The sequence below is a fragment of the Leptolyngbya sp. UWPOB_LEPTO1 genome (assembly GCF_017302695.1).
In the GTDB taxonomy this organism is placed as follows: domain Bacteria; phylum Cyanobacteriota; class Cyanobacteriia; order Leptolyngbyales; family Leptolyngbyaceae; genus Leptolyngbya; species Leptolyngbya boryana.
On the sequence record NZ_JAFLCJ010000006.1, the window covers coordinates 1 to 55,579 of the forward strand.

Genomic DNA, 55,579 nt, shown 5'->3' on the forward strand with positions numbered 1-55,579 from the left:
CATCTACACCTTACTTTCAACTTGGATGCGAACACTACCTGATTCCATTGATTTGAAGTTGAATTTTGTAGCAAAAAGGAGGAGAAAATTGATGCTCTAAATGTGCCAATGTAATTGACGGGAGACAAATACAAAGCTGGACGGTATGACAACGATTATTTCGTTCTGATGAATAGAGTCGGGTTAGGCGCTCCAAAAAAACCAACAACGAAGGTTCTTTTAATAGAACCAATCGGCATGATTAATGGACATCTGACAGATAATTGGGCAGAAAATGTGTTGACCGTTGATGACTATAGAGAAACGAGTGCTGCAAAAAGGCTTTACTTGTCTTTTCATAGTTTCTGCCAAAGTTTAGGCGGGACGGAATTTGACGATATTGAAGCCGCAGGTGCAGAACTGCTTGAACGTACAGGTTCTTTTTTCCCTAATCTTGCTCCATTTACTGCTGTTGGAAAAGTTGTGCTCGATGGAGTTAACAACATTCTTAACAAGCTACTACATCAGGACGGAGAAACGAAAAAAGTAGAGTTTTGTCTTTATCCAGTCTCAGAAAACCGCCCTCGTGGAAATCCTGGCGAAGCATTGCTGCAATTCGGTGCTTATGTTCTCTTCTTTGAGGAAACTCAAATTGACAATCTCAGTTTAGGTGAGGACGGCATTGTTTATTCATCAACAGAAAAAGAAATTCCGCCTTACATTGTTGTGAATGTCAAACCAGGAATTACATTAGCACCTGGTCAACTCGATACGAGTGCAGCCGCTGAAGTTCTTCAAAAAAATCAATTCAGTGATGGTTATCGTCTGGTCAAAGATGAAGATTCCACATTGAGAATGTTTGATGCTCTGAAAGAGTTTGGAGAGTCTTACAAGTTGGCACAGTACGCAGAACGATATTTTGAACTCAAGAAAAAGGACAAGCAACGTACTGAACAAGAAACCCAAAAGTTTAACGAGTTGAGCAAACTTCTGAAGGACAAATTTAGTGATTGGGATGCTTAGTTAAGCCCCTTAAATCATAGAAGATGCCAAAGTAGATACTCTCAGTAGGCTCTCATTGATTCTCATTGTTGAGGTTGACTTACTTCAACAATGAGCCATAATCCGTTGACAAAATTACGAAAAGAAGGTGAAGTTATGAGACCAGTACCCAGCGAAATCAAATATAGCTTTCCTCCAATTACTTATCCCGATGGAAGGAAGTCAGTTTGCAAAATCCCCCAAGGCTATATTCAGCCTGCTCTATCCACATCTGATTATCATGAACTAAGCAAAGAGTACGGCGTTGAATTAGCTTTGGTAAAAGCTGTGATGCAAGTCGAGTCTTGTGGTTCTGGTTTTCTACTAAATGAACCAGCTCCAGCTCGCCCCAAAATTTTGTTTGAAGCACATTTGTTCTATCATGCGACTCCTAAACCAGTTTCTAGAAGTCGTCCTGATTTGTCCTGTCCCGAATGGAACCAAGATCTCTATAAGGGTGGATCAGCAGAATGGGGAAGATTATTAGATGCTATGGAATTTGATGAAGTTCCTGCTCTAGCAAGTGCATCTTACGGGTTAGGGCAGGTACTCGGAGAGAATTACAAGCTAGCTGGCTGCGCTTCCATTCAGCAGTTTATCCAGGAAAACTTTGCAGGGGAGTATTGGCAGGCTAGACACATGATGAATTACATCGTGAATACAAATCTGCTAGATTTTCTCAAACAAAGAAATTGGGCGAAATTTGCCTATGGCTACAATGGTCCGCTCTACTGGGAACACGAGTATGACAAAAAGCTTGCGGCAGCTTATAAAGAAGCGGTAGTTGTTGCATAAAGGTTGAATTGTTGAATGCGATCGCATTGCTATAGAAGTGCGATCGCACTCAACAAAACAATTTTGAAGTTTGCAAGCGGAATAGAAAGCAATCATGAATACGCCTAATTTGCTCTTAAAACGATTACTAGCTCTCGGAGCAGTCGTGAGTCTTGTAACTCTGTCCACCCCTGCGACAGCAGTTCCCGTAACTATTCAAACAGAAGCAAGTGCTGGAAATGCTATTGCTAATAAATCAGATGGAACAGGAGGTTCAGCAGTTCAACCCGCTTTAATTACTGTGCTTGTAATAGACAGTATTGGAAAACCAATCTCTAACGACACATTCTTATCATCTTTCCCAGGGGGATGGACATTTAAGAGCATTGCCACACCTCAAGGGGGTTGTCCTCTGAATCAGATTCAAGTTTTGAACCTTGGGAACCAACAGCAAGGAGCTTATCTAATTCGCGTTATTCCAGGCTGTCGTCGATGGGTGAGTGGAGACTACTTTTACACCTTTCAGATCAGCACACCTACCCAGGATGGCGTAGCCCTTGGAAAACTTACAATTCGCTGAACTATAGGGAACTTATGATAATGCTCTCAGCTCAGCCCAATTCTTGAAATGCAAAGGAGAGACAGTTATGGTTATGCAATTACCAACTCTGAAACGCGGTGACGCAGGATGCTTCGTTAGACAGCTTCAAACTCAATTAATGCATTGGGAAGTTCTTAGTCAACAGGACGTTGATGGTCTTTTTGGTCCAATCACTGAAAGTGGAGTCAAAAAGTTTCAGGGGATGAGGTCTATGAAAAAGTGCCAATACTCCCCGCAAGGATTGAACCCTACAGGAGTTGTGGGATGAAATGATTGGTGCGAATTGTTACGTCTCAATCCTGAAGAAATTGAGATTATTGAAACGTCAATCTTTGTTACTCAAGCTCAAGCAGAAGCGGTTTTCGGGAATTCGATCAGCAACGCTCAACTGGTCGATTTGAATTCTTGTCTACAGCAGTTTGATATTACAACGCCTGATAGAATTCGCCACTTTATGGCACAAATTGCCCATGAATCTGGTGGATTGCGATGGTTGCAGGAGTGTGCTGATGGCTGGGAATACGAGTTTCGCAGAGCCCTTGGCAATGTCTATCCTAGAGATGGACCTAGATTCAAAGGAGCGGGTGCATTACAACTGACCGGGCGGAGCAACTATCAACAATTTGCTGATTGCATTGGTGATCCAAGAGTGATGGAAGGGGTCGATTATGTTGCAGCAATATATCCATTCACAAGTGCTGGATTCTGGTGGCAGAACAACAATATGAACCGATTCATCGATTTGGGTGCTACTTGCCGCCAAGTATCCGCAAAAGTCAATGGAAAAGATCCTGCCAACGGGCTTGAGGATCGTGAACGCTGTTACGCTCTCGCTTGTTCAGCTATCCCAGATGCGATTTATGCTCATGCATAAATTGTATGAACTCATCAATAGGGTGCTTCTGCAATAAACTCGCGATTGGTGCGAAGTAAACCTCCGAAGAAATTACGTTCTCCGCCTAGCATTGTTTCACAATATCCCTGCAACATAGCTAGGGTTGAATGCTTAAAGATGCTTGAAATCATTTAAGAGCATATCAGCCCTGAAAAGCTCCACATTCCGCAGTATGGATACTTTTAGGCTTCGAGAGAACTAAAGCAAACGCTCAATACAAATTGGAGAACTATTATGAAACGCCTTGTTGTATGCTGCGATGGTACTTGGCAACAATTATCCAGCGACTACCCGACTAATGTTGTCAAGATGGCGCAAGCCGTAAAGCCAATTGATCAAAATGGTGTTTCGCAAATCGTTTACTACAGCGAAGGACTGGGAACAGGCGATAAATTTGACAAGCTCACTGGCGGAGCATTCGGTTGGGGTATTGATCAAGCGATTCAGAAAGCATATCGATTCCTTTGTCTCAACTATGTGCGAGGTGATGAAATTTATCTATTTGGTTTCAGCCGTGGTGCTTACATAGTGAGAAGTTTAGCCGGATTAATCTACTGTTCTGGATTGCTCGATCGTGCAAAAATTCGTGAGATTCCAGAAGCATATCAACTCTACCGCGATCGCAACATCAAACCTAATGATTCAGAAGCTATCCAATTTCGTGAGAAGAACGGCGAGAGCGTTCCAATCACACTATTAGGCTGTTGGGATACAGTCGGTGAGTTGGGTGTTCCTAATCAAATTCCCTTTTTGCCTATCGATGATTGGATGAACACTCAGTATCAGTTTCATGATACCCACCTGAATCGTCAAATTCAGACCGCGTTTCATGCAGTAGCGATCGATGAGCGCCGTCAGGTGTTTGATGTTACCCGAATGCAGGTCGGTGAGAATTCAAGGACAACATTGCATCAAGTGTGGTTTCCGGGAGGACATGGCTGCGTGGGTGGCGGCAGTGAGGCTAATCGTGGATTGTCGGATGCTGCTTTGCTGTGGATGATTGAAATGATGAAATCGTCGGGACTCGAACTTGAGGTCGATACAACGCGCTGTGAAAACGGCATTGAGATCAATTGCACGAAGGCATTTGATTCTGGAATCAGCAGCATTTATAAACTAAGCAGACAGCATGATCGGGCGTTGCTCGACCCAGATGACCCACAAGCCGTTTTCAATCAATGTTTTTTCGACAACAACATTCACTTGAGCGTAAAACGGCGTTGGAAACAAAGTAAACCTCCTTATCGTCCCGTAAATCTAGAGCCTTATAAGCGATGGTTTGAAGTATTCGCAGAAGAGCCAAACTATCAACTCAGCCGATAGACGAAGACAATTCTTGCAGTAGTTTTAAATAGTTCTGCCATTTTGATACTCTAAAGGTAACGAAATGGCAGAACATTAATTCAGCAAAACTTTTGGCTTTTCTTTTCGCCAATGTAACAGAAGAGAATTAATAGCACTGAGCATTACAAGCAAAAAGTAAAATACCCCTGGGAAGTTTGATTAGGGATAGATGAGCAGTTTCCTTATTAACAATTTATGCACAACAACGGGTTCTGCTGAACAATTCAGATAATCCAACGAATCTCCCTAAACCGCTCTGGATTCAGCGTTGTGTATCTCACCGTATGCTGAATGCTCTTGTGTTCTAAACATTCAAATGTGAGATATCCTCTTCAACTTGCTGCTTACTCTTTCTTCGCCTCAATCACTTTCTGAATGTCTTCCGGCACATCCGAAAGAAAGTCATAGCCAGTCAGCTTTTCAAGCTCATCTACCGTCGTTAGATAGTCTTTATAGCTCTTTCTCTGAATGCCCGTGGTGTTTGGCATATTTACCGCAATCACGCGAGTCTTCTCAGTTACACCACGATTTCCTAAGCCAGGACGATCGACAACTACAACGACTTTCCACAATGTTGCTGGAACAGACACTTTACTCTTTCCGATCTCAGTGGCGAACTTGTGAAATGCCACTATGAATTACGATGAGCGAGAAGATTAAAATACTGAAGATCCAATAGTATGCCTGCTTTCTGATCTTTGTCTTCTGGAACACATTGGTAGACATCCGAAACTCTCTCAGGGCAATGGTTTTCACCAGCATTGTACGAGGATATGTATCAAACTATGCAAAAAAATAATCAGACTCCTGAACTCGTGGCGACGTTCCAAAAACTCACAGAGAATCTAACGTGGATGAGTGAGACTGATGCGCCGATTCAGGTTTTTTGCTGGCAGGATTGCAGTGCGATCAAGACTCCTAAACAGCTTCTAGAACAAACGCATCATGAAGCAGATACACCCGTTGAAGAAGTGGAATTAGATCAGTTCTTTGAGCCAGTTGTGACTGAGCAGGATTGGTTTGAGGATGAGGAGAAAGAGACGGCTGAAAAGTATCGATCGCTGTTGTCTGCACTTAAAGAGAACCTTTCTGATATCAAGGTTTATCGAGTGGGTGAGATTGAGATTGATGTGTATGTTGTGGGGCAGATGGAGAACGATGGAATCGTAGGAATTTCAACTCAGGTAGTAGAGACTTGACGTTTGAGGTTATGAAAATTCTTATTGACCTCAAGTTCTAATTTCTGAACCCATGCGATGTGTTGTCCAGGGACGGGCGTAAGTTGCAGAACAAGATTTCGGATATCGTCATTGGCTTCGCTGCATAAAAGTCAGAAGCCCGCCGTGTAGGTTATTGGGTAGCAACATCAGACGAGACAGGATCTATCTAAAAGGCTCAATCCTTTGTTATCTGGAGCCTTCGTTGGGTGGGCTGTTTCGTCCTAGTCACTATCCAGTTGTCAACAACATCTAGTACCAGAAGGAGAAAGATTCATGGCTATCTGCAATACGCAATTCAGAGTTGATCCGCTCCAAAACGCTACCCATCGCCGTGTACTAGTTGCACTCACTATGTCGCTAGCTGTCACGTTCGGCGCTACAGTGCCATTCGGCGCTACGTCGCCAGCTACCGCAGCCGGGGTCAAATGCCAACCCAGTGTGAAGGTAACAAATAAGAAGGGAGCTTCAATCAAAGTACTTCGATTTCTGTACAAAGTCGGTGGTAGCACAGTGTATACCGAAGGGCTAGTTAACAAAGTCCTGACCCCGAACGAAACTGAAACTTGGTCAAGCCAAACGCTAAACAATGCGGCGACTGGCGTTGTAGTAACCTCCACTGCTGTTGAGTACAAGGACGACACTGGTAGAGGTTACGGATCTCCGCACACCTCGGCATGGTTCCCGCATAGCTTCACTTGTGCCGCAAACCACAACTACATCCACGAAATTCAGTAGGACGCTGAGAGTGCTGCAACTTCACTTAAAGTTGCAGCACTCTCAATAGATCAACGATGGGGGAAACTTTGCGTGACAATGATTTTAGTATTCGAGTGTTGATATTGTGAGCTCAAGAAGTCATCGAAAAGCAGGCTGATTTCACTTCATCTCCATCACCTGCCAATTAATTCGATCACACCGAGCAGGATTCGCAGCGTTTATCTCGTTGGGTGCTGAATACTATGGTGTTCTACAAATTCAAATGCGCGATCGCATCTCCCACCTGCTGTTCAATCACTTCTAAATGGTGAACATTTTAGACTTATATCAATCCCTCCATCCGCATCAACTTCTTACTGCCGCACATCCATACCTGAAGTCAAAGCTTCAAGATCGCGTCGTCAATCTGATTGGGCGTAACCTCCAAATATTTCTGAAGTGCTGAAAGCTCACTCCATCCACCGACTTTTTGAATCACACGCAGAGGTACACCTGCATTATTGAGCTTCGTTGCTGCGGTGCGCCGATTGCTATGAGTCGAGAAGCCCACAAACCCCAAATATTCACACGCTTCTCTCAGTGCCTTATCTGCTGCTTGACGAGTCAAATATCCACGCTTACCACGTCCAGGAAATAGAAATCCAGTTTTTGGGAGATCTGCCTGCTTCAGAACTGCTGCCAATTTAGGGTGAATTTTAACTTCGCGGGTTTGCTTCGTCTTAGTAGTCATTCGTCGGAACACGATGCGATCGCTAATCAAATCCTCGGCTTTCAACTGGAGCGCTTCGCTAATTCGACAACCGCTGTAATAGCAAATCGAAAATGCCGCTCTCATTTTGGGCGACAGTTCCGCCATCACCGCTTGAAATTGATCCTCACTCCAAATTTCTGCCTGACCATTGCGATCGTTTTTGGGCATTCTGACAAGTTGCTCTTTTTCGTATTTCAGCAACTTGAATATACCCGTTTTATATGGGCTTTAGAAATAAGCCGACAAAACGGTCAAAAAAATAACGCCTTATTGAGAACGACCCCTGCCTTATTGCAATTGATGTGTATGGGTCAACTTGGTTAGCTGAGTTAACGATCGCGAGTCCGCTTTTCAACCTGGGAACTCTAATCACAAACGGTTAACCCTGTTTTCGCTGTAAACATTTACAGTAACGAGACTGAGATGAGTAAAGGTCAACAGCCAATGGTCGGGGCTAGGATTCCCCATGCTTGGAAAGATCAGATCGAAGGTATTTGTCACGAGACAGGCAAAACCGAGAGTCAGATTCTGAAGGAAGCGATCGGGAAATATCTCGATCGAACTGACCTCGATTCGGTTGAGTCGTTGATGAAGCGGGTAGCGAGTCTGGAGCGACAGATCAAGAAATTGGCTCAGTTAGTGACGAGTTGAGGTGGAAGGATGAACTTTGTAGAAGAAATTGACTATCTCATCTTCAAGGGAATCGTCGAGGGCAATGCGCTCTCTACTCTGTATGACCTATTGAGATCGCATCAGGAAGGGTTAACTTCTGCTGAAGACATGCAGGGTGAAATTGATTCTTTAAGGTTGAAGTTCTATCAGAAGGTAATGCACATCGCCAGCGATGAACAGCTTACTTGAAAAACATAGACCAATGCTTTCACAATGCGATCGCTACACATTCAAAACGTGATACCCGTATTCGCGGTACGCCTAATTGAGATCAGAGTATGTCCGGTTTTTTAAGGGATTTCATGTATAAAAAACTGAATCCCATGTATTAATTAGTTCGCAGAATTGCCGGAATTCTTAGTCTCTAATTAGTCTATAAGTCCCTCTGGAGAAGCATCATGAGAAGATTGATCGTACTCATTTTATATGTCGTTATTTGCTGGGTTGGTCAGACCACCTTTGCGTTGAGCGCAACGAGAATTGTCAGTCAAGAGTCGGCTCTCGTTGCTTATATGGAAGCTCTAAAAGCAGGAAATCTAAGTCGAGCGGCTGAAATTGATTGCTGGGGACACACCCCGACCAAAATGGCAGGAGTCGCGTCCTGGAGCATGAAGAATACAACTGATAGCACTTGGCAAGTCGAGATCGAATTTGCCTCAGATACAACGGAGCCAAGTAGATCCAATTGGAACTTTGAAGCGGTCAGTACAATGAGCTATCGTACCGCAATGCAGAAAGTCCTAGATGATAGTCTCAATACATGGGCAAAACGAGCAAACAAACTAGCTAGGGCTGTAGGCATTGATTTGAATCAACCAACGCCGTTAAAGCCAGAAGACTTAATCTCAGTCAGTCGAGAGCCGTTCTGCATTGCTAGCCACTCCAAAATAGAGTAACGGAACGATCAGGACTTATGAGTGAATCAAATATTGACTACTTTCTATCGCAGTGCGATCGCTGCCTCTACAACACGCGAAACCCTTACCTACCCTGTACGGTTCATCCCATCAGAATCACTGACGATCGATGTCCTGATTTCAAGTTAGATGCAACATTGCCAGCCGATGAATGGTGGGAGCCGGAAGGAGCTTCGTACTCTGGCAATGAATTGGTGATAAATACCATTCAGCGCTGGACAAGGGAGCAGCAGATCGCTTTATTAAACTGGCATCCGATGTTTACGGGGAGATGTCCGAATTGTGAACGAACCATGTTGCAAACTCAGCCAGCGCGGGTGCATTGGGATTGTGAGCATTGCGAGTGGAAAGATGATTCGGTTTAGGAGCGGCTACTGATCATTAGGCTTGCAAAATAGTTCACGAGCGCTGCTTCTGGCGAGTTGGTGCTTTGTCTAACTCGTGTTGAGGAGCATACCACCAGAAATTAATAGGATTTTGTGGATTAAATGTTCTTAAGCCTTGTGAACTCTGAAGGCTAACGCCAAGTTTTTTGACCTCGCAATGCTTTTTGAAGTCATTCAACACATGGCACTTTTCTTGTTCACCTCGGCTAAGTTCATTAACTGAAGGTTGAATAAGCTCTAATAACGACATTTGCTCATCATTAGTGGTTTGCCAAACGCTGTATTTCTCATACTCACTGCGGGAGTAAACAGCCATTCCTGTAAACAGATCCACAAGTTGAATCAAAGGCTCTTGGCTCGATTGACAGGGCTTGATCTCACGAATATTGAACACGCGCTCTAGATCAACCAGACTATAGGGTTTAAACAGGTTAGGGGTGGCATGAAGTCGATGGCTAACGTTGCCAAGGTGAAAATCAACCTCATGCCACTTCATCGCTGTATGCTCATCTGGGTAAAGCAACCAAGTAGCATCATTACTCCATCGCTCACGCATAACATTCTTGAACAGATGATGATACATCCGATGTAGGTTAGCAATGTCATCTCGATTTACTACTGTGTGTCTACTATCATGTGTATCCCAAGTTAAGATGTCGAGTCGTAAATTTTTCGTCGATGCTTTTTTGACAGCAAATTCAACAAGTTTAAGTGCAGCAAAGCGTTCTCTTGCACTTCGTAACTTATTCCATTTGAATTCAGTTAAGTTTGATGCCTGCAAAATCGCAGTAAGATCTGTGACGACAGAGTGAAGATCAGAATAGCGAAGGCTAACCATGCCTAAACCACCAAATCGCCCGACATTGTACTGAGACTCATCCGTAAAAGCAATATGAGTCGGTTGGCGAGAATTGCTATCTTCATGTGATGGTTCCAAAAACTTAATGCTCATACGCTTCATCTAGTGTTTTATCAATATTAGCAACGCTAAATGTGGATCGACCACTGATATCGCAACTTTTTCACGATCGAGCCTGCAAAATCGACAAACACTCAGCTACAACTGCTTGAGGACGATCGAGACAATCCCTTCCAGTGAATCGAATCGTGGGCAACCCTGCACGGAGCAACATTCGATCTCGTGCATAATCCCTAACCATCTGTCCTCCCTCAAGGTGATGCTGTCCATCAACTTCAAGAATGAGACATCTGCCCTTATGAAATAGCATAAAGTCCGCTTCTACTCGACCATTGGATTGATTATTGCTGACGGGCGCATCTAGCAAACCGACTCGACCACGAGCGTTAGCAAAGAATAGAACCTCTTCTTGGTCAAGAATTTTAGCAATCCTCAGTTCCGCCTCTGAGCGGAAATATAACCCGCCCCATTCAATGAGCTTTTCCCCACCCCCACCCCCTGTTTGCTCTGATGGGATGTAAGGCTCTAAACGATCTCTTAGTCGATCGTCGTAAAACAAACGCCAGTAGTGCTGTGTCCCATGTCCGCCTGGTTGTCCTGCATATCCTAAATGTAGAGCTTCATTCACTCTTTTATAGAAACCGGGACGTGTCCAAGGATAGAGCTTTCGACTAAGTTTGGTTCTCCATTCTCTCTTTGCTGAGGCACTAAGCTGCTGAAATCCTGGCGATAAGGAGGTCAGAATATCAAGAAGTTTGCTAGTCGAGATTTGGATGTTGTAGGGGAGCTCCCCTCCGATCGGGACAATACCGCCACTTCCAGTATCAGTATCGAGATCATCTGGATTGAAGTCGAAATTATCTACATTGTGAGCATCATTGATAGACATAGCCTTAACCTCTAGGACGCTGCTCAACTAACCCTTTGAGGATTCTGATCACGCTAGGATAAGAGGACTTCTCGACCTCAAATCCTTGCTGTGCCATGAGATTCAGAATCTCTTCTTCGGGCAATCCTGCAATCACCGATTCAAGAATGCGATTTGCATCGCTAACGTGAGTTTCTTTCGTCTTTTGAGTGAGTTGATTTTCATCACAAAACTCAGACAGCGCTTGCAAAATCAGCGGATATCGTTTCATTAGATGCACCTCAATTTTTGAAAGTTACGATCGCAGTTCAAGGCTTACAAGATGAAAGCTTCTATGTGCAGTAGATTTCTCCCCACACTGGCTTCTTCGCGCCTATTCCAGGTTCCAAACACTTGAAACCGTCAACTCGTCCACCTGGAAAGATTCCATAGGTGATGGCATATCCAGAGTTTGCTAGGGCAAACGTCACCATTCCTGTCGAGTTGCAGTTTTGAATGATGTCAGTCGCGATCGCTTTCATGAATTGCCCTGAACTCAACACCGAAGTTGTCGCTGCTCCTTTCATAACGAGGTAACGATGAGTTGGGCGACCCGATGGAGCATCAGGATAATTTGAGATATCGCGGCTGGTGATCTCAACGACCTGAACTGCTCGACTCGTTTCAATCCGTCTACGAGCATTGCCGAGTGTGGCAGCACATTTATCAGAGGAGTTCTGCGCTCTGAGTCCAGGTTTAGGTGATGAAGATTGAGGCTTATCTTGCTCAATCCACCATCGATAAAGTACGACTGGCTTCTCGGCTCTGGAAGTATTACTGGCAGTTGACACAATCAATTTCCGTCCATCTGCCGCCGCAAATTCAAATCGACATAGCCCTAACCCTGTCCCTGAGCAGGTGACGACCTCGTTGTAGCCCAGGTCTTTGATGATGTACTCCATTGCACCAAAGTAGCGATCACCTCTTTGGAGTATAGGAATCTCAATCGCTTGCCATCCGGCATTGATTAAAATTTCTCTCGCCTCTGAGTAGGGCATTTTCTGTTTCAGGAGCGGTACTTCTTGAGCCTGTACTGTTCCACTAAGAATCGTGATAGCTCCGGTGAGGAGTGTAGCGATCGGGAGAATGATTGTTTTGAGGTTCATATGAGAGATTAAATTATGAGGCGTGGCTTCAGAGACTACAGTATTCCTGTCCCCAGGTAAGTTTTGAATTAGATTCAGAGGAATCTCTTCTTGGTGGGTCGAGACATTCAAATGTATCTATTTTGCCACTAGGCAGTATTCCTACTGTCTGAATCCATCCCGATCCCGACACACCGAATGTTACGCTTCCGACAGAACTACAATTCTCAATAATGTCGATTGCGATCGCTTTTTGGAATTGCCGTGAGTGCATAATTGACGCTGCTGCCGACCCTCTAAGGAAAAATTCATAGGCTATTGGTCGATGCTCAGGATGATCAGGAGAACCCTCAGAAATATCAGAACTCCTCATTGTGACCTCTAAATTGCCATCTTTAGTGAGGCGCTTTTGAGCGTCAGCTACAGCTATAGAGCAGTCACGAATCTCTTTTGCCTTGAGTGAAGTAGGAGCATTTAAGAACACGAAAGTATTCAGCGTGAGAATACTAGTTACTGCAAATCGATGGAAGCAAAATCTTGAATCCGTAAAGCTCATAGCTATTTTTCCTATATTTATCTAGTCTCTACTTCTTCACTCTTTTGAGAATAATTTCATAGGCGAAATCATCAGTTGAGGAATCCTTGGCGCGACGCGCGAACACTAATTCCCATCCTTGAGTACCCATCGTGTTCATCGTCTCAGTGAAAATCAAATCGTTCACGCTCTCGATCTTGTACTCATACACTGCTGCTTGAGTTTTCTGCCCTGCCAGTGTATTGAAACCGAGGAGCACTAGCAATCCTAACAACGAAGCTGCACTGATGACATTTGAGTAATGACTGAATTGCTCCAAGTAAGTCTGAAACTTGGTCTTCGGCTTCTGAGATGCCGTGGAATTTGTGGCATTTGGAGGACTCGCGATTGCAGAATTCGCAGCAGGATTAGAAGCCTCAAGCGTCTGATTTAATTGCCATTCAATTTTCTGAGTATTTGCCATTCTGCCGTACAGTTTGACTGAATTGACGTTAGGCAAATTGAGCGATCTCAGTTTGGTCAACAACTTATCAGAGATAGCCTGGTAATCTACTTCAGCTTCATTCTGCGGTCGGTTGATCATGATCGATAGCTGACTGCCCATTGATTTGACTTGAAGTTGTAGGCTCTTGTCGGTTAGGCACTCAGATAGGGTTGATTGTAAATCTGGAAAAGTAGCTGTCATGGGTAAATTCTCCTTGTGATTGATAAGCTCAAACTGCTATAGTTTGCGGGCATTTCTGCCATGCTTCATCAATAAGCTGCTGAACCTCTTTAATTCCGCACATTGCATATTGCCAATGCCCGTATTTGCCATCGGAATTGACCGCATTGATCCAACGTTCTGCGGCTGATCGCTTAATATCACGCAGTGGATCATATCCTTTAGTCTCCAAAATGAAGTACTGCTCATCGTCAGCCTTCAATCGAATAATGAAGTCTGGTAAGTAATCATGCGACTGACCGTTGTGAATGTAAGGAATCGCAAACCCTAACCCCGCATTTTTGACAAATGCTGCCGTTGCAGGGTGAGTATCGATAATGTACGCTGCCGCTTGCTCCCATTGATGAGTGTCAGCAACCACGTAATTGAGATGAGAATGAACGATTTCTCTAACAGGTTTGCTCGTCCAGAGATTCACTTCCTCAGTTGAACCGAGTCCGCGATGAGGCTCATAAAGCGGTATCTCCGGTGCTTCTCCCTGCGTGATGTCAGGTCGAATTGCATCTCTCAATTGCTCGATCACCCAACCATAGTAGGGAGAAAGAAACACGTCGAGAATTTGTGCGGGTCGAACAGGTTCAACTTTCTCCTGTAGATAGCGATCGCAGATCTTCAATAGCTGAGGAAACAGCACATGAGCCGGAGCCAGATAGCTACCGGAAGCAACATATGATTTGGTAAGCGCTCCTGCAATGTCAAACACCAATTCTTGAAATCTGAGATCTTTGCGGAAAGGATTGAGATCGACACTTTCAAGCTTTCCAGGACCTAAGAGCGAAGGTCTACCCTGATTGTTTGGAACGGTGCCCTTCATCTGTACTTCTGGCGCAATTCTTAGCGGGTCTAAAACCAAAGTGGGTAAAGAATTCCAATCTACCGTGACTCGGTTCCGAATCGCCTGGGTGTAACCTTCTACTCTTGGAAATCGAATCTCATATTTCGCTTTATCAGGAACCGCGTAGATTCGATGTCGCTTCTCTTTCTTGGGAGCAGCATTGTTAGGATTTGCCTTGTAGGGGATGATCTCAAAGGGCACACCGAAGACTTTAGCCACTTCCTCTGTAAACTTGCCTTCATCCGTAAGTTCATAGCTGGCACGACGTAGCCCACGTCCTACAACTTGTTCACAGAGAAGTTGTGACATGAAAGGACGTAAACCGATAATGTGAGTCACGGTGTTACAGTCCCAACCTTCGGTAAGCATTCCCACTGAGACAATACAGCGAATGTCCCGTCCGGGCGGGTGTAAAGGTCGATCTAGCTTTGCTGCCAATTCTGCAAATCCTTCAGGATAAATTGGACTCCCTTGCTTGTCTCTTGTCCAATCCGTCTTGCCAACCGTGTCGAGTGTGAAGCGCATCCATTTTGATTCGTCCGAAGCTGAAGCCCCAGATTCCATCTCACGCGCGACTTTAGAATCAACCCGAATCGTATTGATTTGTCCGTCTCGATTGCGGAATCCTTCGATTTTGCAGGGTGAAATACTCGATGAATGCTTGCCTTCTGCCATCCATTCATGAATCACTTTCGCGATCGCAGTATTCTTACAAACCAGAATGAATACGGGAGGTCTGGGATCATCGCTGTTTTTCTCCCATTCCAATCGTAATTGCTCCCAATATCCACCGAGAATTGCGATCGGATGTTGAGCATACTTGAGAACTGCATCTGGTTTAGGATTTGATTTATTTGCTCCTCGTTCAGCCGGAGTCATTTTCTCCATGACCCACTTCCAAATATTGAAGTAGCCAGAGATTTCGTGCCCAGTCGTATCGCGGACTGCTAATTGAGGAACTTTCACCAGCCCAGACTCGATTGCATCCATTAAGCTAAAATCGCTCACAGTCCAGGGAAAAGGCTTATTCGCTTCCCGTCCTACTCGACTGAGATAGTAAGGTGTAGCAGACAAATCAACACAGAAATTGATGCCTCGATGTTTGTGAATGCGATCGAGTCCTTCTACCCAAATCGTAGCTTCCTGTTTCAGATAATCGCTATCTTCTTCATCGCTATCATCGTCCTTTTCTTCTGGGCGAATTCGATAAGCATGGTGGGCTTCATCATTTAAAACGAGAATGTTTTGTTTCCCGCCGACTTCGCGACCCAAAATGCGCTGAATCCAGGCTGTATCGCTCTCCAGATAGCGAGTGGCTTCAACTTTCACGGATTGTAGATTGCCTTGTTTGTCGCGCTTCTCTTCCAGCACCGTCACCATTCCATGAGCGATCTGGGTATCGAGCGATTCATGAGTCAGGTAGCGCTTACCTCTTGCGGTTTCGTTTTTTGAACTGATATGGATCAATTCTTCGGTCTGAACTGGAACTCCAACTTTGCTCACTTTGGCTGGAACGTTCCCTGATGTTTGCGGTGATCGCTTCTCGAAGACGTGCCAGTTTGTAACTAGAATCCGTCCCTGGCGTAACTTATCCATCAATGCAGCCGGAACGAGATCGCGAGTGCGGTAGAGACTGGCTTCACCGCGATCAGGGTCAAGTTCAGTTAGGCGATCGCGAATCGTCACGTTCGGACAAACTACCAAGATAACATCTGAGAATCGAGCATCGTTGCGGTGATCAACTTTGTTTAAGATGCTCCATGCTGCCAGCATTGCCATTACTGTTGTCTTTCCTGAACCCGTTGCTAGTTTGCAACAATAGCGAATAAATGCTTTGATGTCTTCTAATTTCTGTTGCTCGGTTGGTTCGTCACTGGGAATTGAAAGACCTTGTAGAAAGTCTGCTCTCGCTTCTTTAAGGAAAATGATTGTCTCAGCCGCTTCCAATTGAGCATAGAACAATCGCTTCTCTCGTCCCTCACGTTGCCAGTACTGGAGCAGATCAAAGGTAGTACGAGTTGTGCCAGGATAGCTTTGTAATCGCCATTCTTTGACCTCTTCACGAATCTGATTCACCAAAGCCATCTCAAGACCAGGTGCGAACTCCTTAGAGGGTTTTAACACTCCATTGCTCAGATCCCAATTGCAATCTGTATCACGGGGAGGATAGACGATCGAGGGTCTACGTCCTGTTCTGAGTTGTGCTGCTTCACCTTCTTGTAAAAACCAGTATTGCGAGGGAGTCTCAAACGGAGAGTTGAGAATGGGGGTAGAAACTTCGTAGCTCATAACAGAATTGCCTAGAAGGGTATAGCGATTAAAATTCAGCAATACTAACGACTGACTACTTCTCGTAATAGCCGCTTCAGGTCGTTAGAAACCCAGAGTTGATCGATTTCTCGGTGAAGGCTTGTGATGGATGCACCTTGTCGCCTACGTTCTAGGTAGACTCCACTCAAAATTGCTTCAAGACCAAATTTTGATAGAGCATCACCTGCAATACCAACAACTCCCAGAAAAGCGACTCCCCCTAGCATTCCAGCCGGACCTAGAGCAGCTAAAGCTGCGGTGATAGCCGCAGCCCCTGCTAAGCCAGTTGATGCCATCGTGACTAACAGAACAACCCCTGGTAGACCTAGCGCAGCAATCTTACGAACGACTTCATCCATAAATAGCTCCTTTTTTGATTTACAAACTCTTAACAACCAGCAATTCATTGCCGCGATCGTCAATCACTTTCACCGCAATTTGCCGATACTTACCTGCTTCAAATGGAGCGCTAATCGTTCCCGCTAGATGTCCCCAGACGGATTCTTCGTGAGTATTTTTCAGTGCTTTCTTCAAATTGTCCCAAGCTCCTGTTTTCGGAAAGAACGCCTGACAGACATGAAAACATAAGCCGTTATAATCAGTGTCCAAGAACCATGCTGGAACATCATTACCGCTCCGGTGATCAGACTCCATTGTGACGGGATCGAACACATCCAATCCGTACAAGGTTGCTCGGTACAGATCGCCTTCAAGCTGAATGCCAACATCAGGTAGACCGCAAACACTGAAGATTTGGCTACTTCTCATGTTCTTGAGCAAGTCACCCATCAACAGGTCAGGAGTTGCTTGAACATAAGTCGCTGGAATGCCTGTTACTTCTTCACAGTTTTCGATTAACTCACGCGCATTCGGTTCGATCGCGAATCCGATCACATAGAGATGGCTGTAGTTTTTCGCGCAGGCTTCGATCGCAGATTGATAGACAGTACGTTGAATGACTTGACCATTTTCGGGGCCAAACACAAAAGCGACAGGTTGAGGAGTTGCGCCATTTCCATTCTCGCTGACCGTTGCAATCGTGGCTTCAGCAGAAAGATTTAGAGATCGAGTAGGCTTGCGAATCGATTGGAACTTTACAGTACGATTGCCACCAAGCTGCAAGACCGGAGTTTTTCTTAGGACTCCAAGTAAGCGATCAACAAATGAACCTGTTGCTTCCAGCGTCTCATCCTGTTCTTGCTCCTCGGTTTGAACTGGAGTTGGAATTGTCGCCTCAAAGGTGAACGCGCCGGTGACCCGTGTAATTCCTTTGAGGATTTCGGGACGGTCTACCAGAATTTCTTCTTTTGGTCTTTCATTATTTGCGATGTTTTGAAGCTGAATATGTGGAACGATGCCGCCGACTTCTTCACCTTTTTTGTTTTGTTTGCGTCGGTACACGAAACCACCAGCAGGACCTCGTTTACTATCTTTGAGTTCATAGTAGGGGAAAGTTGCTGTGAGGAGACGTTGACGGGCTAGAGCGAGAGGAACGCGGCTTACATCACAGGTGATCCAGCGTCGCCCCCATTGTTCAGCTACGTAGGCAGTAGTTCCACTGCCACAGGTGGGATCGAGAACGAGATCTCCCGGATCAGTGGTCATGAGGATACAACGTTGAATCACCGAAGGTGATGTCTGAACAACATACATAAGACCAACACCCAATTGAGTGGATTCCCAACGATCCGTTAAGGGAATAACGGGAAAATCGTCAACGAACCTGCGATAGCGTAGGACAGTTCCCATAACCTCAATGCGATTCTGTCTCGCAAGCTCTTCTAGACCTTGAACAGTGGTTTTCCAATGAGTTCCAGCACGAGGTATGTATGTCTTTCCCTCAAAAACAAAATCTGATGGACTATTAGTTGCACCATCCGAAATTAGACTTGTGAGTTGATAACGCTTACCTTCCAATAAAGGAGTTAAACCTAATATTTCGTCAGCAGTCAATCTTCGAGTTGAGCCATCAGGAAGCAAAACTTGATCATATCTATCTAATGCTGCATCGCCAATTTGTCGCTGAATATAGAGTTGACGGTATTTTACTTTTTCTTTGTCTTTTGCATACCAAATTAAGTAATCAACTGTACTTGCTAAAAGACTACTGGCTGACCCTCCAGTTTTTTGAAATTGAATGATTGAGACAAAATTGTTTGTGCCAAACACCTCATCCATCAATTCGCGAACATGATGAACATTCTCATTACCAATCTGTACAAAAACACTTCCACTTTCTATTAGTAATTCTCTTGCTAGCACTAATCGATCGCGTAAGTAACTCAAATATGAATGCAGCCCCATTTCCCATGTATCCCGATAAGCCTTCACCATCTCCGGCTCACGAGTCATATCCTGGTCTTCGTTGTGCTTCACATCGCGCTTTCTCACAAATGGCTGAAAGTTAGAACCAAACTTCACACCATAGGGCGGGTCAATATAAATCATCTGCACCTGACCTCCCAAGCCTTCATACTCAAGCAAGGAGTTCATTACAGTTAGCGAGTCACCGAGCATCATCCGATTCACCCACTCATCGCGATGTTCGTATGCTTTGAGAGTTTGATCTACAATCGAATGCTGAGGATCACCAAAAAGCTCCAATGCAAGCTGGTCGCCTCCTTTCTTGTGCCCTCTTACCGTTTCGATAATTGCCCTCGTTGACAGGCGCTCGTGAATAAATAGGGGGAGAGTCGGCACGTCAAAAGATAACCGTTCTGCTTTACCTGTCCAGTTGAGAAAAGGCTGGCTCATTGCTTTGAGTCTGAGTGCAGCCGCTTTCACCTGTTCTAGAGAGTCAGCATTCAATATCTCGGCAATTAATGCGTCTGTTTGATCACGCGCAGGGTTTGTATCCCATTCCAGCGAGGGCGAGATCGAAGAATCGTAGCGATAGATTTTAGGAGCTTTGAGCTTCTTTTTTGGGAAATGCGCTTGTGTACCAACTTCTGGACGAAGCGGACTATCAGATTCCGGGTGACTATATGTCTTTGCTTCGTCTGTAGATCGAATCTTAGCTGGCTTGCTCCGTACCATTTCCCGCCTCTCCTTCCTGGTCTGAGTGCCCACTTGGAAAAAGAGCGATCGAACCCATCGAGAGATGTACAGACATCCCCTTGCACAGAGGCAAACACTCTCCTCTACGCTTTATTCAACTAGAGAAATCTATTTAGGAGATCAACGTCGCCCAATTCACGCGCCTTCCCCTGAAGGAGTTGGAGCGCCATTTTAGAGGGGCGAGATTTTTTATTTTCCCAACGATTTATAGTCGAGAACGTCACACCTAGATGGGAAGCAAACTCTTCTTGAGTCAGACCTAATCGTTGACGAAGTTCTCGGACTAAATTCGATGTCTCTAGCGGGTCGATCACAGCCTTTTAAAGTGAGTTGGATATAGCGAACTCTATGTAGAGTTCTATGTAATTTTTTATACCCTTTATTCTGAAAGTGACGATCGGTGAAAATAACTAAATCAACCCTTTATAAATCTGCTTCAGAAATGAATTCTTTCTGAAGAATCCATTTCTGTCCTGATGGATCAAAACGTAGAGACTCTACGTATTTTTTTACGATCACGCACTAAAAAAATCTCATTTCGGAAGGGTCAAAATACGAGTTCGCTGAACCGTTCAGTGAATTTTTAACTCGACTGCCTCTCTAACCAAGTCGCCAAATCGCTCAGCCCCTCAAAATCGACTAGCGCTTCTCCCAGTTCTTCTAATTGCGGTAGAGCTAGAGCAGTAATGCGCGATTGCATCTCTTCAGAAAGTTCTTGCTTCAAGCGGCGAGGCAGCATCCGTAAAACAAGCTTTACCGCTTCTTCTGTCTGAGCGTCTCGATAAACCTGTGTCTCTTGAATCGTAATATCTAGCATCGCTTCAACCTCCGATCGACTTAAAGAACTGAACTTATAGGACATGATCGTGATTACCATTTCCATTATGAAGGTACTCACCTCAGATTCCATCCCCGGTTGCTGAGATTGAGCCAGCAAATATCGCGCTTCTGAGGGGGCTTGTTTCGGGGTCAGAGTTGTCAGAACTAGGAGCGCAATTCCTAGCGGCAATTGACGAAACTCGCCCAATTCATTCAGATAGACTCGATGCACCTGATCGCTGTTGAGCAAGGCACGATAGGGGTGAGAATTACTCTGCTCAGCACTGCGAGATGGGTAAATGATCACCGCTTCCCAATCAGAGAAACGCGATCGATTGCGATAAAAGTAGAGCAAGGATTCGCCAAACAGCCGTTCGTAAAGCTGCTCGTCCTTCTGGAACTGAATTTCGGCAAAATAGACCACTCCAAGGCTTTCGCTATCTGGTGGCAAGAACACCCCATCGATTTCAAACTTTGGCTCCTTCACCGCAACGGAATCAAAGCGATACTCACTGGCGTTATTAGGTGGCGACTCTAATAGCTCAAAGAGCAGGCTTGGAGACTGAGCAAACAGGCGATAAAAAATGGAATCTCGACGCATCAGATCAGGAAATGCAGGGTAGAGCGATTGTACTAAAAAACTGTACAAAAAAAGACCCGTTTCCGAGTCTCAAGAAATTTGGTTTCTGTTCAATCTACTTTGTCACCTTCTCGCGTTTCAGATAGGCGAGAACTGCACCATTCGAGACTTTTGCCTCTTTTCTGACTTGCTTCAATGTCATTCCAGGCTTGATCACATCTGCGATCGCACTAAAAGCGGTTTGTTGCATATTACCTCCAAAGCTGAGGAAAGAGCAATTGTACTATATTATTCTTCGTGGCTCTCTGCTGGATGATCAAGCCGGATAATCTCGACTTCTTCGCGCCCGATCGCATCCAGCAGATCTGAGCGAGATTTATAGCCTAATCGTTTCGCAATCACGCCAAGTCCTGCCCATCCAGACGGACTTACCATCACATTATGACGGGTCTTAATTTCATCGCGATCAGCAGGAACGCCTTTAACTCGTGGCATTTTGCGCTTGTCCGTACTCAATGCAATTACGCTGTCTGATCTGTTGTCCCGATAAATTTGATTTAGCTCAGGTTGAAAGCTGCGAATGAGAGCTATTTCCAGGTTTCGCATCTGGCGAATTTGGCTGGAATTGAATCTCATATAGGCAATGGCAACATATTCGTTTAGGGTCTTGATGACATCCCAAACATGATGAACATTCGCGTTCCACCGATTCCAGAGATTAATAGTTGAACCAATGTAGAGAAGTTTATCGGTTGTGATAACAAAGTAGATTGCAGGCTGTCTTGGTAGATCCCGTTTCAGCATCAAAACTAAAAACGGTAAGTCCCACGGATCAACTTTATTGGGCTTTCTTAGAAGTTCGCTAATTGGAAGACTAGACATTCCTCATCCTCTTCAGCTTCTACATAATTCATCAGTTCTAGTGTAGATGTTACATTATTAGATGCTAGTTTTAGCTGTGATTTTGCTAGTGCAACTCAACTCAAAAAGTTTTTATGTTGACTAATCTCAGGAAGAATAAGAGAGTTTCGCCTTACGAAGTTTTAGGATCTCGGATGAAAGCTCGCGAATTCTGCCAACGTTGGTTCAAATCAACCCCAGAAGAAGAACAAGTTAGAGGCTACCGGGAACGATGTGTAGCGCTGCTGGCTAGAGTCCTTCGAGTGAAAGAAAATACGATTCAGCGTTGGGGATCTGGAATCGACTTCGAGGACATGCCTGAACAGTACGAAGTCACGCTTGCCTACGCCGACATTATTCGCGAACTGATCGAGCGCACCCAGAGCCAAACAGACTTGCTACAAGAGGTTTTGGGACAGAGCCACGATCGCAAGTAAAGCTTTATGTAATCATTCAATGTATTTTCTCACTGTATAACTTACATAAAATGTATTGCTCCCGTAGAATCAATAGTTCTATTGTTTTGGGCAGTTAGAAATTCTGCGAATTTTGAATTGTAAGGTGGGAAACACAAGAATGAAGAAATCCTTTCTTGCGATCGGGATTCTGCTTCTCGCTGGCTGTGGTGAGAATGAACTTTATCCCGTTCCAGCCGTTCCGATTGGCGGAGGTGGCAATTATTCTGCTCCCAGTCGTCCCGCTCCCCGATCTACACCCCTTGCACCGTCCTATCATTCCTCTACTCAAGATCCAGGCAATGTGGAAGGACAGCGTGAGACTCATGCTGTGTCGAGCCGCGCAGACTGCGATACGATGCTGCGTAATTTTCAGAAGCAAGGAAGACAATTACGATTAGTCGAGCGGCGTTATGTAGGAGGAAATTTACCCTATCTCTGTATTTTTGAAGGAGCAGACGCACAGCCCGAATATTTCGACGATAATCGATACAGATGATCTAGGAGAAGCCATGAACTTCATCATTTATTCCTGTTGCCGAGAGAGCGATCGAGCAGTAGGCGAAGACCCAATCCGAGTGGAATGGTCAGATACAGTTCCCGATATTGGAGAAACAATCTCACTCGGTTCTGAACAATGCTGGTTTAAGGTCAAAGTTACACCCTACAAGTCACTCAAACCTAGCATTGATGTTTACCTCGTTCACGTCAACAAAACCCTCTCAACGCCTTTCAAATGGGATTATGAAGGCTATGAGCATGAAACCATTCATATTGAGCTTTCAGCAGTTGGCGAACCAATTCTAGGCTTTGCATTTAATGTATTGGGAGAAGCACCACAAGTCGGCGAACAACTTCTGAACTATAAGCGGACTGCTCATCCAACTCTGATGAAAGAAACCCCGAATAGCTGGGTTATCGATCGCTATGATGAGTTTCTACCAGAGGTAAATGCACCCTACAAAGCAATATATTTGGCTTACTGCAAAATGACATCTCTGGTTGCAGCTTAACTCAGTTGCTTTCTTCAGCCCGATCATTGTTCATGGTCGGTTTTTTCATGCCTATAATAGTTCGGTGAACAGTCCAGTGAGTAGTATGAAAGCAATCACAGCAGAGTTAGACGGACTAAGCATTGAGCAATTGATGGAACGGTATGATCTTGGAAAGACTCAGTTCTACGAGCGTAAGAATCGGCTCAAACTAGAATTTGATAAGCCGAAAGGTAGTAAGAAAGCGATCGCTTCCTCAGCCCAGATCCAGCTTCTAGATGAGCTAGACGACTATTTGAAACTCGATGGTACAACGATCGATCAGTTCTGCATCATGAAGAGAATTGATGAACCTAGTGAACAGTTCGGTGAACTATCCACCTACACTCAGTCTCTTTCTGATCCATCGCTGGCAATACTTACTTTATTCGATCGAATGACACGGATCATGCCAAATTCAGACCCAATTGGACACATTAGATTATTAGATGAAGCCTGTGAAAAAGGATGGCGTTTATCGACTCCTGAACTGGCTCAACTCCTGCAACTGCGTACTCTGCGAGGAAATGAGATTAGACGCTACGGATTCATCTGCATTCGGCAGGGTAAGAATGGAACGACATCAGCTTGGAAGATTCAGCGGGATGACCTCTAAGAAAGCTTCGTTTTTTATCCGATTTCTGACTGTAAATATTAACAGTGCAATGAGGATTCAGTATTTCATGTTCGATAGCGATCAAAGGCTGCATCTATCGAACATGAAATGGATGGAACATTTTTGACTTAGACAGTCAAAACCGATAGCAGGCAATTATTTCTACCGATTCTGCCGCCTAAAGTCCCAAGGACGCTGATAGTTGCCCTTCCAAACTCCTCGCTTCTTGGCTTTAGCTCTACTTTCAGCATCGGGAAAGAGTGACCCATTCATACAGTTCTTTGCATATCGTTCGTATAGATAAGCCATGCCTGATTGCAACTGCTCGATATTTAGCAAGGCTTCGTCGTTGGCACGTTTAACAAAGACCTCACCGACAATCCTTCCATATCGATCGCGTTCCATTTCCGTCACGATCACATTCCCGCCAGCCGCATCGATCAACCGCTTCAAATTTGCCGTCGATTCTGCTCCTAATGGTTGTGAGGATTCCGGTGCATCAATTCCACAAAGCCGAACCTTCTCGCCATTATTAAGGATGATCGTATCTCCGTCGGCAACACGCTTCACGGAATGATACTGAGACATAGACGGACTGGCTCTAAGAGACATCGCCATTACAGCCGAGGGATCATCATAATCGGGCAAAGCTGCATCGCTTTGATATTTTTGGTGGGCAATCCCTCCGAGAATTACCGCGATCGCAAATAAAGGCAAAGCATTGAGAAGAAGTTTCCCGGATTTCAGTAGTTTCATGGATGTGCAGACCCAGCGTTGGTTAATACAGGTTTCAGCATTCCCAATGATTCATGGGAAAGGTAACGTTACTCAGTTGATTCAAGTTCATGAAACTCAGAAAAATCGCAGCTCTCACAGGGTTAGCACTTTCCACCCTGCCTGCTTTTGTGTCCGGTGCATCGGCTCAAACATACAACGGCAACAGCATTTTCAAGGTCGAGCGAAACGGTCAAACCACTGTCTATATTGGTGAACAGACTCCGAACGCAGATGTGCCCGTAACCTTGATTGGCGCAGATCGGACTCGGCGCGTTTCCGCAAATGCTTGTGGGTTAATTACATTGCGCGATTCCAGTACAGCTCCTCTCTCAGGATTGAAATCAGTAGATGGCAGCACGATCAACATTGCAACCTTGCCGACTCGCTTAATTCCTCGTTGTGTCGATGGTGTCCTTGAAGAAGCTCGAACGGCTGACTTCAAAACGGGTGCTGGCGATGTGGTCATTGTGAAAACGCCGAACACTTCTTATGAAGCGATTTTCACGGCTGATGCAACTCGAAATGTGCGTGCCAATGCTTGCGGATTTGCCACCTTCCGAGGCAGCACGACTGCTCCATTACTCAACACAACTCAAGTGAGAATTGGGACAGGCGCAGACACGACAATCGGAGCAATTACAAGTGCGATGAATGAACCGCTCTGCCGCAGTGGAGTGATGTTTGTGCCGGAGGGCATGAATCACTAACCCATCGATCACCACATCATTTCCGCCCCTGCCTTCAGGGGTTTCTTTTTTGTGAGGACTTATGAACCGATGGCTTAAATTCATTGCGATCGCAGTCTCGATCGCAGCACTGATCATCACCGCAAATCCTGCACACGCATCCCAACAAGGACGAATTTACAAAGACCCATCCGGCGCAATTTTCATCTATGGTTTGCAACCGGGGGAGACGATCGAGACAGGGAGAGACTTCGCTCCGGCGAGGTTTATTACTTCAACTGCTTGTGGACTCTTGATTGTCAAACCTTCCAAAACTCAACCGGTTGGAAGAATTCGAGTTGAGGGACAGACGATCGAGACAGCGACTTTACCAACGCAGCTTCTCCCCAGTTGCAAAGATGGACAGTTGGCAGAACCGAGATCGCAACCTTTCAGAACTGGAGCAGGGGATGCCATCATCCCACTCACACCCAATCGCCGTTATCAAGTCTCAATGCTGGATCGCAGACAGCTTAGAGCCATTAAAGCCAATGCCTGTGGATTTGTGAGACTGCCGAGTGATTCATTGGGAGACAAGCCCTTATTGACAACAACATCCGGCGCAGTAGCAAGATTCGCGATCGCAGATTTACCAACTGGAGAACAGATTCTTTGTCAACGCAGACAGCTCTATAAACCTGCCAGTTTCCCGCCTCCATTGGCATCAGCGCTGAGCAATCAAACGATCCTAGATGAGGGAGGGACAACGCCGACAACCTCAAGTAATTTGGCTCCTACCATTAGCGAGATCGCCATGCAAACCGTGAATATGAACTCATCGATTACGGTGAATTTTACGATCGGAGATGCGGAAACCCCAGCGAATCAATTAACGCTGTCTAGTAGTCAGCATCAGCCTCTCGTCCCGAATTCAGGCGTTGTCTTCAGTGGGAGTGGAGCGAATCGATCCGTCACAATCACTCCAGCTCAGAATTCTCATGGCGTTGTGGCATCCTTCACAATTTCAGTCAGTGATGGTTCAAGTACAACCTCGACTGAATTTATGCTGACTGTGCTCAATCAGGAACCTGTGATTTTGCCATCTAAGGCGTATCTTTCACAGTACGGAAAACTAGAGATTACAAGCCTTTCACCCAATACCTTCTACACGGTCTATTTTGAGGAGCCACGAACGATTCAGACGAACCAATGCGGCAGGCTAATCACATGGGATTGGCAGGGCAATGAAGCAAGGCTGTTTAGTGGGACATCGATGGAAGATGACTGGAGCAACATGATCAAACACTATACCCAAGGCAACGATCTTGAGTACGGTGATGCTCCTCCCTGCAATTAATCTGAGGATTTTTGAATGGTGAAGAACTGGGCGATTGGATTAGCAAGCGCGATGAATTTAATGGCTGTTCCTGCTTTGGCTGAGCAAGGAAGGATTTTCAAAGATCCGTCCGGTGGGGTCTTTATTTATGGGCTGCAACCGCATCAAGCGATTCAAGCGGCGCGAGATGAGATGACGACTAAAACACTCTCTACAAATGCCTGTGGAGTCTTGATGATTCGCGATGCAGCGGGAGAAATCCTCGTTGAACGAATGCTCATTGATTCGGCTCGATTGCCCGTCCAAATGCTGCCAGCTTGCAAAGATGGTCAATTGGCAGAGTCCAGAACTTCACCATTCAGAACCTCAGATGGAATCGTTGCACTACCTAAACTGACCAAGCGCTGGTACACCGTTTCTTACTTGAATCAACGACGGCAAAGGAACTTAAAAGCCAATGCCTGTGGATTTATCAGGCTCTCTGGTAGTTCACTAGGAGAGAAGCCACTCTTACCCACGCTCAACGGAGGAATCGCGCGATTTGCGATCGCAGATTTGCCCACATCAGAAAAACTTCTCTGCCAACGGGGTCAACTCTACAGACCGCAAGACTTTCCGCCGCCTCTGGCTACGGCAATGAGTGAGCAAACCATTGACGATCGACCCAAACCACCGACGATCGTAGTGGGTCAGCCTGCACCCTGGAATCTCGCTCCTGCTCCGAAGGGTGATGGACTGAATGAGCGGATCATCACGTTTACGATCGCTGATCCAGATACCGCACTCAATCAGTTACAGATTACGACCAATGCCTCAAACTTCTCAGGATTTGAATCAGTAAGACTGGCGGGGTTTGAGGGCAATCGTACTTTGATGATTAAGCCTAAGAATGTAAGTGCCAATATTCCAATCACGATTACAGTCAGCGATGGCATAAACACAGTTGAAGAGACGTTCTCAGTTACATTGCAAGAATATGCAAGCACTTGTAAACAAGCCAATGGAAATATCGTTGTGAGTAATGCACTGAATCAGACGAATTACACACTTCGACTGTTCAATAGTTCAGGTCTAAACCTTCTCACACGAACGACTCGAACCGACAACAGCGGTAAAGTGACTTTCACCGTTTCAAGCTATACAAGTGGAACGCTTTCACTTGGAACCAGTTTGATTAAATCGCTCACTGCGGCTGAATTACCGCTCTGTCGATAAATATTCTTGCCTAACAATTTAGACGCTCGTAACAATAGCCCACCCAATTCACACTGCTTTGCAGAGCTTGCTTTTTAAAATTCTTGCAAACAATTTCTGGACAGTTTCAATGCTCATCGTCTAACTCTGATGCGATTTTATCAAGGCGATCGTTGGCATCCTTAGCTAACCTGTAGCAACAAACACTGAAAGAACCTCCTCCTAGTGTTGTAATAAGACCCTCAGACCCTCTTTTCGAGAATAAAAGGGAGAGTCCAGCCAAGCTAATTACAGCAGTTACCACCGTCATAATAAAAGCCAGGTCGAAACTAAGTTTCGCTTGACGTAGCCGCTCTCTGAGAACGAGGGAACGATTCGATGCTAAAGATTCAGAGTTCGGTAGGTTGGAAGAGCTAGGAGGCAAGTTGTGTAGATCCATAGCGATAAATCCACGGTAGTGATTTTAGAAGTGGTTACAATATAGCACTAAAGTTATTTGGTTAAATTGTTTATGTCAAACATTCTTGACCAAAATTCTTTTCTATTATGTCAATAGGGTAGTAGGATGATCGAGGAGTAAAGACAAACCTACTGTGCTCATGAATCAAAACAGGAGAGCCATCTCCAAGATTGCACAGCTTCGGGAAGAAGCTGAGTTGACGCAACTAGAACTTTCTCGTCTAGTTGGTGTGACAGAGAATACCATTCAAAATTGGGAGAAGGGACGATCTGGTTTAGAACATATTGAACGTGTCATCAAACTCTGTGAAGCTCTGGATTGCTCGCCTGCTGAATTAATTGGATACGAGTTAGTTGAATCGACTGAAGATAAAGAAATGAGTCCGAAAAGGAAGCTACAGAAGATTCGACGTTCTTTAGGAACAGATAATCAACCTGTAGACGAAGAATCTCACCGTCTTGAACAGAGGTAAATCGGAGATGGATTTGTTGATTGACGCTGATGTGATTTTGGAGGTTTTGCTGAACCGACGAAACTCGTCGGTGGAGGAGGCTGAAATCCTATGGGATATGCTGCATCGACAACAAATCAAAGGATTCATAACCTCACTCGGAATCAAGAAAATTCGTGCGACTGTTGAACTCTTCAATGCTGAGGAGGTAGATGAAAATATTGCGGATTTAGAGAATATTCTTGAAGTCTGCTATGAGGATGATGCCATACTGGCAATGTCGCGAGAATTGTCTTTCGTCGAATTTGAGTCTGCATTAGAGATAGCTTGTGCCCTTCACAAAGGTATTCCTGCAATTGTTACTTTGAGTTCATTCAACTTTAAGGGTGCAGAATTACCAATTCTGTCAATTGAATCAGTTGTCAAACGCCATAATCTTGAGCATCAATTTGTCTCAAGCAGTTCAACTGTTATTTTATACGGGGAGAGTTTATCCGATGTTTTGGATTTAGCAAGTTTAGAGCGGACTTTTGCGAGGAGCGAAGCTTATGAAAATATAAGGAGTAATTCTGAATTTGCTAGCAATCTTAGTTATTGCGATCTAGCAGGATTTGACTTTAGAGAGCGAGATCTCAGATTCTGTAATCTAAGTTTTTCTAATCTATCCAACAGCAACTTGCAGGGTGCACATTTGAGGAGAGCAAACCTTCTTGGAGCCAACTTATCTCAAGCAAACTTAGGAACTGCTATTCTTACGAACGCTGACCTTACAGATACCGATCTCAGCCAAGCAGTTTTGATAGAAGCGATTTCAGAGTATGCAAAATTTAATGGAGCAGATCTTAGTTACGCAAATTTGAATCGGGCTATCCTAACAAGCGTCTTTCTAACAGGAGCCTGGCTCATCAGCGCTGAGCTAAATGATGCCTGCTTATGCCATGCATTTATACAGGATGCAGATTTAAGTTATGCCAGCCTTCTTAGGACTAAGCTTCAAGGAGCAAGTCTACGATACTCTAAGCTCAACAATGCCGATCTACGTAACGCTAGAATGAACTACGCTAATCTTAGTCATGCAGATTTAAGTGGGGCTGACCTAACTGGGGCTGACCTAACTGGGGCAAACCTGAGCTACTGTAAATTGACTGGCGCGTGTTTAAAGTGGGCAAATCTTGACTCTGCTAATTTGATGAACGCAGTTTTAGACGGTGCAATTACTGAGGATACAATCCTTCATCCATCGGGTTACAGCTATATGCTGAGCCTATAAAAAGTTTACAAGTACTATAGATTGAATCACTGCTCACCTGAACCAAGCACAATTAATTTGATTCTCATCATTTGCGATCGCAGTCTTGCCCACTCTCGAAAAGTTTGGGCTTTTTGTTTGTCTAATGCGCTGAGGTTGCCTAAGAACTGCGTTGTTTCTCCATTTCCTAATCTGTAGTCCAGCTCAATTAATTTGTGCTGTAAAGCCTGTCTACGAGCAATTTCTTGAGAGATTTGAAACTCTCGGCGGGTTTGATCAAAGTCGAGAACTTGAAGGATGACGTTCTCACGCAACTTCGCCGCAATTTCACCCCGTTTGTTCTGAATTTCAGCAAGTTTGACTTGCAAATCTCCGATCGCGATCGCTCGACTCTGAGCAGCGGCATCGCCACCTGTCGCATTCCTGAATAAGGGCACGCCTACCAGGGAAAGAATCTCATTCACTGAACTGAGCGTATTACCGAAGAACAAATCCCCGATGCGATTGAGAATGCCTTTCTTTCTCGCTGGCTGACCTGGAACAGTTGGAACGTCTTCGACTTTGAGCCAGGACTGCACCAAGGGTTCAAACACACCAAGTTGAACCGTTTTGATGTTATTTCGCTTTGCCTCATCGACTTTCTGTTCGATGACCTTCACCCGTTCATCGATCGCTTTCAGTTCCGGGGAAGTCTCGATCGCTTTTTGCTGCAATTGCTGAACGCAGGCATCCGACATATCCAAGCAGGGTAAATCACCGAGCATTCCTTTCCAGAGGTCATCATTGATGCGAAGTTGAATTAAGCGATCGAGTGAGTCTCCAGCCGGATTAAGCGGGTTCTCATCGGCTTTGATGGTATCGGGGTCTTCGGTCTTTTCCTCGCTCGACTCTTCTGGCTCTGACGCTTCATCTTTGGGGATTTGAGGATTGGAAGGGGGGCGTTTCTGGCTTTGGGTCGTCTGAGTCGTTGGAACTGGCTTGCTTTGAGCGAGGGGTATTTCGCAAATCGCCCACAATAAGAGTAAGTTCAACAGTGAGAATTTGATTATTCTGACCTTTCCATTTAACCCGTTGAACTTTGGCATTGTAGGCACTCTTGACGATCGATAAGTTGGTAAGTTGTGTTTCTAAGTTTTGAAGTTGCACATTGACTTGAGCAAGTTGGAAGACGCGATCGCGCTCTTGCTGTTCATGTTCTTGCAACTGTCGCTGATATTCTTGCTGCTGACGTTCCAGGTCGATGCTGCGCTTACTGATTTCTAGTGAATGCTCGTATTGCTGATATTGATAGTTTTCCTTAGCGCGATCGAGTTTCGCTCTTGAGAGTTCTAACTCGGCCTTAGCTTGTTTCACGTCGCGCTCCCGTTGCCGCAGTTTCTCTTGTTCGTGGGGCAGAGTGCTAGGGGGAAGATCACTTGGATTGAAGCCTTGCAGTAAATCGATCTTGCGCTGTTGTCGGTTCCAGTCCTGTTCGACTTGCTGAAGGGCGACTTGTTTACGATCGATTTCTGCTTCTTCCTCGATAAATGATGGGGTTGGAAGATTGGCAATTCCTGATGCGGCTTTGGGTGCGAGGGGTTTGATTGGGGCTTGTTTGAGTCGATCCAGTTGGATTAAGACTTGGGCTTTCTGCGCTTCTAATCGTTGGCGTTCACGAGTGCGATCTGAGAGAACTTGTCCCATGACGACGACATCACCTTCGCGGACTTTCAAATCTTCCGGCGCGGATAGGCTGAGTTCTAGGGTGAAGCGCTTTGCTCTGGAATTGGGAATCGGGGAAGCTGCGGGAGTTGGAGTAATGGTGGGAGTTGGACTCGGAGTTGAATTCTGCGCCTGTGCAGTACAACTTGTCAGGAGCAAACTCACTGTAAATATTAACAGTCGATTCATTGAGAATGAGGGCAATCACTTTGAGTTAGTGTGCCCTTGATGAAGAGTCCAGTCATAAGAAGGAGAACGACCCCGTTCACCCGCTGCTAATAGCTTCTCAAACTCAACGAAAAGGCTGAAAACGGTCGGTATGTAGTGGGATTGTTGTTATGCTATACAGCCTTTGATGGTGACTCTATGTCGATCTTCAATTTCAAAATTGATTTGTGTCATACTTATTGACTGTATCCTCAAACTCTTTGGGGGCAGGACTAATTCTGAGGCTCTGAAAATATTCTTTCGGCATAAATTCTTCTAAAATTGGCAAGCATTCATCCAAATCATTTTTTCTGACACCAAAACTATCACCTGAAAGTAAAGAAAATCCAAAATCTGAGTAAAGCTTAATTGCCCGAAAGCTCGACGGCTGTGTATGAAGATAAACAGGATAATCACGCATTTTTAATTTCTGCATAATAATTGAAAGCAAAGCTCTTCCAATACCTTGCCCTTCGTACTCTTTTAAGACTTTAAACCATTGAATTGTATTGAATTCGTTGTACGCTTTCCAAGCTAAGCAAGTAGCGACGGGTTTATCCTGCCTATCACAGACAAATAACGTCTCAGCAAAAAAGAGTTCTTCTTTTTCACTATAAGTGGTAGCGAAATAGTCAGACATATACCCCTCATAGTTTTTTGCCAGATCTGCATCATCAAAGGGCATTGCTTTCCATATGCCTAGCTCGTCAGGTCTGCAACTTCTTACGGAATAATTGGCGGACAATTCAGTGAGAGCATTGCGATTTAGTACCTCGCACATCATAAAAAGATTTTTATCGGGTATTTCTTCCTCTTTCATCTCTCAGCAACTCACGTTAGAGATTAGGGTTAATAGCTTAGTGACATTAAAATCAGGAAATGTTTGCCAGCATAACGACCCCAATCACCCGCCGCAGATAACCTTTGCATCATAACCGATCCACTCCCGACGGTCGGTGTGCATGGGCGTTTATGGGTAGACAAGGGCAATCCCGGAGAAATTGGAAACTGCCCTGAAAAGAGGAAAGATCAGTGACGACTATGCAACGGGCGACAGTCAGATGACTACTAACATATTGTCGCACTGACCTCACTTCCTAGTCCTCAATGAACGAATCCTCAGGGACAGATTTTCATGTCTGCCATAATACTTTCGCCTGAAGACTGGGATTGAAACCAAGTCCATGATGACACATTTGACTCGGAGGTAGACTCAGATGACTGACATGCCTTATGGGGCTTTGATTGGTTTAGATTGGGCGGACCAAAAGCACGATGTGTGTTTGTATGATTGTGCGGCTCAAACTCAAGAACATTGCGTGATTGGCGCTCGACCAGAAGCGATTGAAGCCTGGGCGATGCAACTAAGAATGCGCTATGGGGGACAACCCATCGCCGTTTGTCTAGAACAGAAACGTGGACCGTTGATCTATGCACTGTGCAAGTATGAATTCCTTGTGCTGTATCCGGTCAACCCTCAAACAGTCTCCAAGTATCGTCAAGCCTTTACTCCGAGCCGTGCGAAAGATGATCCGACTGATGCAGAACTACAAGTTGAACTGCTTCAAAAGCATCGAGACAAACTAAGGGCTTGGCAACCTGCAAGTTCGAATCTGCGAAAGCTACAAGCGCTTGTCGAATGGCGACGGACTCTCATCGAAGACATTGGACGCACGACCAACAGGCTGGTTGATGTCCTCAAAGGTTACTTTCCTCAAGCGATTGATTGTTTTGAGCATCGCGACACGATGGTATTTTGTGACTTTCTCACCGAATGGTCAAGTTTGAGTGCGGTGCAGCAAGTCAGCGATGAACAATTGCAGCAGTTCTTCTGTGACCATCATTCTCGCTACAAAGACTGCAATGCGCGTCGGATTGAGTGTTTATGCAAGGGTATTCCACTCACACAAGATTGCGCGATCGTCGAATCGTCTCAACTAATGGTGCAAGCCTTGGTCAGCCAACTTCGTAGCTTGCTCACATCGGTGCGTCAGTTTGAAGCCCAAATAGATCGCGAATTCAATCAACTGCCTGATGCTGCGATCTTTGCAGCGCTCCCTCATGTTGGAACCAACCTCGCGCCACGATTGCTGCTGGCGTTTGGAGAAGATCGCACTCGTTATCAAACTGCCCAAGACTTGTTGCAGTATGCAGGCATTGCTCCGGTAACCGAACGCAGTGGGAAAAAGTGTTGGATACATTGGCGTTGGGGAGCGCCGAGATTCTTACGCCAAACCTTCATTGAGTGGGCGAATGAATCGCGCAAAGCGTCCCTCTGGGCAAAGGCATTTTATCAAGCTCAGAAACAAGCTGGAAAGACGCATCAAGCTGCAATTCGAGCACTGGCGTTTAAGTGGATTCGGATTCTATTTCGTTGCTGGCAAGACCGAGTTCCGTATGATGAAGCCAAGTATCTGCTTGCATTGCATCAGAAAGGTTCACCGCTAGCACAGCAGATTGTTTCACAAGCATGAACGCGATATCTGTCATGTTGTGGATTGCGATGATGAAATAAATATAAGATTCAGTCCGCGATTCTAGGAATGCTAAAGCAATCAAATTTAGAATCGCTAGATTGCTGTGCTTCCAACCGGTTTAGCAACAACAGTAGAAGTGCATTTTTCACATTCTTACTTGACTTAGAGAAGCTCAGGGAATATGTTAGGCAGCACAGGGGATGACGGTACAAAGATGTTTGATTTCATCCACCTAATTCGTTAAACGATTCAAGACTTCTTGAGCTAAACAGGCTGCACCTATATCATGACCTTTGAACCACACTCGTGAGGAAAGTTCGAGACCAGGAATATTAACCCGGTTATCAGTCAGTAATACCGGAAGAATATAAGGCTGTGAAGATCTTCGTTCTCTTTCCAATGCACTTCTCAACTCTCTGTTAGTCCAATATCTCTCACCATAAGCATCTGAGATAAAGAGTAAGCAGTACTTTGATCTCTCTCGATATACATCTTCTAGAAGTACATATAAATCTTCGCCCCAAATCTCATTCTGTAAGAAACGATCAAAAAACACCTCTATACCATTTTCTGACAAGTAAGAAGCTACTGAATTGACGAACTCTAAGGCATCAGATGCGTATGACAGGCATACATCATACATCCTGGGGATTCCTCGGAGTTGACGAACACGATCTATTTCGTAGCGAATGTATTCAGCAGCCATCTTTTTTAGAAAGCCCATACGCTCATCGTATCTCCAATCATCAAGATATCTACCCGGAATACTAAACGCAAAACTATCTGACGGAAAGGGAGGTAGAGCACCTAATAAACCTCTTTTATTAATTTCTGAGAATACGGTATGCAGCGCCCCACGAGCATCAATTTTCTCATTAACTGAATGAACAAATAACGCATTAACTTTGGGTTCAACACCTTTCTCCGTCAAAACAACATGAATACTGAATTCCCCGTCATTGCACTTGCATGACTGTAGATCAAATCCATTGTCAAGGATGCAACATATTCGACAGTGATACAACGCCCTTAGCCAACTCTTCGGTGCATCTACTAGATTGCTTTCTTCTTCGATAGCAGATTCCGCAGCCATTAATAGCTTGAATAGTTTAAATTCCAGTTCATCATTCAAATGGTAATAAAACGACCAAGAACCTTGAGTGAAAAACATTCTTAACTACCTTGTAAATTTATGGCTGCCTAACTATTATTTGGACTGAAAGTTTCCGCCTAAGATCCCAATTTGAGGGACTTAGCCCGAAACTTTCTGCCTAAATCCGAATTGAGCAAATTAGCATGACAACTTTTCCGCATAATACCCCTCGGCAGCGATCGTAGGCTGAAATCTTCTGTATTTCTTCCAATAGAGAAGACGCTTTTATCTGTCTAAGATCCCCAATCAAAGGATTAGGTAAACACCTTAACATGACTCGATCAGGAAAGCAGCTTGATCAGGTTTCAGAGATCTCTAGCAATCCTCTAGACAAAACTTCACAACGGTCTTGGACTAATCACCTTCACCATCAACGTCCCCGTCACATATTGCTCACCCAACTGCTGTAGAGCCGATTGAATCGGGTGAAATGTCACCGTCACCGTCTTATCCGCCACTTTCGCCGTTTGGAACCGATTCGCCTCGATCGCAATTCTCACATTCTCAGGCATATCCACCACGATCGAGCCACTAAGCAAAATCAAAGCGTTCGGCTGTAAGGCTGAGATCTCTTGAAGTTTCGGTGCGATTTCTTCATCCATGAATGAGATCGTTTGTAATTGAGTTGTGGCAGGGTTGCCGATCGTCGCTGCAATCCGTTCTGTCAAGATCTGCTGACCTGTTTTGAAGAATCCGCCCTTGCCATCCGTCACGATGAACGAATCACCTTCATTGGCAACGACGAAGTACTTCCCATCGGCACGGGTGCGATCGCTTGCCCAAATTCCCTTAATATCTGCCCAAACATGATGAGTTGCTGATTTCTGGTTATAGACCTCGACTGCTCCATCGACCATACCGAGAGAAGCGGTGAGCTTTTCTGTGATCCCGCCAGCGCTGCCGATATGGAGTCCCACAACTAAGAGCAGTCCAGCGATCAACAGCACCCAATATTCACCTGTTCCGCCCGTGGTCAATCGCCGCTTGGGATTGGAAACACTGATACACCAAGCGGGATAGGGGTAGAACAACTGAACACCTTGTTTAGTGAAACAGTCTGAGAAACAGGCGAGGAGATGTCCGAGGGGCAGTGCGATCGACGTTGTAAGATGTCCCGACCAATAGCCGAAAGGAAGTGCGATAGCGGCTAGAAGACCAGTTGCGAGAAAACTATGAGTGATTGTCCTGTGTGGATATCGCGACTCTAGCCAGGATGAAATAGGGAAGCAGATTTGCCCAATCGTGCTAGTTGTGGTGTCGAGGTCTGGAAGTTGTGAGCCGATGAGTGCGAGTCCCAATGTCAGAGGGTCGGCGGTGCTGAGAATGAGGGATGTGCCAGCTACTGCGATCGTAGCGTGGGTGATGGACATCATAGGATATGAGTGCGAATTGCCACTGTTCTGGTATATAGATCAATGCTGCCCACAGACCGAAAACAAGAAGTTATTTACCTTTCCTAATTTTGCTCTGCGTCATACGTTAGTAGCAGCAAGGTTTCTTCGATCTCTCGCCGCAACTTTCGATCCACATAACAATCAGTGTTGAGGCAATCAATCATGAGCTTACTGGCATCATAATATTGACGTAACTTCTCTAGCTGCACATTATTGAATTGCCAGTCATGACCAAAGTTGCGATTCTCAATTATGACGTGCCTTAGTTGCTGAATCCAAGGCAAACTTCTCCTTGACCACCATTGTGCTAGTTCTTTACGATCACCCTGATAAAAATCTGGTAATTCCTGCTTCAAATTTATTAATTCACGACTGAACTCAGGCTCCAAATCGAGAGCATGGGCAAGAGAAAGAGCTAAATCAAGATCCAAATCGATGGCAAGGTCAAGCGCACGGGTACGATCAAGGGCAAAAGCAAGAGCAAGATCACGAGCAAGATCGCGAGCGCCTGACAAATCAAGCGCTCGATTAAGGGGGAGAGCAACATCGGAAGTCTGGCTATAATCCAGATCCTGAATGAAGGAGGCATCTAAGGTGCGAGCAAGATCGAGATTGAGAGCACGAGCAAGATCGCGAATGCGAGCACGTTCTAGAGAGAACCTTTCGTCGAGATCTAGAGTGCGAGCAAGAGCACAAACATTGGAGAAAGCACAGTCAAGGTCGAATTCTATGCTAGATACCTTGTCAAGAGCGTAAACAAGGTCACAGTCTGGGAAAGAAACAGCAAGATTTAGGATAAAGTTATGGCAAAGACCAAAATCAAGACCTAGATTGAAATTGAGTTTAAGATTAAGGTCGAGAGTGGATTTAAGATCATTGGCAAGTGCTTGAGTAGACTCAAGCTCAGCCACAAGATGTTTGGCCCGGGCACGGGTTGCAGAAGGAGGATCTTGAGTATGAGTAGAATCATCAACGGGGTCACGGGCAAGACTCAGATCACGAACTAATGTACGGGCATAGTCTCGATTTCGAGCAAGTTTATCGGCAAGTACTTGGGCCAATCCCCGAGCTTGCTCACGAGCAGAGTCACGAGCACGATCGTCAGCAAGTTCACAAGCTAGAGAAGGGTCAAGCTTACGAGCTAGGGAGAGCGCAAGGGTAAAATAAAATGCTCGCACCACTGTGGGTTTATATGAAGTCTTAACCGATTGCGACTTTCCTTGCACCCAAATCATAAATTGTTGCAGCTTTCTATCACCTGCCAAAATCTGATCAATCCTGCATTTCATCAAGATAAAGAACTGATCAGCATTAGGTAACATTTCTGCGGTCAACCGAAATACCTCTCCCCAACGTTTTTCAGTAATATGACTCAACAAATCTTCTAGCAGAGCATCGCTTCGTTGCTCTTTAATCTGTCTTGCTACAAAATATTCTTGAAAAGTAAGATGAGAAAACGAATAGATACCCCGAGCACGTTCAATAAGTAATCCATGCTGTGCTTCGATTGACTTCAGAACCGCCACTCCATCAAGTTCTAAAGTCATTTCATCAGAAGTAATATTCGGGGCATTGCAAATAAACTCAATAATCTGATCGACTACTTTGCGTTGTTTAAAAAAATATTCATTCTGTTCAAAAAAAGTGAATGCAAGATAGCTAAGCAAATCTTCCTTGCGCTGTCGAGAAAGTTTTTTATATGCACGATCTCGCTCAATATTGCGTGTTGCATCCCACTTTTTTAGCAGTACATCTAATCCCTCTTCGTATAACTCAGAGCGATTTTCTGGAAAATCTGTCGATTCTCCAAAGACTAAGCATAATAGCGTTAACAATAATGGGCTTGTCGCTAACTCTTTAATTCGATTGTGATTTTCTAGCTTTTCTAAAAAGTTCTTTATCTTTGCTGGATTATCTTTAGTCCTAAACCACTTTGTGACAAAATCAAGAATTTGTTTATCGTCAAAATCTGCAATTTCAACTTCAGTAAATTGTTCAAAAGCATATTCTCGCGCTGCAATTCGGCAGGTAATAACGAACTGATTACGATGATATCTTTTTGCAAACTCTTGAATTTCATTAATTATACGTTGGCTGTCTACATCTTTCACCTCATCTAAACCATCCAAGAGAATAAGGACTTGTCCTGCCGCTAAAGCAGCTTGTAATTTATGCGAAACTCTACTTAACTGATCACCACCCTGATTATGAGAAATATGGTTACATAGATATATAAATAATGGGGGCTGTCGAGGTATTTCTGCAAATGCCTTTAATGAAACAAAAATAGGAATTCGATCTGCTTGAAACTCCTCGTCAATACATAACATTGCTAGTCGTTTCAAAAATGTAGTCTTTCCTGATCCTGGCTTGCCTAGAACCATTAATTTATCGTGTCGTTCTACTGCCTCTAGCCCATCTACTCGTGCTTCCCAAATTGTTGCTAGTCCGAATCGCTCGAAATCTTCAACGCTGTACTGTTCTAGAAGATCTGAAATAGTTAAACGCCGTCGTCCGGTCATTCTGTCTAAAATATTCACGTTAGTATATATAGCACTCAATCTAACTGGCTGCTCCATATCCAAAACGCGCATCATATTACATTGCTCATAGATACTCGCTCGTGTTAATTCACGGAGTTCTCGAACTCTTTGATCAATATCTCCATCAGCTTTAATGAGTTGAACACAGGCCACCTCTTGCCAGTCCAGCTTGAGCATCTGACAAATTTGCACAAATAGGCCTCGCGTAATCGGCTTTCCATTAAAAAACTTGCTAATTGGCTGTCGGCTCACGTTCAATCGGATTGCCAATTGTTCTTGAGTTAACGACGTTCCTATAAATGCTTTCCTCGCTAACTCAATACCGTCTTGAGATGCTTGCAGTGATGACTCAACCATTTCCTGGGTAAAAAGAAAAATTACAGTATTTATTCTCTAAAGCATAGCAAACAGAAATCATCCACAACGCAAACAGAAGTCACACGCCATACAAGTACCACTATTACAAAATCCAGAAGACATTAAAAGCATCTAAACGTTCGTGATTTAGGAGAAAGCTTCAATGTCTACTACAACAGCACAAGCCTATTTTCAAGTCCCTGCTGAGCCTGCTCAATCCCAACCTATCCAAGCGGATTCAGCTACAACGCTAATCCTTGCTATTGCATTTCTCATCAAAACAACATCGCTCTCGATTGCATTGCTTATCAAGGTTAGTAAACGATAATTCAGGAGGATCAAGCCAGCTTAATTACTAAGCGTTCTAAGGGGCAGTAGGTACTTTCCTCACTGCCCTAACTTCCTCCTCGCACCCTGTACCCGTCCCAATTGTTTCAGTCCCATTCCCACGGTGAGGCTGATCCCACCGAGAATGTACAGTCCCTTATTGTTCGTCCCCAGTCCGATGAAACGGACGATCGCGAAACTAAACAACGCTGCCAAGATAATCGGCATGATCACAATGTATTGAGTGTGCTGCACTTCTTGTCTCACTCCCAACTTCTCGCGCTGAATCACCTTCCTGGCAATCATCGGATTCCGTCCCGCAAGTGGCTGCAATTCTGCGATTCTCGACTGATCAATCTGCAATCCGAGTCTCTGCGCCTCTGATGTCATCACATCGCGAATATGAGCGTCTGAGGGCAGTTCTAGCTCAACTTCTAACATTCGCAAAAACACATCGCGACCGGGATTAATCGGACTAAACGCGACAACTCTTACACCAGACGCGATCGCATCTTCCAACCAGTACCGAATACTCGCGGGAAGTCGTTTCGCTTCAGGCAGAATGAACAGCCAATCATCGGAAGCATTCGAGAGAATTTCATCCTTCATCTCATCGACGCTCATCGGCTTGAACTTGCCCTCGCCAACCTCGATTTCAGTCGGACATCCAACCTGTTCAGCCAACGACTTGAAGAAGATTTTCGTCGTGCCCTTATAGGTTTCAGTCGCGCAGGTGAACTGACCTTCAAAGAGTTCGCGAACGGAAATAGCGAGATCATCGACTCCTGATCCCGCTTCTCCCAGCACAAGAACGCTGTGACCGGATTCGACCACAGCACACACCTTATTTAGAGCATCATCATTTACGCCACTTGTCGGCTCTGGCGCATTTGATCGAGTAACTTGTCCGCGATCGCGCTTGGATGAAAATTTGGGCGAGTTGCCTCCTCGGTACGTTCGACTTTCGCTTTAAGGTCTTCAGGTAAATCGTCTTTGGTCATCCGGTTCGCGACTTCTCGAACGACTTGCGGAATCATTGCCAATTCGGAAGCCTTCAATTCAGCGGCTGCTCGAAAGATTTGCTTGCCCAAACCATTCTCGATCGTTGGTTCTTCTACTGCTGCGATCGGTTCTGCCAGGTCGCTACCTTCTACTGCTGCGAGATTAGCAGAATTTACAGGTGCAAGTTCTCCACCTTCACTATCAATAAATCCATCCATTTCGCCCGTTTCTCGAATGTGTTGATCGAGTCGCTTCATTCGATCAAATTGCGATTGGTCGAGGTAAGCCTTTCCTTTTTCATCCTTGTGAGCTTTGATGCCGAGAAACTTTAATCGCTCGTAATACTGAGCAGATTTGATATCAAATTCTCGTTGAACTTCGTCCGGTCGGTACTGCATCTCAGTAGTGGAATTCTGGTCAACAGCGGCGGAATTCTGGTCAGTCATAGCGGAAAACTTTTGAATCAACTGTGCATATTATGCGAACTCCGTAGAAAGTTTTCTGTCCGAGACTCTACCGGAATTCCGGTCAGCCCCCATAAAGATTTTATGAAGATCGCAGATCGAAATATTCCAAAATTGAAATTGCTCAGGTCAATCTTTCTCACTGTAATTATTTACAGTTAATTCTCAATCCCAATTAAGAATCCCGCTGATCATAAGGAGATATCTTAATAGGCTCTATCTCGATCGTTGAATGCAAAACTGGCAACCACATGAGCAGAAGCAACCCAACCAATACAGGTGAAGCAGACGACTTTTTCAGATAGTATCGTCGCTCTCCCTCAACTGAGCGAGACTCAATCACTCCGGCAATATGTAAGTTTCGGGTCTGTCGTCGTACCTGTTCATAGGTCAGTCTAGATCGCTTAACTAATTCGTTGCGGGTAAGTCCGTCTGTCTCATTGAGAATTGCCAGAATGCGCGATCGCGTTCCTCGTCCCTGTTTGGTTTGTTCGTATATCGACAGCATGAGATAGTACAAAACTGCTGCTGTCAAAGTGCCCGATGGGTGGGAAGGATCGACAGAAGAGAAGCGATCTCGCAGATTTCCAAACTAGCTGCATAAATTTCAGAACTTCATCGTGGAATTAATCAAGAGAGCGATAACACCCTCTGAGTTTTGCTCTCTTTCATTCCTCTACTTACCCCCAAGGAGATCTATCATGCAATTGAAATATCGTGGCTGCTCTTACGACTCCAACTCCACCAGCGCTCAAGTGGCTCCCTCCAACCCGACCCTTATTTACCGAGGAGTCAAATATCAGCCAAATTCCGTGGCTCCTCAACTTGCAACATCGCAACGTCAGCCCTTGACCTATCGGGGAACAGGTTACTTTGCGGGCTAGTGCTTTGAAACAATCAGGAGCGCGATCTCACCCTCACTTTATCCGCGATCGCGTTCCTCAGCAGTAGCGTGATGGTTTTCAACCTTCAAAGGGCTGGATCACAATTCCACCAAACCGCGCTTCATCTGCCCAGCACTTTACGCCTTCGATGTAGCAGATGTGGTTTTCATTCTCCTCGCCAGTTTCCTCGACTACTGCTTTGAATCCACCACTGAATGAGACGTTACAGAAGCCCAATTTTCGCCCTTGATCGTCACAAGCTTTATCGAAACAATTGTTGCAAACTGATTTTGGGTATCGTGCCCAATGTGGTGTGAGGGTTGAACAGATGGGGCAGGGATGAAATTCGGTTTCGCTCATATCGTTGGGATTGTTAATCATGCTAGGGTCAGCAGCCATTAAAGCTCATTTCTTAGGTTTGAGTTTGTCACAGTCGCGATCGCTCTTTGTGCCGTTAGGCATCGTAGTTTGGCATAAGAAAGCATCTGTGAGATTTGCGCCAGGGAAGATGATCTGAATGCTACCTGATTGCTTATTCTCACTGTGCTGCACTGCTCGCTGGACTCCGCGCAAAACCTCCCCACGCGGGCTTTTCTCACTTACTACAGAATCTAAGTCCACCCTTAAATTGGCATCAGTCAAATTTGAGCCGCTTAAGTCTGCGTTATCTAGATTCGCTCCAGCTAAGTTCGCTCCAGTTAAATTGGAATCGTTCAATTTTGCTCCGCTCAAATTTGTCCGGCTCAGATTCACTCTACTTAGAATTGTTCCGGCTAAGTCTATCCCTGTTAAATCAGCACTTTCCAAACTGATAACTGAATTTTTTACATCAATTAGTTTTGATTCCCATAAAAATCTAATCAAATCACTTTTGCGATCTCTGTCTAGATGACGTAATGCAGCCAAAGTCTTCGCTCTTGCCACAGTACGAACCTCATCCCCTTGCCTTGCTGTCCGAAGTTGGCTTTCAAACAGCAATGTTGATATTTGATCAAAGTAGCGATTCAAAACTTCCTGCTTTGCTCGATCGTCTGCAATCTGCTGATCCTTTTCCCGATTCGCCTGGGCAATCTCCAAATCTCTCTGTTTCGACGTTTCCTGCAAATAGAACGCACCGATCGCCAGAGCAGTCGGCACGATCAACAACTGCAACACGTCCCACAGCTTCCTTTCCTTGAAGCCTGTCCAGTTCCAAAATTTTTGAAGTGGTGACGATTGCTCTCGAAGCTGCACAAAGGATGGTGGCTCTGGTTGAGAATACTGATTATTCGTCGATTCTGGGGGCTTTTGCTGCGTCATCGTCGGGATATGGTGACTTCATACTCACAGTACTGATACAGCGAATTCCCTAAGCATTTCAGGTTTCTTTGTCATCAATTAATAACTACGATCGCAACATCGCCCCTCACAATTCCGACTGCTGCGAATACAACCCGTTTCCGCGAATCGCTCTCCATGTTTCTTCACCGTTGGATAAGCCAACCACTGAAGCGGAATACCTGTCAGCTTCCAAACCAGCCGACCAAAGGAGTGCAATACATCCGAAGCCTCATCTAAACTCGGCTCAGAGATGAATTCTTTCAGTTCTGCCGTGAATGCTGACCACTGCGATCGAATTGTGGGCAGGTGACAGCGATCGTAGGCTGCCATCCCAGTTCTGTAGTGCTTGAACATTCCCATCATCACTACGCTCTTTATCCTGTTGGATGCTGTAGTTATTGGAATTTATGGCTCACTCCAAGTTCCACGCTCTTCCATGATCAGTTTCTCGTCTTCATAAACCTGTAAATCTCCTGAGCGAGAGACAAAATAGTGATAATTCCCGTTATGAAATACGTAGCCCAAAAACGCGCAGGGCGTGACCCCATCTGCACAAAGAGTATGTTGAGTCTGACCTTTTAGACGAATTGATTGCTTGGTTTGGCGATTGGTTCCCATGTAAGTGACATCATCGCAAGTTACATATCCTTCTGGACAGTTTCGCGTGATTGTCACGGTGAAATTAGGGGTATTTAAAGTTTCGGCTGAAACTGCTTGCTCCAGAACGAAGAAGATTGAGATCGGGAGAAGCGCTATTTTTACAGTTCGAGTAATGTATTTGAGACACTTGCTTTTCATCGGAAATGTCCTGAACTCATCAAAAAGAAGCACCCATTCAGAGACAGGCTAAGTTCAGATTGTAAAAGCTGCGCTGCCCCAGGAGTCGATTCTCTCATTTTGTTTTCAGATATGGTTGGAGATCGACTTCCTCTAATCGTTGCTGCCAGTTGTTCAGTTCTTCGAGTGTGAATTGTCTTGAATCTCTGGCATGGCGCTAAAACAAAGCTAACTGTACTAATGATGATTGCGTCTCAGACTCCAAATGGGAACTCCCCAAATTCGAGAGCGAAATTCCTAACAGCCGCACACTTCGCCCTTCTAAATCGACCGCTTCAAACAACTCCTGCGCCAAAGAGGTAACGATTCCCATCTCACAAATCGGACTTAAGAGCGTTCGACTGCGTGTAATCTGCTGATAGTTGCCAAACTTCACCTTCAGCGTAAGAGTGCGTCCCTTAGCTTGATGTTGCTCTAGACGGTGACACACATCCTGAGCGATCGTTTCGAGTTCATGAAGCATCACGGCACGATCGGTTAAATCCTGAGCAAACGAGGTTTCTGCACCTAACGATTTACGAACCCGGTTCGCTTCCACCATGCGATCATCCTGCCCTCGCGCAATTTTGAAGTAGTGATGTCCCATTTTGCCGAACTTCTGCACCAATTCCGTTTCAGAGCGTTGCTTCAAATCTGCTCCAGTACAAATGCCCAGTTCTCGCATTCTCGTTGCACTCACCTTGCCGATCCCGTGGAATTTCTCGATCGCAAGTTGCTCAATTAACTCCTCAGCTTGATCCGGCAGAATCACGGTTAATCCATTGGGCTTGTTCATCCCCGTTGCCATCTTCGCTAAGAACTTGTTGAAGGATACTCCCGCAGAAGCAGTTAAGCCTGTTTCTTGTTGGATAGAAGCTCTGATCTCTCTAGCGATCGCACTGGCGTAAGGCAAACTTGATTTGCTTTCTGTCACATCCAAGTAAGCTTCATCTAGTGCGACAGGTTCGATCAGGTCGGTGTAGCGCTCAAAGATGGCGCGAATCTGCTCAGAAACAGTTCGATAGACTTCAAAGCGAGGTTTGACAAAGATGAGATGAGGACAACGCTGGATCGCAAGTTTAGACGGCATTGCCGAGTGAATTCCGAAAACTCTTGCTTCATAACTTGCAGCACAGACGACCCCACGTTGAGTCGGAGAACTGCCAACCGCGATCGGTTTCCCTTGATATTGGGGATAATCTCGCTGCTCGACGGAGGCATAGAACGCATCCATATCGACGTGAATGATTTTGCGAATCCCGTCCATCGCTTAAGGGTAGTACAAGATGACTATTACTTTATCACCCCCCAGCACTCTTTTTGACGATTGTGAAATTACTTCGAGTGTGGCTGAATCAACTCAATACCAAGTTTATTTCCGATTTCTAATACGTTGTTGCTGAAATCGGTAGTTGCTGCGACCATTCCTGAGATCGCGAGTAGAGCAGCGAGAGCAGCTTTGACACGATGAGGCTTGACTTGATTTGGCTGGCGAATGCCTTCTTCCACATCTCCCAAATGCTCTAATGCTTCTTGACGTTGTTCGTCTGGGAAAGTTTGTGCTGTATTCCGGAGAGCATCAATCAAGGTAGTGATGTCGTTGATGTTGCTATTGATGTTTTGGGTGAAGTTGGTAATGTCGCCGCTTCCGCTATGGGTTGCACCGATAGTTTGAGCATTGATGATCGTTTGATGAGTAGGTTGGTTCTCTTTCTCAGCCATTGTTTTGACAATCTCCATTAAATTTGTGTTGTTTTGTCGATGAAATTCGAGTTGTTCCTGGTACAGCGAAATCTGTCCGTCTTTGGCTTGCAATTCGGCTTGATAGCGTTGTTCTTGTAGCTGTAACTTCATTTCATAGAGTTCTTTTGCGTGACTCTCGATCGCTGCCTTATCTGCTTCTGGCGGCACTTCTAAACGAATGACAAAGGCATCACTGCTCTTCTTTTCGATCGCCTGAATAGAAATATCTTCGTATTGCGATCGTAGTTGTTGAAAGGATTGGAAGAAGGCTTGCCAGTCGATACCATCGACAAAGATTAGATCAACGGTTTCGAGAGTTTTTTGAACTAGAAGGGCGAATTCTCCAGGTTTGAAACTACCGTTACTAGGACGGCGTTCTTGCTGATTCTGTTTTAGATACACATAATCACAAACGATATCCGAAAGATTAGTCGAACTATTAATATTCCAGTCTTCAATACAAGCTTGAGTCAGAGTAGCTTGACTCAAGTTTGTGTTCAAAACTTTCGCTCTCGAAAAGTCTACTTTGCAAAGATTTGTTTTGTAAAAGATAGCATTACAAAGATTAGCATCTACAAGGCAAGCATTGACAAGATTCGCACCACAAAAGCTTGCATCGGAGATTTTCGCTGAACGAAGATCCGCATAACTAAGATTTGCACCAGAGAGGTTGGCCTTAATTAGAAATGCACCACGAAGATTTGCACCGCGAAGATTTGCACCGCGAAGATTTGCATCATTTAGATACACGCCACGAAGATCTGCACTATCAAGATTTACATCACTCAGGTCTGCATTACGAAGGTTTGCATTACGAAGGTTTGCATTACGAAAGTTTGCATTACGAAGGTTTGAACTAATAAATCTTATGTAACTAAGGTTTGCATCATTGAGATTAACGCTATGAAGGTTGACGTTACTGAGATCTGCATAACGGAGATTTATTTTTGCATCAGGCTCTTCTTGTCGCCAATGATTCCAATCATTCACTCCTTGTAAAAGCAGCTCCAATTGCTTTCGGTTCTTTGCCATTTTAGCTCTCTCAATCCCACCATCTTCAAATACTTCATCAAGACGGAACTCAATTCTTAAGAGTGGTCTTTAACAACTATGAACAATTTCTAGGTTCTCAATTTTAAGACATCACAATCGCACTTCCTAATCATTCGGAAACTGCCAACAAGCAATACTCTCCACATTCTGTACCACAAACATAAGCCTCTAATGCAGAAGCGACCCGCTTACAATCTCACTCCCAGCAATGACAAAGAATGTTGTGATGATCGCCTTCCTCTAATCGTTGCTGCCAATCTTTCAGTTCTTCGCGTGTGAATTGAGGCAGAATCTCAGACATAATTCTGGGTGAAAGGGATAGAGAATTCACCTTCTCATCGGCGATAAAGCTGATTCACGATCTCCCAAAGAGTCGTTAAAAATTGCGCCTCGTCGCTGTAAGTCACGCTTTTCAGCTTCGGAAAGTCCTAGCCCTTCACCAAGCTGAGCGGATTCAACGATCGCATCTCTCAAATCTACGTTTGTGAAATCTACACCTTCAAGAATCGCATTTTCTAGGATTGCATTTTTGAGATTCACATTTTTGAGAATTGCGTTTTTGAGAATTGCATCTTTGAGAGTTGCTGCACTAATATCCGCTCCGCTCAGATTTACCCCAGTTAGATCTGCTCTTTCTAAGATGGTTTGACTAAGATTCACTCCACTCAAATTTGCTCCACTTAAATCCAATCCGCGTGGAGTGCTGAAATTTCTGCTTTTTCGTAGTATTCCTCCGGTTCCCAATCTACCTTGATATTGCGTGAGAAGCTTCCTACCTACTTCATTGTGATTGACCAGTTGATGAACCAGATACCACTTAGGATCTATACCTGTTTTCTCATCTATGGTTGCGTCTTTCAAGTTTGCACCACTTAGATTTGCAGATGTGAGATTAACACCACGGAGGTCTGCTCTTCTAAGATTTGCATCTTGAAGATTTACATTAACGAGTTTAGCTTCGCTAAGACTAGCACCACTAAGATCTGCGCCTGCTAAGTCAGTGTGTATGAAATTTGCCCCTTTTAGATTGGCGCAAGTGAGATCAGCACAGGTCAATCTAGCATTACTTAGATCAGCACCACCGAGGTCTATACCGCTAAGATCAGCCTGAATAAAAGCGGAATTGTTGAGATTAGCGCAACGAAGAGCAGCACAGGTGAGAACGGCATAACTGAAAATTGCATCAGCGAGATTTGCATCAACGAGACCAGCACTTCTAAGGTTAGCACCTGTAAGATTAGCTCCTTCCAAAGTAGCACCATTGAGATTTGCACCACTCAAGTTGGTGCCACTAAAATTAACACCCCTGAGGTCGGCATATCTCAAGTTAGTTTCACTTAAGTCTGCTCCAATAAAGTCTGTTTTCAGATTTCGACCAAAAAGTTTTGCTAGCTCACAGAAGTTATCAGTATCCGCTTGTTCAACTTGTCGAACGAACTTTTGAAATTTTTGAAATTCTTGAAACTCTCGTTCCTCAATCTCGAACTCCTGTTCGTTCATAGTTGCATCTCCACTTGACTTAAGTGTGGCTGTAGTTTTCTTTCAACAAACTGTTGGAAGAAAGCCCGTTCAATAAACGCTGACTTGTTACGGCTTAAATTACTCGCGCCCAGAAGACCGCCTGATTCAATTAAGTATAAGTCGGACTGCATTCTAATTTGAAATGTTGCTTTTACATAACAAATTTCATCGGCTATCTCGACTATTCCTAATCGCTCCTGTGTCAGTTGACCTTCGAGAATACCTTGCTCTCCAGTTTTTGCCTCGAATACCCAAACTGGATTCGTTTCATCTCCTCTAGTACGACACTGATACACTTTACGCTTCACCTTGTCGCTCTGTTTGCTAGTTCCTTTGTCTTTCAGCCCTCCTGACATTGCAAGGTGCGCTTCGATTTCCCGCCCAGTTTCCCACCCGGTTTCTATCTCAATTTCAGTCGCAAACTCAGATTTCAGTCCCATTGTTTCCAGTGGCATTTCGCCATTTTCAAGCTTCAACTTAAGCTCACCGCCTCGCAAGCCAAACTGAACACTACTGCCTAATTTAGGCGTTTTTATTTCGTGTCTACCAAACCGAATTGTAAGTTTTAGGTCAACTTTTCTACAATCGCCACTTTGATACTGAGTAGAAATTGTTACTAACGGTGAACGTTTTTTCTCATAAAGAGGTTCGTTATGTAATTTCATGAAAACACAGTCTGGAAAGCGATTGGCTGGTTCAACGCGAGAGGTGGGTATCTGAGTCATGGTTTCTGACACTGAAGAAGTTCCACTTATCACTCTGCTTTTAGGCAATAAGCGGCGCGACCAGTATCATTTTAAGCAACCGAACAGTTCGCTGGATAGTTCACCGAACATGCTTGTTAGCATCATACAAAGTGAACGATGTCACTTTACTTACGTTCCTTTCTCCAACAGTCTCAACGTCTCCTGAATCGGCGATCGCATCCCATAAACCGAATTCTCCACATCCGCATACTTCGCCTTGGGAATATAGCGAGATCGCTTCTGTCCCTTCTCTTCCCAGTGCAACCAAGGCTGTTTCGTCTCCCAGATATCCCCATTCTTCCGCTTACGTCGCACCGTATGAAACTCGATCCACCCACAAGAATGTGTGCTGGGGGGTCTTATAGTGTCATCCTCACCCCCCAGCACTCTTTGTATAGCGTGTCCATTTGGGGACAATTCCGACTCCTCCTGATCAAAGAGATTCAGTTGCAACCGGGTTGAGTCGCGCTGATGTCCAGCCAGTTCAACCGACTTCTGATCAGGCAGTGATTCATATTCCGCAGGTGATTCGCACACAGAAGAAAGACGATAATTCATACCGCTCCCTCTGGATTCTCAGCTTGATCGACATCCGGTTCTAGAATCACTTGCTGATGATCTTGTTCAGCCTTCTGAATCTCTTGCCAAGTGCGATCGCGCTTCCTCAAATTCATTTGCTGAGTCAAGTCCTGAATTTTCGTCAAAGCTTGCTGTCTCGCCTCAAACTGGTTCCGCAACGTAATGCGCCACTGCTCTCGATTGATGCGATCGAGTTCGGCACAGATCTCGCGTTTAAACCGCCAATCAATCGTTCCCGAAACTCCTGGCGATGATCCCTGCACCCAGTTTCCAGCCGAGCAGTTTTGGCAAAGCGGTAACTTATCCTCATTTGGTCGGTAATCCGGGACGATCAGCGTCATCAAACTACTTGCAATGAAGCCACTGTCTTCACAGCAAAAACAAGTCCATTCCGGTCGCCACATTTGACGATCGTGCTGTTGCTCTGGAGAAGAAATCGGTTCTCTGGGAAATTGAGGGAGTTGAGCCATGATGAATCCTCCCTAATACAAGCCTTGCTGCTGCGCCCATTCATAGAACGATCTGCGCTTTCGCTTCTCAGCTTGATCACTGCATAACCCGATCCAACCCAACCCCTCATGATTTAAGGCTGCAAGGTACTCGTTTTGGAGCGGATGTACTGACCAGTCAATATCGGGCACAGGAGCGCCGGAACGCTCAATTTGGAACTGATCCCACAACGTTTTGAGGTGGGCTTCGATCCATCGCTTCGGTAAGGTTGGGCGCTTTGGTAATTCTTCTATTTTCTTCTTACAAAACTTTTCAAATTTCTCTCTCTCTGCTTCTGGGATCTGAGAGAGAGATGGATCAGTTTGATTAGTCTGATCTATATGAGGCGATCCAGAATCTATATCTGGTGCGGGTTCTAGCGCTTCATTTTCTCGTTTTTGAGACGACTTTCTCAAATTTGAGACGACTTTCTCATTTTTGATACTGGAGTCTCGTTTTTGAGACTGCTTTCTCATTTCTGAAACTTCTGTCTCATTTTTGAGACTATTTTCTGTCAAAAGTTTTCTAGCTCCGACTAAGTTGCGGAAAGCGATCTTGGCAGGTTGAGTATCGAATAACCCCAGTTCTTGAAATCGTGCGATCGCTCTATAAAACGTCGGTTTAGAGAGATTGCATTCTGTCAATATGGTTAATAGATCGAGGTCTTGGTAATGTTCACCAAAGGGATCGATCGTGACAAGGTAGCTCCAGAGTCGCCATTCAGCAGCGGTTAATTTGGCAGCACGAAGCGTTTCAGCCAGTTCAGCAGTCAGAGGATAGTGCTTAGACATCTTGCACCTCTGAAGTCGTGATCAGACTGAATGAAGGCTGTGTGTGATTTACTACAGACAGTGAAGATTTCTCACCCTGGCTAGATGCCGGATGAGTAGGCGAAGATTGAGTATTCATAGTTTAGAAACAAGTTACTTGTGCCCTATCTGCTCTAAACAGGTAGGGCGTTTACTTTTTGAAGGTCAAAACGCTTGGGGGATTAAGAAGCTGCTTTCTCAGTAGCAATGAGCTGCTTAACTCGTTCCTGAACTTTTCGAGCGGTCGCAGCATCTTCTCTTCTTAATTCCAGACCCTTGAGCAGGTCTATCTTCTCCATTCCCAGCCGTTCAGCAAGCACGTTTAAGCTTCGTTCTGATAGCCCTCTCGATTTTGTCCATGCCGCAAAATCACTCGCTCCAAACCCAGTCAGAGCCGCGAGATCAATATGACGGGCATAGCGAATATCTTCGATCGTCAATTTCACAGCAACCTCTTGAGAAGTGTTCATGTGATGGGTTTCCATTTAGAATGAATAGATTATAGGAAAATATAATCTATTATACTTTTGTATAATCACGGAAAGGGAAAGTGACGATCGCACAATAAAAAATCCCCTGCCGATGACAAGGGACGAATAACAAGGGACGAGATTTAGACTGATCGTGAACTGAAACTAAACCTACTCTTCTTCCTGTTTCGTTGCAGGAGCGATAGTTTCATCCATATAGGCTTTAGCAACCAGATTCAGCATGTATTCGCGCTGTTCTTGAGTTAAAACATCCAAGATTTTCTCTATGCTGTCAACCCTTAGATTTTTCACTCCATTACGGAAGTGGCTGATTTGTGTAGTAGTTAAACCAGTTTTTTCAGCAATTTCAAGTCCGGTCAGATCAAACCGAAACAATGTTTCCCTAAACGCATTCGCGAACTTCATTGCTCATAGACCTACTTTACAGGAGTCATCGATAAACCTCTGGCATACCAACCATACCCAGATTCAACAATCTTTTACTTGAACCTCTAACAAATTACAAGATCCAATAATTTAGGATTATATTTTCGTATAATATATTATCTAATAATATAATCCTGATGAGGAAGTAACTAAGGCTATGTTACCCCTATCCAATTTTACAGGCATGTAGACATCAGTGCTTTATCGCACACTTTGTTCGTCAGCAAATTTCCTCTATCCTAAGTATTCTGGAGTTCCATTGAGACTTGCTTCTCTTCTACAACAAACCGCAGCCCGATATCGCTCAGCCGTTCACAGGGTTTTAGAAGATTGGTCACCCGTATGTGGATGTAATCGACCTGGTTCTCACCCGACTTGTGAAGCCTGTCCGTGTCTGCCTGTCTTTGAAAGACTTTTAAGAAAAGAAATTTATGAACAGACGATTGAGTCAGGAACTATCCCTTCAGCCAGCAATAAAAGCACCTATGCAGCGCCCGACCCGTCCTCTATTTCCAGATCATAAGTTTGATTTTGGCGATCCGGCTTGGGTAGTTCCGATTCAGCAGGGAGGAACGATCGAAGCAATTTGGTATCGACAGAATGATGATGCTTGGCTATACCGACTCACTGGGCTAAGCCAACCTGAAAAATGGTGGCACGAAGAAAAGCTAGAGAACGCTTGTCCAGATTGCGGTTGCTCCTGGAGCGGTATGAAAACTTGCCAGTGTGGACGATCCCCAGATGAGTGAAGCAGAACCTACAAAAGAAGAAATGATCCGCTTCACTGCGGATCTACCTAAATCCTTGCATCGTCGATTCTCTGTTTATGCAGCGAGAGAAGGTAAGGACAAAGTTGCACTGTTACGGCAGTGGCTGACAGAAAAATTGAAAGATGTTGAGAGTTGATATCGTAATCAAATTCGCCTAACTATCTCACACTCTTGCTAAAGCTATTTGAACTCGTTGAGTAAATTCTGACTCTCGATCGCACGTCATCACCAATTCATCGATCGCTCTTGTCATTGCTACATAAAGCAATCTCGCCTCTTCTTCAGGGGATCGATCTCTAGTTGGCATGAATCCCACACCCGGAACGAAGACCACCGGGAATTCTAATCCCTTGCTAGAGTGCATTGTTACTAATTTAATGCTTTGAGCAGCGGGATCATAATTGCGGCTCTCACTGTCCTGATTCACCCATTCGATCGGAATGCCAACCTGTTCAAACTCACTGTAAATATTTTCACCCATGAATTTAGAGCGGTAGACGATCGCCATTTCGTTCCAGGCAATTCCTTGAGCATTGAAGCTTTTCGCGCGATCGATCAAATATTCCGTCTCTTTTCTAAAACTGGGAAGTCGAATCAATTGAGGTTTGCTGCCTCTCCGACCTGCACTTTCAGGCTCAACCAGTACAGGTATATCCTCATCTGGGTTAGAAGTCGGCATCATGACTTCTCTAGCAAACTCATAAGCGAGATTCAGAACATCTTGAGTATTGCGGTAATTGATTTTAAGGATCTTTGTTCTACCTCTTGCTTCAATCCCAACACTGCTTAAACTGAATTTCTTACCTGGGGTTTCATAGATATTTTGAGCATCGTCATAGAGCAAGAGCAATGATTTAGTTTCGGGATCAACCATTTGGACTACTAGCTTTAACCATTCCGGCTCAAAGTCATGTCCTTCGTCGATCATCACTGCTCCATATCTGCCAGCAGGAATTCTGCCTTGATCGACGGCTTCAATCACTCGCCGCACTAATTCTTTTGGATAAGCTTCACCACGAAACTGATTGTAGCTAGGTTTCTGAATCCGATGTTGCCAGAGTTGATCACTGCACCAGCGATGAAAATTGCATACCGTAACCCGATCGCTGCCAATTCCTTTCTCATGCAGCATGTGTCTCAGTTTTGCAGCTAATGAAACATTGAAGCAGAGGACAAGGATCGGCTTCGTGGTCTGTTGAACAAGAAACTCACAACGGTAAGCAAGAATCAAGGTCTTCCCAGAACCCGCGACTCCATGAATGACACGATGCCCATCTCCAAGGCTGCGAGCAAGCTGTTCTTGCTGAATGTCCATCACTCGAATAATGTCAGGAATTGCAACCTGTTCTTCAACTTCTTCCGAGTGAGTTGATTCAGACTGCTGAGGTGCAGAGATCCGAACTTCTGGGAAAATGTGCCAGCGCACTCGATCGATTTGAGTTGAAGTTAGCGGTTCCCCGAATTCATAAGTACAAAGATTCCAAAGTTGCTCCTGAAACTTTCCAGCATCTACACTCTCATACATCTCATCCTGACAAATGATGAGATGCGGCTCAAACACTTCCTGAAAGCCTTCGATCGATTCAAGTTGCTGTCGAGTGATATTTGTTAAAACGGCTCCATAGCTGTAGGGAAAGACTAAACTACCTCGATATCGTCCTTCTGCTTGTTTCAGCAATGGATCGCGTTTCAGGCAATTAACGGTTTCCAGTAAATACTTTCTTGCTTGTTCGAGAGGATGAGTAACTTCAGTTTCTTGCCCGTCTACGAGCAAGGTCACGCGATCAGGATTGACACTACGAAGAGTGTTGAGTTTCCAATCCTTTACCTCCAGTACAAACAAACCTCTACTTGGATGCAGGATGACGAAATCGGGTCTTAGTCGCTTATTTCCGATCGGTACGTCATACCAGAGCAAATAATCCTCATCTAGCTTCTCTTCTAAGCGTTGAGCAAATCTCCGTTCACCAGAGGTCATACGTTGCGAACAACTACTAAATGCTGGAATGAGGACTGCCATATCTGAATTAAAGATTAATCTGACCGTATTATTCCTGATTTTATTGCAGTATTGCAGTATGAAGCACTACTCAGTGATTTGCAAA

65 protein-coding genes are annotated in these 55,579 nt (G+C 44.8%); 26 read left to right on the forward strand and 39 right to left on the reverse strand.

The features are described from left to right. Positions 1 to 168 precede the first annotated feature (168 nt). The 6 genes from J0L70_RS11045 (at position 169) to J0L70_RS11065 (ending at position 4,613) form a co-directional block, all read left to right on the forward strand. Positions 169 to 1,002, forward strand: a complete 834-nt coding sequence (locus J0L70_RS11045; protein ID WP_287454525.1) for a hypothetical protein — start codon at positions 169 to 171, stop codon at positions 1,000 to 1,002. 135 nt (positions 1,003 to 1,137) lie between these two features. Beyond that, positions 1,138 to 1,815: an N-acetylmuramidase family protein gene (locus J0L70_RS11050; RefSeq protein ID WP_287454526.1), complete on the forward strand. Its 678-nt coding sequence runs from the start codon at positions 1,138 to 1,140 to the stop codon at positions 1,813 to 1,815. A 94-nt stretch (positions 1,816 to 1,909) separates the two neighbouring features. Then, positions 1,910 to 2,374: a hypothetical protein gene (locus J0L70_RS11055; protein ID WP_287454528.1), complete on the forward strand. Its 465-nt coding sequence runs from the start codon at positions 1,910 to 1,912 to the stop codon at positions 2,372 to 2,374. A gap of 73 nt (positions 2,375 to 2,447) precedes the next feature. Then, positions 2,448 to 2,663: a peptidoglycan-binding domain-containing protein gene (locus tag J0L70_RS31980; RefSeq protein WP_353736634.1), complete on the forward strand. Its 216-nt coding sequence runs from the start codon at positions 2,448 to 2,450 to the stop codon at positions 2,661 to 2,663. A gap of 15 nt (positions 2,664 to 2,678) precedes the next feature. Continuing rightward, positions 2,679 to 3,269, forward strand: coding sequence for a glycoside hydrolase family 19 protein (locus tag J0L70_RS11060; protein WP_287454529.1), 591 nt, complete (start codon positions 2,679 to 2,681; stop codon positions 3,267 to 3,269). A gap of 255 nt (positions 3,270 to 3,524) precedes the next feature. After that, a complete protein-coding gene (locus tag J0L70_RS11065) occupies positions 3,525 to 4,613 on the forward strand; it encodes a T6SS phospholipase effector Tle1-like catalytic domain-containing protein (protein ID WP_287454530.1) in 1,089 nt (362 codons plus the stop codon). A gap of 365 nt (positions 4,614 to 4,978) precedes the next feature. Here the strand turns inward: J0L70_RS11065 and J0L70_RS11070 are convergent, their stop codons facing one another. Then, positions 4,979 to 5,266, reverse strand: coding sequence for a DNA/RNA non-specific endonuclease (locus tag J0L70_RS11070; protein WP_287454531.1), 288 nt, complete (start codon positions 5,264 to 5,266; stop codon positions 4,979 to 4,981). A gap of 153 nt (positions 5,267 to 5,419) precedes the next feature. Here J0L70_RS11070 and J0L70_RS11075 point away from each other — a divergent pair, with 153 nt between their 5' ends. Both J0L70_RS11075 and J0L70_RS11080 read left to right on the forward strand, forming a co-directional pair. After that, entirely contained in the window at positions 5,420 to 5,833 is a 414-nt protein-coding gene (locus J0L70_RS11075; RefSeq protein ID WP_287454533.1) for a nuclease A inhibitor family protein, read from the forward strand. 294 nt (positions 5,834 to 6,127) lie between these two features. Beyond that, complete coding sequence (locus J0L70_RS11080; RefSeq protein WP_287454535.1) at positions 6,128 to 6,589, forward strand: hypothetical protein; 462 nt, start codon at positions 6,128 to 6,130, stop codon at positions 6,587 to 6,589. 361 nt (positions 6,590 to 6,950) lie between these two features. Here the strand turns inward: J0L70_RS11080 and J0L70_RS11085 are convergent, their stop codons facing one another. After that, positions 6,951 to 7,490: a tyrosine-type recombinase/integrase gene (locus J0L70_RS11085; protein ID WP_287454536.1), complete on the reverse strand. Its 540-nt coding sequence runs from the start codon at positions 7,488 to 7,490 to the stop codon at positions 6,951 to 6,953. A 255-nt stretch (positions 7,491 to 7,745) separates the two neighbouring features. On the opposite strand from J0L70_RS11085, the gene J0L70_RS11090 reads away from it, so the two are divergent. The 4 genes from J0L70_RS11090 (at position 7,746) to J0L70_RS11105 (ending at position 9,276) form a co-directional block, all read left to right on the forward strand. Then, positions 7,746 to 7,973, forward strand: a complete 228-nt coding sequence (locus J0L70_RS11090; RefSeq protein ID WP_287454537.1) for a YlcI/YnfO family protein — start codon at positions 7,746 to 7,748, stop codon at positions 7,971 to 7,973. Between the two features lie 9 nt (positions 7,974 to 7,982). Beyond that, complete coding sequence (locus J0L70_RS11095) at positions 7,983 to 8,183, forward strand: hypothetical protein (RefSeq protein WP_287454538.1); 201 nt, start codon at positions 7,983 to 7,985, stop codon at positions 8,181 to 8,183. 209 nt (positions 8,184 to 8,392) lie between these two features. Then, positions 8,393 to 8,890: a hypothetical protein gene (locus tag J0L70_RS11100; protein WP_287454539.1), complete on the forward strand. Its 498-nt coding sequence runs from the start codon at positions 8,393 to 8,395 to the stop codon at positions 8,888 to 8,890. Positions 8,891 to 8,907: 17 nt separating this feature from the next. Further along, entirely contained in the window at positions 8,908 to 9,276 is a 369-nt protein-coding gene (locus J0L70_RS11105) for a hypothetical protein (protein ID WP_287454541.1), read from the forward strand. 34 nt (positions 9,277 to 9,310) lie between these two features. Here the strand turns inward: J0L70_RS11105 and J0L70_RS11110 are convergent, their stop codons facing one another. From J0L70_RS11110 to J0L70_RS11170, 13 genes are all read right to left on the reverse strand, one after another. Continuing rightward, a complete protein-coding gene (locus J0L70_RS11110; RefSeq protein WP_287454542.1) occupies positions 9,311 to 10,249 on the reverse strand; it encodes a DUF3800 domain-containing protein in 939 nt (312 codons plus the stop codon). A gap of 70 nt (positions 10,250 to 10,319) precedes the next feature. Next, positions 10,320 to 11,105, reverse strand: coding sequence for an endonuclease domain-containing protein (locus J0L70_RS11115; protein WP_287454544.1), 786 nt, complete (start codon positions 11,103 to 11,105; stop codon positions 10,320 to 10,322). A gap of 4 nt (positions 11,106 to 11,109) precedes the next feature. After that, positions 11,110 to 11,355 (reverse strand): hypothetical protein, encoded by a 246-nt coding sequence (locus tag J0L70_RS11120; RefSeq protein WP_287454546.1) that lies wholly within the window; start codon positions 11,353 to 11,355, stop codon positions 11,110 to 11,112. A 61-nt stretch (positions 11,356 to 11,416) separates the two neighbouring features. Beyond that, positions 11,417 to 12,229, reverse strand: coding sequence for a hypothetical protein (locus J0L70_RS11125; RefSeq protein WP_287454548.1), 813 nt, complete (start codon positions 12,227 to 12,229; stop codon positions 11,417 to 11,419). A gap of 28 nt (positions 12,230 to 12,257) precedes the next feature. After that, complete coding sequence (locus J0L70_RS11130) at positions 12,258 to 12,764, reverse strand: hypothetical protein (protein WP_287454549.1); 507 nt, start codon at positions 12,762 to 12,764, stop codon at positions 12,258 to 12,260. Between the two features lie 28 nt (positions 12,765 to 12,792). Beyond that, a complete protein-coding gene (locus J0L70_RS11135; RefSeq protein WP_287454550.1) occupies positions 12,793 to 13,428 on the reverse strand; it encodes a hypothetical protein in 636 nt (211 codons plus the stop codon). Positions 13,429 to 13,456: 28 nt separating this feature from the next. After that, positions 13,457 to 16,591, reverse strand: coding sequence for a BPTD_3080 family restriction endonuclease (locus J0L70_RS11140; RefSeq protein ID WP_287454551.1), 3,135 nt, complete (start codon positions 16,589 to 16,591; stop codon positions 13,457 to 13,459). A 44-nt stretch (positions 16,592 to 16,635) separates the two neighbouring features. After that, entirely contained in the window at positions 16,636 to 16,971 is a 336-nt protein-coding gene (locus J0L70_RS11145; RefSeq protein ID WP_287454552.1) for a hypothetical protein, read from the reverse strand. Between the two features lie 19 nt (positions 16,972 to 16,990). Beyond that, on the reverse strand, positions 16,991 to 19,648 hold the full coding sequence (locus J0L70_RS11150; protein ID WP_287454553.1) for a site-specific DNA-methyltransferase: 2,658 nt from the start codon (positions 19,646 to 19,648) through the stop codon (positions 16,991 to 16,993). 119 nt (positions 19,649 to 19,767) lie between these two features. Continuing rightward, positions 19,768 to 19,983, reverse strand: a complete 216-nt coding sequence (locus J0L70_RS11155) for a helix-turn-helix domain-containing protein (protein WP_287454554.1) — start codon at positions 19,981 to 19,983, stop codon at positions 19,768 to 19,770. A 269-nt stretch (positions 19,984 to 20,252) separates the two neighbouring features. After that, positions 20,253 to 21,089, reverse strand: coding sequence for an Rpn family recombination-promoting nuclease/putative transposase (locus tag J0L70_RS11160; RefSeq protein ID WP_287454555.1), 837 nt, complete (start codon positions 21,087 to 21,089; stop codon positions 20,253 to 20,255). 94 nt (positions 21,090 to 21,183) lie between these two features. Further along, the gene (locus J0L70_RS11165) at positions 21,184 to 21,318 is read right to left on the reverse strand and encodes a hypothetical protein (protein WP_287454556.1); all 135 of its coding nucleotides are present in this window, start codon (positions 21,316 to 21,318) and stop codon (positions 21,184 to 21,186) included. A 38-nt stretch (positions 21,319 to 21,356) separates the two neighbouring features. Then, positions 21,357 to 21,950: a GIY-YIG nuclease family protein gene (locus tag J0L70_RS11170; RefSeq protein WP_287454557.1), complete on the reverse strand. Its 594-nt coding sequence runs from the start codon at positions 21,948 to 21,950 to the stop codon at positions 21,357 to 21,359. A gap of 173 nt (positions 21,951 to 22,123) precedes the next feature. On the opposite strand from J0L70_RS11170, the gene J0L70_RS11175 reads away from it, so the two are divergent. The 4 genes from J0L70_RS11175 (at position 22,124) to J0L70_RS11190 (ending at position 24,070) form a co-directional block, all read left to right on the forward strand. Then, positions 22,124 to 22,405, forward strand: a complete 282-nt coding sequence (locus J0L70_RS11175) for a hypothetical protein (RefSeq protein ID WP_287454559.1) — start codon at positions 22,124 to 22,126, stop codon at positions 22,403 to 22,405. 139 nt (positions 22,406 to 22,544) lie between these two features. Further along, positions 22,545 to 22,922 carry a hypothetical protein gene (locus tag J0L70_RS11180; protein ID WP_287454560.1) on the forward strand — a complete coding sequence of 126 codons (378 nt, stop codon included), beginning with the start codon at positions 22,545 to 22,547 and terminating at the stop codon, positions 22,920 to 22,922. 13 nt (positions 22,923 to 22,935) lie between these two features. Continuing rightward, on the forward strand, positions 22,936 to 23,436 hold the full coding sequence (locus J0L70_RS11185; RefSeq protein ID WP_287454562.1) for a hypothetical protein: 501 nt from the start codon (positions 22,936 to 22,938) through the stop codon (positions 23,434 to 23,436). A gap of 85 nt (positions 23,437 to 23,521) precedes the next feature. After that, positions 23,522 to 24,070, forward strand: a complete 549-nt coding sequence (locus J0L70_RS11190) for a hypothetical protein (protein WP_287454563.1) — start codon at positions 23,522 to 23,524, stop codon at positions 24,068 to 24,070. A 162-nt stretch (positions 24,071 to 24,232) separates the two neighbouring features. On the opposite strand, the gene J0L70_RS11195 is transcribed toward J0L70_RS11190, so the two are convergent. Beyond that, on the reverse strand, positions 24,233 to 24,826 hold the full coding sequence (locus J0L70_RS11195; RefSeq protein WP_287454565.1) for a thermonuclease family protein: 594 nt from the start codon (positions 24,824 to 24,826) through the stop codon (positions 24,233 to 24,235). A gap of 89 nt (positions 24,827 to 24,915) precedes the next feature. On the opposite strand from J0L70_RS11195, the gene J0L70_RS11200 reads away from it, so the two are divergent. From J0L70_RS11200 to J0L70_RS11210, 3 genes are all read left to right on the forward strand, one after another. Further along, the gene (locus tag J0L70_RS11200) at positions 24,916 to 25,554 is read left to right on the forward strand and encodes a hypothetical protein (RefSeq protein ID WP_287454567.1); all 639 of its coding nucleotides are present in this window, start codon (positions 24,916 to 24,918) and stop codon (positions 25,552 to 25,554) included. 61 nt (positions 25,555 to 25,615) lie between these two features. Next, on the forward strand, positions 25,616 to 26,869 hold the full coding sequence (locus J0L70_RS11205) for an Ig-like domain-containing protein (RefSeq protein WP_287454568.1): 1,254 nt from the start codon (positions 25,616 to 25,618) through the stop codon (positions 26,867 to 26,869). 15 nt (positions 26,870 to 26,884) lie between these two features. Beyond that, entirely contained in the window at positions 26,885 to 28,063 is a 1,179-nt protein-coding gene (locus tag J0L70_RS11210; RefSeq protein ID WP_287454569.1) for a hypothetical protein, read from the forward strand. A gap of 106 nt (positions 28,064 to 28,169) precedes the next feature. Here the strand turns inward: J0L70_RS11210 and J0L70_RS31985 are convergent, their stop codons facing one another. Continuing rightward, positions 28,170 to 28,481: a TRADD-N-associated membrane domain-containing protein gene (locus J0L70_RS31985; RefSeq protein WP_353736632.1), complete on the reverse strand. Its 312-nt coding sequence runs from the start codon at positions 28,479 to 28,481 to the stop codon at positions 28,170 to 28,172. 160 nt (positions 28,482 to 28,641) lie between these two features. Between J0L70_RS31985 and J0L70_RS11215 the strand changes: the two genes are divergently transcribed. Together J0L70_RS11215 and J0L70_RS11220 are read left to right on the forward strand one after the other, a co-directional pair. Further along, positions 28,642 to 28,974 (forward strand): helix-turn-helix transcriptional regulator, encoded by a 333-nt coding sequence (locus tag J0L70_RS11215; RefSeq protein ID WP_287454570.1) that lies wholly within the window; start codon positions 28,642 to 28,644, stop codon positions 28,972 to 28,974. A gap of 7 nt (positions 28,975 to 28,981) precedes the next feature. Beyond that, the gene (locus J0L70_RS11220) at positions 28,982 to 30,223 is read left to right on the forward strand and encodes a pentapeptide repeat-containing protein (RefSeq protein ID WP_287454571.1); all 1,242 of its coding nucleotides are present in this window, start codon (positions 28,982 to 28,984) and stop codon (positions 30,221 to 30,223) included. 26 nt (positions 30,224 to 30,249) lie between these two features. Here J0L70_RS11220 and J0L70_RS11225 read toward each other — a convergent pair whose 3' ends face one another. Together J0L70_RS11225 and J0L70_RS11230 are read right to left on the reverse strand one after the other, a co-directional pair. After that, positions 30,250 to 31,287 (reverse strand): hypothetical protein, encoded by a 1,038-nt coding sequence (locus J0L70_RS11225; RefSeq protein WP_287454572.1) that lies wholly within the window; start codon positions 31,285 to 31,287, stop codon positions 30,250 to 30,252. Between the two features lie 998 nt (positions 31,288 to 32,285). Continuing rightward, complete coding sequence (locus J0L70_RS11230) at positions 32,286 to 32,930, reverse strand: GNAT family N-acetyltransferase (protein ID WP_287454573.1); 645 nt, start codon at positions 32,928 to 32,930, stop codon at positions 32,286 to 32,288. 397 nt (positions 32,931 to 33,327) lie between these two features. On the opposite strand from J0L70_RS11230, the gene J0L70_RS11235 reads away from it, so the two are divergent. Next, positions 33,328 to 34,584 (forward strand): IS110 family RNA-guided transposase, encoded by a 1,257-nt coding sequence (locus J0L70_RS11235; RefSeq protein WP_287454574.1) that lies wholly within the window; start codon positions 33,328 to 33,330, stop codon positions 34,582 to 34,584. Positions 34,585 to 34,819: 235 nt separating this feature from the next. On the opposite strand, the gene J0L70_RS11240 is transcribed toward J0L70_RS11235, so the two are convergent. From J0L70_RS11240 to J0L70_RS11250, 3 genes are all read right to left on the reverse strand, one after another. Beyond that, entirely contained in the window at positions 34,820 to 35,758 is a 939-nt protein-coding gene (locus tag J0L70_RS11240) for a toll/interleukin-1 receptor domain-containing protein (protein ID WP_287454576.1), read from the reverse strand. 320 nt (positions 35,759 to 36,078) lie between these two features. Further along, positions 36,079 to 37,113, reverse strand: coding sequence for a metal-dependent hydrolase (locus J0L70_RS11245; RefSeq protein ID WP_287454578.1), 1,035 nt, complete (start codon positions 37,111 to 37,113; stop codon positions 36,079 to 36,081). Positions 37,114 to 37,196: 83 nt separating this feature from the next. Then, positions 37,197 to 40,034, reverse strand: a complete 2,838-nt coding sequence (locus J0L70_RS11250) for an NACHT domain-containing protein (protein WP_287454580.1) — start codon at positions 40,032 to 40,034, stop codon at positions 37,197 to 37,199. 163 nt (positions 40,035 to 40,197) lie between these two features. Between J0L70_RS11250 and J0L70_RS11255 the strand changes: the two genes are divergently transcribed. Continuing rightward, positions 40,198 to 40,362: a hypothetical protein gene (locus J0L70_RS11255; protein WP_287454582.1), complete on the forward strand. Its 165-nt coding sequence runs from the start codon at positions 40,198 to 40,200 to the stop codon at positions 40,360 to 40,362. Positions 40,363 to 40,421: 59 nt separating this feature from the next. On the opposite strand, the gene J0L70_RS11260 is transcribed toward J0L70_RS11255, so the two are convergent. From J0L70_RS11260 to J0L70_RS11270, 3 genes are all read right to left on the reverse strand, one after another. Next, positions 40,422 to 41,195 (reverse strand): hypothetical protein, encoded by a 774-nt coding sequence (locus J0L70_RS11260; protein WP_287454583.1) that lies wholly within the window; start codon positions 41,193 to 41,195, stop codon positions 40,422 to 40,424. A gap of 29 nt (positions 41,196 to 41,224) precedes the next feature. Beyond that, entirely contained in the window at positions 41,225 to 41,809 is a 585-nt protein-coding gene (locus J0L70_RS11265) for a hypothetical protein (protein WP_287454585.1), read from the reverse strand. 193 nt (positions 41,810 to 42,002) lie between these two features. Continuing rightward, positions 42,003 to 42,335: a helix-turn-helix domain-containing protein gene (locus tag J0L70_RS11270; protein ID WP_287454587.1), complete on the reverse strand. Its 333-nt coding sequence runs from the start codon at positions 42,333 to 42,335 to the stop codon at positions 42,003 to 42,005. Between the two features lie 193 nt (positions 42,336 to 42,528). On the opposite strand from J0L70_RS11270, the gene J0L70_RS11275 reads away from it, so the two are divergent. After that, positions 42,529 to 42,711 carry a DUF4278 domain-containing protein gene (locus J0L70_RS11275; RefSeq protein ID WP_287454589.1) on the forward strand — a complete coding sequence of 61 codons (183 nt, stop codon included), beginning with the start codon at positions 42,529 to 42,531 and terminating at the stop codon, positions 42,709 to 42,711. 78 nt (positions 42,712 to 42,789) lie between these two features. On the opposite strand, the gene J0L70_RS11280 is transcribed toward J0L70_RS11275, so the two are convergent. From J0L70_RS11280 to J0L70_RS11345, 13 genes are all read right to left on the reverse strand, one after another. Continuing rightward, positions 42,790 to 43,110 (reverse strand): hypothetical protein, encoded by a 321-nt coding sequence (locus J0L70_RS11280; RefSeq protein WP_287454590.1) that lies wholly within the window; start codon positions 43,108 to 43,110, stop codon positions 42,790 to 42,792. 6 nt (positions 43,111 to 43,116) lie between these two features. Continuing rightward, complete coding sequence (locus tag J0L70_RS11285; protein WP_287454591.1) at positions 43,117 to 44,010, reverse strand: pentapeptide repeat-containing protein; 894 nt, start codon at positions 44,008 to 44,010, stop codon at positions 43,117 to 43,119. A gap of 78 nt (positions 44,011 to 44,088) precedes the next feature. Further along, complete coding sequence (locus tag J0L70_RS11290; RefSeq protein WP_287454592.1) at positions 44,089 to 44,394, reverse strand: hypothetical protein; 306 nt, start codon at positions 44,392 to 44,394, stop codon at positions 44,089 to 44,091. Positions 44,395 to 44,436: 42 nt separating this feature from the next. Next, positions 44,437 to 44,829, reverse strand: coding sequence for a hypothetical protein (locus tag J0L70_RS11295; protein WP_287454594.1), 393 nt, complete (start codon positions 44,827 to 44,829; stop codon positions 44,437 to 44,439). A 196-nt stretch (positions 44,830 to 45,025) separates the two neighbouring features. Beyond that, complete coding sequence (gene dinB / locus J0L70_RS11300) at positions 45,026 to 46,114, reverse strand: DNA polymerase IV (RefSeq protein ID WP_287454595.1); 1,089 nt, start codon at positions 46,112 to 46,114, stop codon at positions 45,026 to 45,028. A gap of 68 nt (positions 46,115 to 46,182) precedes the next feature. Further along, a complete protein-coding gene (locus J0L70_RS32135; protein ID WP_502711028.1) occupies positions 46,183 to 47,622 on the reverse strand; it encodes a pentapeptide repeat-containing protein in 1,440 nt (479 codons plus the stop codon). A 348-nt stretch (positions 47,623 to 47,970) separates the two neighbouring features. Further along, positions 47,971 to 49,143, reverse strand: coding sequence for a pentapeptide repeat-containing protein (locus J0L70_RS11315; RefSeq protein WP_287454599.1), 1,173 nt, complete (start codon positions 49,141 to 49,143; stop codon positions 47,971 to 47,973). Beyond that, positions 49,140 to 49,889 carry a hypothetical protein gene (locus tag J0L70_RS11320; protein WP_287454600.1) on the reverse strand — a complete coding sequence of 250 codons (750 nt, stop codon included), beginning with the start codon at positions 49,887 to 49,889 and terminating at the stop codon, positions 49,140 to 49,142. Before J0L70_RS11320 ends, J0L70_RS11315 begins: the two co-directional genes overlap by 4 nt. A gap of 150 nt (positions 49,890 to 50,039) precedes the next feature. Then, positions 50,040 to 50,468, reverse strand: coding sequence for a hypothetical protein (locus tag J0L70_RS11325; protein ID WP_287454601.1), 429 nt, complete (start codon positions 50,466 to 50,468; stop codon positions 50,040 to 50,042). Beyond that, entirely contained in the window at positions 50,465 to 50,959 is a 495-nt protein-coding gene (locus tag J0L70_RS11330) for a hypothetical protein (RefSeq protein ID WP_287454602.1), read from the reverse strand. The genes J0L70_RS11325 and J0L70_RS11330 overlap by 4 nt, the downstream gene beginning before the upstream one ends. A 12-nt stretch (positions 50,960 to 50,971) precedes the next feature. Continuing rightward, entirely contained in the window at positions 50,972 to 51,769 is a 798-nt protein-coding gene (locus J0L70_RS11335) for a hypothetical protein (RefSeq protein WP_287454603.1), read from the reverse strand. A 200-nt stretch (positions 51,770 to 51,969) separates the two neighbouring features. Then, positions 51,970 to 52,257 carry a hypothetical protein gene (locus J0L70_RS11340; RefSeq protein ID WP_287454604.1) on the reverse strand — a complete coding sequence of 96 codons (288 nt, stop codon included), beginning with the start codon at positions 52,255 to 52,257 and terminating at the stop codon, positions 51,970 to 51,972. Positions 52,258 to 52,428: 171 nt separating this feature from the next. After that, positions 52,429 to 52,683, reverse strand: coding sequence for a helix-turn-helix domain-containing protein (locus J0L70_RS11345; RefSeq protein WP_287454605.1), 255 nt, complete (start codon positions 52,681 to 52,683; stop codon positions 52,429 to 52,431). 506 nt (positions 52,684 to 53,189) lie between these two features. On the opposite strand from J0L70_RS11345, the gene J0L70_RS11350 reads away from it, so the two are divergent. Continuing rightward, positions 53,190 to 53,453 (forward strand): hypothetical protein, encoded by a 264-nt coding sequence (locus J0L70_RS11350; protein WP_287454607.1) that lies wholly within the window; start codon positions 53,190 to 53,192, stop codon positions 53,451 to 53,453. Beyond that, positions 53,446 to 53,610 carry a hypothetical protein gene (locus J0L70_RS11355; protein ID WP_287454609.1) on the forward strand — a complete coding sequence of 55 codons (165 nt, stop codon included), beginning with the start codon at positions 53,446 to 53,448 and terminating at the stop codon, positions 53,608 to 53,610. The genes J0L70_RS11350 and J0L70_RS11355 overlap by 8 nt, the downstream gene beginning before the upstream one ends. Before the next feature lie 27 nt (positions 53,611 to 53,637). On the opposite strand, the gene J0L70_RS11360 is transcribed toward J0L70_RS11355, so the two are convergent. Beyond that, complete coding sequence (locus J0L70_RS11360; protein WP_287454611.1) at positions 53,638 to 55,494, reverse strand: 3'-5' exonuclease; 1,857 nt, start codon at positions 55,492 to 55,494, stop codon at positions 53,638 to 53,640. Between the last annotated feature and the right edge of the window lie 85 nt (positions 55,495 to 55,579).

Coding starts and splice junctions, on each gene's coding strand:
- J0L70_RS31980 (WP_353736634.1), top strand. CDS start 2,448: ATGCAATTACCAACTCTGAAACGCGGTGACGCAGGATGCTTCGTTAGA.
- J0L70_RS11105 (WP_287454541.1), top strand. CDS start 8,908: ATGAGTGAATCAAATATTGACTACTTTCTATCGCAGTGCGATCGCTGC.
- J0L70_RS11230 (WP_287454573.1), bottom strand. CDS start 32,930: ATGAAAGAGGAAGAAATACCCGATAAAAATCTTTTTATGATGTGCGAG.
- J0L70_RS11200 (WP_287454567.1), top strand. CDS start 24,916: ATGAAACTCAGAAAAATCGCAGCTCTCACAGGGTTAGCACTTTCCACC.
- J0L70_RS11215 (WP_287454570.1), top strand. CDS start 28,642: ATGAATCAAAACAGGAGAGCCATCTCCAAGATTGCACAGCTTCGGGAA.
- J0L70_RS11325 (WP_287454601.1), bottom strand. CDS start 50,468: ATGAATTATCGTCTTTCTTCTGTGTGCGAATCACCTGCGGAATATGAA.
- J0L70_RS11270 (WP_287454587.1), bottom strand. CDS start 42,335: ATGCTGTCGATATACGAACAAACCAAACAGGGACGAGGAACGCGATCG.
- J0L70_RS11135 (WP_287454550.1), bottom strand. CDS start 13,428: ATGACAGCTACTTTTCCAGATTTACAATCAACCCTATCTGAGTGCCTA.
- J0L70_RS11045 (WP_287454525.1), top strand. CDS start 169: ATGAATAGAGTCGGGTTAGGCGCTCCAAAAAAACCAACAACGAAGGTT.
- J0L70_RS11265 (WP_287454585.1), bottom strand. CDS start 41,809: ATGACTGACCAGAATTCCGCCGCTGTTGACCAGAATTCCACTACTGAG.
- dinB (WP_287454595.1), bottom strand. CDS start 46,114: ATGGACGGGATTCGCAAAATCATTCACGTCGATATGGATGCGTTCTAT.
- J0L70_RS11330 (WP_287454602.1), bottom strand. CDS start 50,959: ATGGCTCAACTCCCTCAATTTCCCAGAGAACCGATTTCTTCTCCAGAG.
- J0L70_RS11050 (WP_287454526.1), top strand. CDS start 1,138: ATGAGACCAGTACCCAGCGAAATCAAATATAGCTTTCCTCCAATTACT.
- J0L70_RS11110 (WP_287454542.1), bottom strand. CDS start 10,249: ATGAGCATTAAGTTTTTGGAACCATCACATGAAGATAGCAATTCTCGC.
- J0L70_RS11285 (WP_287454591.1), bottom strand. CDS start 44,010: ATGACGCAGCAAAAGCCCCCAGAATCGACGAATAATCAGTATTCTCAA.
- J0L70_RS11210 (WP_287454569.1), top strand. CDS start 26,885: ATGGTGAAGAACTGGGCGATTGGATTAGCAAGCGCGATGAATTTAATG.
- J0L70_RS11165 (WP_287454556.1), bottom strand. CDS start 21,318: ATGCAACAAACCGCTTTTAGTGCGATCGCAGATGTGATCAAGCCTGGA.
- J0L70_RS11355 (WP_287454609.1), top strand. CDS start 53,446: ATGAGTGAAGCAGAACCTACAAAAGAAGAAATGATCCGCTTCACTGCG.
- J0L70_RS11275 (WP_287454589.1), top strand. CDS start 42,529: ATGCAATTGAAATATCGTGGCTGCTCTTACGACTCCAACTCCACCAGC.
- J0L70_RS11350 (WP_287454607.1), top strand. CDS start 53,190: ATGCAGCGCCCGACCCGTCCTCTATTTCCAGATCATAAGTTTGATTTT.
- J0L70_RS11195 (WP_287454565.1), bottom strand. CDS start 24,826: ATGAAACTACTGAAATCCGGGAAACTTCTTCTCAATGCTTTGCCTTTA.
- J0L70_RS11345 (WP_287454605.1), bottom strand. CDS start 52,683: ATGAAGTTCGCGAATGCGTTTAGGGAAACATTGTTTCGGTTTGATCTG.
- J0L70_RS11065 (WP_287454530.1), top strand. CDS start 3,525: ATGAAACGCCTTGTTGTATGCTGCGATGGTACTTGGCAACAATTATCC.
- J0L70_RS11240 (WP_287454576.1), bottom strand. CDS start 35,758: ATGTTTTTCACTCAAGGTTCTTGGTCGTTTTATTACCATTTGAATGAT.
- J0L70_RS11295 (WP_287454594.1), bottom strand. CDS start 44,829: ATGAAAAGCAAGTGTCTCAAATACATTACTCGAACTGTAAAAATAGCG.
- J0L70_RS11190 (WP_287454563.1), top strand. CDS start 23,522: ATGAAAGCAATCACAGCAGAGTTAGACGGACTAAGCATTGAGCAATTG.
- J0L70_RS11245 (WP_287454578.1), bottom strand. CDS start 37,113: ATGATGTCCATCACCCACGCTACGATCGCAGTAGCTGGCACATCCCTC.
- J0L70_RS11225 (WP_287454572.1), bottom strand. CDS start 31,287: ATGCCAAAGTTCAACGGGTTAAATGGAAAGGTCAGAATAATCAAATTC.
- J0L70_RS11180 (WP_287454560.1), top strand. CDS start 22,545: ATGAAGAAATCCTTTCTTGCGATCGGGATTCTGCTTCTCGCTGGCTGT.
- J0L70_RS11130 (WP_287454549.1), bottom strand. CDS start 12,764: ATGAGCTTTACGGATTCAAGATTTTGCTTCCATCGATTTGCAGTAACT.
- J0L70_RS11095 (WP_287454538.1), top strand. CDS start 7,983: ATGAACTTTGTAGAAGAAATTGACTATCTCATCTTCAAGGGAATCGTC.
- J0L70_RS11255 (WP_287454582.1), top strand. CDS start 40,198: ATGTCTACTACAACAGCACAAGCCTATTTTCAAGTCCCTGCTGAGCCT.
- J0L70_RS11150 (WP_287454553.1), bottom strand. CDS start 19,648: ATGGTACGGAGCAAGCCAGCTAAGATTCGATCTACAGACGAAGCAAAG.
- J0L70_RS11115 (WP_287454544.1), bottom strand. CDS start 11,105: ATGTCTATCAATGATGCTCACAATGTAGATAATTTCGACTTCAATCCA.
- J0L70_RS32135 (WP_502711028.1), bottom strand. CDS start 47,622: ATGGCAAAGAACCGAAAGCAATTGGAGCTGCTTTTACAAGGAGTGAAT.
- J0L70_RS11340 (WP_287454604.1), bottom strand. CDS start 52,257: ATGAACACTTCTCAAGAGGTTGCTGTGAAATTGACGATCGAAGATATT.
- J0L70_RS11250 (WP_287454580.1), bottom strand. CDS start 40,034: ATGGTTGAGTCATCACTGCAAGCATCTCAAGACGGTATTGAGTTAGCG.
- J0L70_RS11335 (WP_287454603.1), bottom strand. CDS start 51,769: ATGTCTAAGCACTATCCTCTGACTGCTGAACTGGCTGAAACGCTTCGT.
- J0L70_RS11145 (WP_287454552.1), bottom strand. CDS start 16,971: ATGGATGAAGTCGTTCGTAAGATTGCTGCGCTAGGTCTACCAGGGGTT.
- J0L70_RS31985 (WP_353736632.1), bottom strand. CDS start 28,481: ATGGATCTACACAACTTGCCTCCTAGCTCTTCCAACCTACCGAACTCT.
- J0L70_RS11055 (WP_287454528.1), top strand. CDS start 1,910: ATGAATACGCCTAATTTGCTCTTAAAACGATTACTAGCTCTCGGAGCA.
- J0L70_RS11235 (WP_287454574.1), top strand. CDS start 33,328: ATGACTGACATGCCTTATGGGGCTTTGATTGGTTTAGATTGGGCGGAC.
- J0L70_RS11205 (WP_287454568.1), top strand. CDS start 25,616: ATGAACCGATGGCTTAAATTCATTGCGATCGCAGTCTCGATCGCAGCA.
- J0L70_RS11220 (WP_287454571.1), top strand. CDS start 28,982: ATGGATTTGTTGATTGACGCTGATGTGATTTTGGAGGTTTTGCTGAAC.
- J0L70_RS11160 (WP_287454555.1), bottom strand. CDS start 21,089: ATGCGTCGAGATTCCATTTTTTATCGCCTGTTTGCTCAGTCTCCAAGC.
- J0L70_RS11320 (WP_287454600.1), bottom strand. CDS start 49,889: ATGACTCAGATACCCACCTCTCGCGTTGAACCAGCCAATCGCTTTCCA.
- J0L70_RS11100 (WP_287454539.1), top strand. CDS start 8,393: ATGAGAAGATTGATCGTACTCATTTTATATGTCGTTATTTGCTGGGTT.
- J0L70_RS11120 (WP_287454546.1), bottom strand. CDS start 11,355: ATGAAACGATATCCGCTGATTTTGCAAGCGCTGTCTGAGTTTTGTGAT.
- J0L70_RS11290 (WP_287454592.1), bottom strand. CDS start 44,394: ATGATGGGAATGTTCAAGCACTACAGAACTGGGATGGCAGCCTACGAT.
- J0L70_RS11170 (WP_287454557.1), bottom strand. CDS start 21,950: ATGTCTAGTCTTCCAATTAGCGAACTTCTAAGAAAGCCCAATAAAGTT.
- J0L70_RS11185 (WP_287454562.1), top strand. CDS start 22,936: ATGAACTTCATCATTTATTCCTGTTGCCGAGAGAGCGATCGAGCAGTA.
- J0L70_RS11075 (WP_287454533.1), top strand. CDS start 5,420: ATGCAAAAAAATAATCAGACTCCTGAACTCGTGGCGACGTTCCAAAAA.
- J0L70_RS11360 (WP_287454611.1), bottom strand. CDS start 55,494: ATGGCAGTCCTCATTCCAGCATTTAGTAGTTGTTCGCAACGTATGACC.
- J0L70_RS11090 (WP_287454537.1), top strand. CDS start 7,746: ATGAGTAAAGGTCAACAGCCAATGGTCGGGGCTAGGATTCCCCATGCT.
- J0L70_RS11140 (WP_287454551.1), bottom strand. CDS start 16,591: ATGAGCTACGAAGTTTCTACCCCCATTCTCAACTCTCCGTTTGAGACT.
- J0L70_RS11280 (WP_287454590.1), bottom strand. CDS start 43,110: ATGGCTGCTGACCCTAGCATGATTAACAATCCCAACGATATGAGCGAA.
- J0L70_RS11175 (WP_287454559.1), top strand. CDS start 22,124: ATGAAAGCTCGCGAATTCTGCCAACGTTGGTTCAAATCAACCCCAGAA.
- J0L70_RS11315 (WP_287454599.1), bottom strand. CDS start 49,143: ATGAACGAACAGGAGTTCGAGATTGAGGAACGAGAGTTTCAAGAATTT.
- J0L70_RS11125 (WP_287454548.1), bottom strand. CDS start 12,229: ATGAACCTCAAAACAATCATTCTCCCGATCGCTACACTCCTCACCGGA.
- J0L70_RS11085 (WP_287454536.1), bottom strand. CDS start 7,490: ATGCCCAAAAACGATCGCAATGGTCAGGCAGAAATTTGGAGTGAGGAT.
- J0L70_RS11080 (WP_287454535.1), top strand. CDS start 6,128: ATGGCTATCTGCAATACGCAATTCAGAGTTGATCCGCTCCAAAACGCT.